This is a genomic window from Acinetobacter sp. LCT-H3 (assembly GCF_001866125.1).
Taxonomy (GTDB): Bacteria; Pseudomonadota; Gammaproteobacteria; order Pseudomonadales; family Moraxellaceae; genus Acinetobacter; species Acinetobacter schindleri.
Map to the genome: position 1 here is coordinate 1 of NZ_MODX01000019.1, position 55527 is coordinate 55527.

The following is a 55527-nucleotide window of genomic DNA, read 5'->3' on the forward strand; positions in this document are numbered from 1 at the left end:
ATTTTTTAGTTATATGCTGTATGTTTACATAGAAATAAAAAACCAGCTCAAAGCTGGTTTTTTATTAGATGGATAATTTAAGCAAACACTTTCATAACCTGATCTAGAAGTACCCATAGGATCACAATCGCCACTACAGGCTCTGCAATTTTTGCCCAAGTTAGCGCATTGACTACAACCACATCTTCAACGTCATGTTCTAGGGACTGATTGTTTTGGCTGACCATCTGATTAAACTCCTTCATCGTTGCCTCCAATGATAGCTCTTCTTGTGGCATTGGTTTAGAGCCTTTCAGTTCTAACAGATTATTTGTTGTCCAAACCCAATCATCTGCTTGACCAGAAAGATGCTCGATCTGACCATATAACAGTTCCTGAATACTGTTCAGATTATGATTGCCGGTATCATGTAGCTGTTTAAGCTCTATTAGCTGAAGTTTGAAAATCTCATAAATATTGGCTTCTTGTACTTCACGAGAAAGAGTAGACTGATTAGATTTAAGTGTACTCAGATGACGGGCAATTTCCTGGATATATAGTTCATCAGGATGATTAATTTCATTATAGATCTTATTCGGATTAAGCTTCCATTCACTAACCAGCTTACCTAAAATCAGCGCACTGATTTCGGCAATGTATGCACGACGTTCCTGCTTTGGATACTGACTTAGAAGCTCAGGCTTTTGAGTTTCTATCTGTTCAACAAAATATTGTACTAAATCAAAAGCCATTCACTTACTCCGTTCTTATTTAATCTAATAACCTGAGGCTTGGTTTTTTCTTTGGTGTTTCAGGTTCTTCTTCAATGTTTGATTTTAAAGCATCTTCTTTAGTTTGTGTATGCTCATATTCATTTGGATCAAAGAATAGTCCCTGACCATTTTCACGTGCATAGATGCCAAGTACCGCAGCCATTGGTACATAAATATCACGTGATACACCACCGAAACGTGCAGAGAATGTAATCGCGTCATTGCTCATATGTAGCGCATGTACGGCGTGTGGTACGATATTTAGAATGATCTGGCCATCTTTAATAAACTGTTCTGGAACCATGGTATTTGGACGCGTAGCATCAACCAATAGGTATGGTGTCATATTGTTATCACAGATCCATTCATAAATCGCACGAGACATATAAGGACGTGTAGGCGTAAGGTTGAATTCCTGTTCAGACATAATGAATACTCGATTAATTTGATAACTGGGCAGCGTAGCGGTTCTTTTCCTGCAACGTCATTGATTTGATAAAAGCAGGACGGCTGAAGATTCGCTGGCAATACAGATAGAATGGGCGGCATTGCTGTTTAGGTAATTCTACACCCATACTGTGCAAACGGATGAACATCGGCGCAAGCATGCAGTCCAAGATACTGAACTGCTCTGACATGAAATAGGGAAAGTGCTGAAATAGTGGCATCAGTGATACCAGAATATCGCGAAGCTGTTTTTGCGCCTGAGCTTTCGCAGCGGGATCTAAAGAATCCGGGTGTTTGAGCATGATATCGGCCAGTTTAAGCCAGTCATGTTCAAAGCGCCATAGATATTGGCGTTGCTCAGCTCGCGGCATCGGTGCATCGGCATAGAGCTTGTTCTGGCGATAGCGATCATCAATATATTCAGAAATAATCTGGCTAATAAATAATTTCAGATCATTTTCAATCAGCATCGGTAGCTGATTATAAGGATTTAGACTGGCCAAGTCCTCATCGTCACTATCGACCAAGATTAAATGATATTTAATTTGTTTTTCGGTAAGAACGTAGCGAATCCAATGGGAACGAAAGTCATCGGCATGGCTATATAAGGTGATTCCTTGAAGTGGCGCGCTTTCGACTGACATAAATCCTGAGCAAATTTTAGTGAGTAGAATAGGATACTAAAAATCAACCTAAAAAGCACGAAGCATAAAAGACCAATTGGCTTTTGACAGGGTAGATTATAAGAAAAAATGAAAGGAGCAGAACAAGATGATCATGAATTTAGGTTTAATCATAGTGTTTGTGATTATAGGTATAGCCAACTATTATCTGACCAAGTCCTTCTGGTGTCATGAAGGGGTATGGGGTAAAGATGTTCATGAACAATAATATATACAATTCTATTCAGTGGTAAATTTAAAGCCATAAAAAAACCCTGGAATAAACCAGGGTTTTTTGTCCGATTCGGTAAACGAATTAACGTTTAGAGAATTGAGGACGTTTACGAGCTTTACGTAAACCAAGTTTCTTACGTTCAACTTCACGAGCATCACGAGTAACGAAACCAGCTTGACGAAGAGCAGGTTTAAGAGTTTCGTCAGCAGCGATCAATGCACGAGTAATACCGTGACGGATAGCGCCTGCTTGACCACCGATACCACCACCAGCAACAGTGATGTAAAGGTCGTATTTGTTAGTTGCTTCAAGAAGTTCTAACGGTTGGTTAACAACCATACGAGCAGTCTCACGACCGAAGTATTGTTCTAAAGAACGGTTGTTAATTACGAGTTTACCAGTACCAGCAGATAGGAAAACACGTGCAGTTGCGGTCTTACGGCGACCTGTACCATAGTTTGTAGCCATGTGCTGTATCCCTTAGATGTCCAAAACTTGTGGCTGTTGAGCTGTGTGAGGATGCTCAGTACCAGCGTACACTTTCATTTTCTTGATCATTGCATAACCAAGAGGACCTTTTGGCAACATGCCTTTAACAGCGCGTTGGAAGATCTCTTCTGGTTTGTGTGCAACTAATTTCTCGAAGTTAGTTTCACGGATACCACCAGGGAAACCAGTATGGCGATAATATTTCTTATCAAGTGATTTTTTACCAGTCACTTGAACTTGCTCAGCATTAATAACAACGATGTAATCACCAGTGTCAACGTGAGGAGTATAAGAAGTTTTGTGCTTACCGCGTAAACGACGAGCGATTTCCGTCGCAAGACGGCCTAGAGTTTTGCCAGAAGCATCAACAACGTACCAGTCGTGTTGAACTTCAGCTGGCTTAGCGCTGAGAGTTTTCATTAAACCACTACCTATTATAGTTGGTTTGGACGGTGGAATCTGTCCAAACAAAAGGAGACGAGATTCTAAACGAATACGTGAAGAATCACAAATGAAAGTTAAAAATTTCAAGCGCTGTATTTTATATAATCTACGAGCATAAGGGAAGAAAAATTAAGCAGAATGCATAAAAATAACTGGCGAGATTTGTAACGCAGATTTCTCTGAGAATCACAACAGTCCAAAACACTGTACAGATCGCTGCACGCAAGCCTGTTTGAAACAGGCTATACTATTGAAGGCCTTAGTGAATAGAGAAGAAGATGCTGCCTTTATATGTCACCAGCGGTGAACCTGCCGGAATTGGTCCTGATATCTGCTTGAGTCTGGCAAATCGGGTTGATGAGCGTCCGATTGTGGTACTTGCGGATCTGGAAATGTTGGGTCAGCGTGCCCAGCAACTAAATCTGGCAATAGAGCTGATTGAATATAAGGGACAAGAGTCTTCTTCTGAAGAAGGTCAGCTCTATGTCGAGCATGTACCTTTAAAACAACAAGTGATATTGGGTGAGCTCAATAGCCATAACGCTGCTTATGTATTGGAACAATTACGTCGTTCAGCTGACTATGCCATGACCGGGAAAAGTGTTGGTGTGGCAACAGCACCAGTGCAAAAGTCAGTCATTAATGATGCCGGAATCCATTTCAGTGGGCATACTGAATATTATCAGGAATTTGCCGGTGTGGCTCGTGTGGTGATGATGCTAGCGACCAAAACTTTGCGTGTTGCTTTAGCAACAACGCATCTTCCGTTACGGGCAGTCGCGGATGCAATTACGCCTGAGCGTCTGCATCAAGTCATTAATATTTTAATTCATGATTTACAATCCAAATTTAAAATCGAACAGCCAAAGATTCTGGTCTGTGGTTTAAATCCGCATGCAGGCGAGGGCGGTTATTTGGGGATGGAAGAGATTGACGTGATCAATCCAGTATTGGAAACTTATCGTGCTCAAGGCATCAATATGAGCTTGAGCTTACCTGCTGATACCTTATTTACCCCGGAAAATTTAAAAGATGCCGATGCTGTTCTGGCGATGTATCACGATCAGGGCTTACCTGTGTTAAAATCGCAAGGCTTTGGTGAAGCCATCAATATTACTTTGGGCTTACCGTTTATCCGAACTTCTGTCGATCATGGCACAGCACTCTCCCTCGCAGGTACAGGACTTGCGAAAAGCTCAAGCTTACATGTCGCTGTCGATCTGGCGCTGGATTTAGCGCGCCACTGATGACTGTTCATTACTCACGTTGGAAATGTTTTTATGTATCAAATTAATGCCTTAAACCCAAAAGATGAAGGGCATCACACGCGTAAGCGTTTTGGTCAAAACTTCTTACATGACCAACGTGTCATTGCCAAAATTGTCCGTTCCGTGAATCCACGTGCGGGTGAAAATATTGTTGAAATTGGTCCCGGTCTTGCGGCTTTAACTTCACCTTTAATTGGTGAATGTGATGCTTTAACCGTTCTAGAGCTTGACCGTGACTTGGCTGCAGGTTTGCCGGGTCGTGTGCCGCATCCTGAACGTCTAACGATTATTGAAACAGATGCATTGAAGTACGACTTCACCAATTTATTTAAAGGAGGTCGTCCACTACGTGTCGTGGGTAACCTGCCATATAACATTTCGACACCCTTATTGTTCCATCTCCTGGAATTCGGTGACAAAGTTAAAGACATGCACTTCATGCTGCAAAAAGAAGTGGTGGATCGTATTACCGCTTCACCGAACACCAAAGAATATGGCCGTTTGTCGGTGATGATTCAGTATTATTGCAAACCGACATTCTTGTTTGAAGTGCCACCAGGTTCGTTTAATCCGCCGCCAAAAGTGACTTCTGCGGTATTCCGTTTAGAACCCTATGACGTAAAACCGATCGTGGCGAAGAATGAAAAAGCTTTGGCACGTCTGGTATCGCATGTGTTTACCCAGCGTCGTAAAACTTTGCGTAATAGCCTGAAAGGCATGCTGGTTGAAGATGGTTTTGAAAAGGCAGGTGTAGATCCGATGGCGCGTCCAGAGACCCTGACACTTGCTCAATTTGTGGCTTTATCTGATCAAATGGTAGCTTAAAAAGAATGACTCGCACTGTTCGATACAATTATGTGATTGGTGATGTGCAAGGCTGTTTTGAGGCCTTAAAGGCATTGCTGAAAGAAATCCGCTTTGATCCGGATCAGGATTTTATCTGGTTTGCGGGTGACCTGGTCGCTCGGGGTGAAAACTCGCTGGGCGCACTGCGCTTCATTAAAAAGTTGGTCGACAATAGTGTCGCTGCAACAGTGCTAGGCAACCATGATTTGACTTTGTTGGCTTATGCGCGTGGCATTAAGCCGATTAAAGACAAGGACAATGTCCGTGATGTGATTGATGCCATCGACAGTGATGATCTGATTGACTGGCTGCGGAAACAGCCTATGTGTCTGTTCCCGAATGAACAGACAGTGCTCACGCATGCTGGTATTCCTAAACTTTGGGATGTTGCCAAGACTGCTGAGTTAGCCAAAGAAGTAGAAGCAGTCATAGGTCATGATGATTTTGAAATCATGGATGCGTTCCTGAGCGATATGTTTGGTAAAGAGCCAGCACTCTGGTCAGATGAGTTACAGGGTCATGAACGTATACGTTGTATCGTGAATTACCTGACGCGGATGCGTTTAACCGATACAGAAGGACGTTTAGAATACAGTTTTAAAGACTCTCTGAATGATCCAATGCCGGAAGGCTTCAGACCCTGGTTTGAGTTTGACTCGAAAGCTGCCAAGACGCATCAGATTATTTTCGGGCATTGGGCAGGATTACAGGGTAAGACAATTTCCGAACATGTTCAAAATGTAGATGGCGGGTGTGTTTGGGGAAATCAGCTGATTGCGTATCGATTGGAAGATAAAGAATTATTTAAGGTTGATAATCCGGTCATGTCATCCTCAAGCTAAGCCATAATAAAAAAGCCACATGATGTGGCTTTTTTATTTACAGGGCCTTAATCCAGTCTGATCCAGGTTTGGCTGCGACCTAATGCGGATACTCCCATATAGCCACGTAAGGTCAGACGTTTACCAGTGGCATTCAGGCGAGCTTTGGCATCATAAATTTTTCCGGTCAGCGGATCGATGATCCGACCCTTATCATAGTTATTGGCTTTACCTACTTGTTTTAAGCCGGTAAGTAAGTCCATGCCTAAGATCGGTTGATTGGTATACGGAGCCGGGCAGTTGTTACAGCTTTTTTGTGGGGTATAACCAGGGCGAGGCGTTACTTTAACGATTTTACCTACGTAAGTACCGTTATTTTCTTGACGAATTTCAATAATGGCTTTAGGGGAGCCAGTTTTATCATCAATTTGTTGCCAAGTGCCGGTTAAATCCTGTGCAAAAGCTGACACAGTCATACATGCACCCATTAGCATCATTGCGATTTTAGATTTTTTCATATTAATCATCCCCATGTGGTTTGTTACAGACAGTCACTAGTTATTTTTTGATCAGTCTGCACTAAGAATTCAGTTGTGTTTAAGTCCCATGACCGAAACTTGAGTATGGTCATATAAATTTAAGGGATTACCATCGACAGCGACCTGATTAATCAGGTCATGAACATGAATATGTATATCGGATGCTGATTGCAGCGTAGCGTTTCCAGCATGATGTAATGCAGTGAATTTCAATTTATTGAAGGCTTCTGGCTCCAGTATTTCAAATGAGTACTGAGTGGAGGGCAAATGATCAGCACCTTGTTTTATTGGCTTATTACCAAAAAGTGGGTGGGATAACGAGGTGCCTAAATTTCTAGATAAGCCACCTCTATTATACTTCGCCGATTTAATCAGGACCATGGCCGGATCTGTCTTGTCATGCATCTGCTGCCAGCTGCTTATCCAATTCTCTCCACAAGAAATTGGGTTTAAAGCAACACCAGATGTCCTGAAAACACTCATTGTTTTCATTCAATTTCCTTGTATTTCAAAATCAAATATCCATTTGATTTGCTTCACTCTTGCTGTATATGAAGTTTTAATACACAAAGACTAAAAAATCTATATGTTTATTATTCATACAACCTTATATAAAAAAATGCAAGTTGAATATAGGCAGAGATTCATATTTAAGTCTTAAAGATTATAACAATATTCTTGTTAGTGGAAACGTGATTTTTAACCCATATTGAATGATGTATAGGAAAGTGAGAGAAAAATATTTAAAATAACTGACCAAAGAGACAGCGTGTAGCCAAGTTAAAAATAGGGTAGATTTAGTAATATTAAAACGCTTGAAAAGATTATAAATATATAAAATTACTGAATTAAAATCTGTCATTTAGGTCAATTTAATTACTGGTATGAAACTTAAATGAATTTATGAAGTGACTAACTTGTCATTAGAATTTAATAGTTCATATTTCTATCTAAATCGATATAAGAATAAAATGACTATATAAAATAGATATAGTCATCCAGAAATGACGATGTGGTCAGATTAAAGATTCTGAAGATATAGAATAAAAGTCGGTAGCCAGAGGGCCGTAAAGACAGCATTCACTGCCATACCAAATGCTGCGTATCGACCTGCAACACTACCACGCTGCCAGGCCTGCGCTGTACCAATCGCATGGGCGGCAAGGCCCAGTGCAAGACCAGAAGCACGTTCGTCATTGATATGACGCAGAATAAGGGGGGAAAACGCAGCCCCAATGACACCAGACAGAATTACAATCAGAATCACCAAGCTAATTGGTGCATCCAGTAAAGTTGCGATATTAATCGCAATTGGGGTAGTAACTGCACGAGTGGCAAAGGCCATGATGTCACCGGCTGCCATATGTAACAGATAAGCGAGTCCCATGGGTAGGGCAACTGCACTGATACTGGCGAAGATCAGAATTCCAATCACACCTTTTAATGGCAGGTCATCATAGCGCATTGCTGCCAGAGGAATTGCCAAGGCCACCGTAACATAGCCTAAAAGACGGTTAAACAAGGGATTGGTGTCTTCCGTATAATGTTCATAAGGAACACCCAGTACAAACAGAATAGCCAGCACGAAGAACATACCAAAGACAATGACCGGAATTTTAGGAATCACACGGTTACATGGTTTTGCCGCAAGATAGGCCGCCAGCGTGATCAGGAAACCATAGAGTACAGATAACATAATGATCTCCTAAAGCCAGCGCTTGGCCATTTTTGCATAGACCCATAATGGAATGAGCGTACTAACAAACAGAATCAGCAGAAAGGCTGGAATTTTATGTCCCATATGCACCAGCATCATCAATGAGCCGGCGCTGACAGGTAAAAATGCAAAGGCACTTTCTTTCATAATCTTGTTATTGGTATCTACCAGTCGGGCAGGAATTTTGCTCCAGCGACGCCAGCTAAACAGGACGATGAGCAGGCTGATCAAACCGACCAGATTGCCTAACTCAGGGTGCTCTAGCTGGGTCATGATCCATACTGCTGTTTCCCGAAAAACAATAATTAGAAGCAGCGTGCCGATCCATGCTGGCCAATCTATATGCTTAATCCAGTTCATTTTAGAGTCTATTTAATTTGATTTGTCGAGTTTTAGTCGATCTTACGCGGTATTTCAAATTCTTCAAGTGGCCGTTGAAACTGAACTGCTTGCTCACCCAAAATATCTTCTAGGGATAGATGTGCCTGGCGGATGATCTGTGCCAGTTTCTGTGGGGCAATACTGACCTGCAAATGCAGCTGACCTTGCTCATCATAATGCTCGGACTGAATCACATTCAGCTCATAAAGCTGATTACGCAGTTTGCCATGTGCAGGCTGTAACTTAAGTTCAAACTTTTGTAGTTCTCCCATCAACGCTTCATGTACCGCCTTACGTAGCAGGTCAATCCCTTCTCCCGTGTGAGCAGACACATAGACCCGTTCTGGCTGATTGGGTTTGTGATAGATAATCTTGGCGTCTTCACCGCTTTGGTCAATTTTATTATAGACACGAAGTACTGGAACATTAGCCCCAATTTCCTTGAGCACACTTTCTACTGCATCAATCTGTTCCAGAATTTCCGGACTGCTGGAATCAATCACGTGCAGCAACAGGGTGGCTTCTAAGGTTTCTTCCAAAGTCGCTTTAAAAGATTCTACCAGTGAGTGAGACAGGTTACGCACGAATCCTACCGTATCTGCCAGTACTACAGTGCCAATGCCTTCCCAGTCCAGACGGCGCAAGGTCGGATCCAGAGTGGCAAACAGCTGGTCAGCGGCATAGACATCGCTATCTGCAAGAATATTAAACAGGGTAGATTTACCGGCATTGGTATAACCAACCAGAGAAATGGTAGGTACAGCAGCTTTCTGACGGGCTACACGACCTTGCATCCGGGTTTGACGGACTTTATCCAGTCGGGCTTTCAGTTGCCCCATCCGTACACGCAGCAAACGTCGGTCAGTTTCTAATAAAGTTTCACCAGGGCCACGTAAACCAATACCCCCTTTCTGGCTATCCAGATTGCCACGACTACGAATCAGGCGAGAAGAAAGATGCTGTAACTGGGCCAGTTCGACCTGTAATTTACCTTCATAAGTACGGGCACGCAGCGCGAAAATATCCAGAATGAGTTCTGTACGGTCCACCACCCGACATTTAACAACGCGCTCAAGGTTACGTGCCTGCGCAGGGGTCAGGGTATGATCAAAAATCACCAGATCAGCTTCAAGAGCTTCAACTTTTTCTGCAATTTCCTCAGCCTTGCCGGAGCCGATAAAATATTTAGGATCGGGTCTTAAACGCTGAGCATACATATGCTCAAGAATTTCTGCCCCTGCTGAACTGGCCAACAGGTGAAATTCTTCTGCATCCAGATCCTTCAGCATCTGCACGGTCACACTGACCAGAATGACACGATCTTTGGCACGATGCTGTTCAAAATATTCCACTCAGTCCACACTCTACTTAAAAACTTTTTTTAATAGAATTCATTTTAGTGGAAAAAGACAGGGACAGATAGCATTGCTCTGTGAGTTTTGGGTTAGAGTGCAGCAACAAAAAGTTGAGCCAGACCGACTAAAACAGCCGCGTAGAATGCGGTTGTCACAAAAATGTATTTCAGTGCTTGTGTGGGTTGAAGAGTTTCAACCGTAACCTTTGGATCTTGCTGCATGCTAAAACTCCATAATTTGTTCATTCAATGGAAATATAATAATTCATCGTATAATTGAATAAAAATTGCTAAATTTAATCCGTCTGAACGGTTTTTATAATCAATGCATGTTCAGAATGAACAGTATAGAATGGTAAAGATACGTGAAGATGATGACCTGAATCGACCTGGAAATAGTGATCCTTGTATGCACTCGACTATAAATAATGAAACATCTGAAATTCGTGGTTTAGCAAAATTTTTGCTCTATAGCAGAAAAATGTTTGCCTCTGTCGCAGCAGTGAGTGAAGGGTTCTATCTGGTTTACCGACACGGTTTATACAAGAATCCGAATAACCCACATAACACGCGATATGTGCAGTATTTCTGTCGTCAGTTATGCAAGGTATTTAATATTGAAGTGCAGGTACATGGCACTATTCCACGAGAACCCGCCCTTTGGGTAAGTAATCATGTGTCCTGGCTGGATATTGCAGTACTCGGTTCTAGTGCACGGGTATTTTTCCTAGCTAAAGCCGAGATTGAACAGTGGCCGCTGCTTGGCAAACTGGCGAAGGGCGGGGGAACTTTATTTATCAAGCGTGGGTCGGGAGATTCAGTCCGAATCCGTGAGCAGATTACCGGATTTTTAAAACAGGATATTCCAGTGCTGTTTTTCCCTGAAGCCACCACTTCAGATGGACGTGCAATTAAGAAGGTCCATGGCAGGATTCTGGGGGCGGCGATTGAAGCAAAGCGCCCGGTACAGATTTGCCTGATTTGTTATGTCAATCAGCAGGGGGAGCTAGATACGGTCGCGCCTTTTATTGGTCAGGTCGGTTTCGCTGAGCATGTACGTAAAGTGTTAGAGATGCCAAATGTCACGGCACACTTAATGGCATTACCGGGCATTTCTACAGAAGGTCATACGGTGGATACGCTGACGCCGTTGGTGCAGGAAAAGATGAATGAAGGTCTGAAGTATTTACAGAATAAAGTCCTGAAAACACCCTTGGAAGTTGCTGTATCAGTTTCATAGGTAAAACAAACAGAATTATTTTCCAAAAACTAAAATGAGCGTTTATTGGCGCTCATTTTTTTATGTGCAGCATTCAGTAGTTTGTTGTTTTAACCGGTGTGATCCAGACGTGAACCCAAGGTTTCAAGATGCATCGGGAAAACATTATTTTTACGGTCTTCAAAATAATGACGTAAGGTCCTTTCTACACTCGGGAATGCCAGTTCTGCCCAAGGAATATCCACTTCGTCAAACAGGCGTGATTCAATGGTTTCTTCACCAGCACCAAATTTGCCTTCCACCAGTTGAGTTTTAAACAGCACATAAATCTGACCGATCCGTGGAATATTGTACATACAGTACAGTTGTTCGATTTCCACTTCAGCTTCGGCTTCTTCACGGGTTTCACGTGCTGCGCCTTGTTCCATGGTTTCAAACAGTTCCATATAGCCGGCAGGTAAGGTCCACAGGCCATAACGGGGTTCAATCGCGCGTCGGCATAGCAGTACTTTGTCTTCCCAGACCACTAGGGATCCGCAAATAATCTTTGGATTAATATAATGAATAAAACCACAGGAGCTGCAGACATGACGAAGTTTTTGATCACCTAAAGGTATTTTTTCAGTTGTCTTATGTCCACAGGCCGTACAGAAGTTCATATTCATCATCAATGACAAAAAGTAGACTCAGGATAACTGAAAAATTGAAATTTGGCATCAATTCTATCCTCAGGAATCAAAAATCAGCTATGATGAAATCATAATGAGAATGAGGAAAGCGTGGATGGATGAACGCGATTTAACACACAGATTACAGCAACGTTTGCGCTTTTCCAGGCGGATTCAGCCAGCGCATGCTGCGGTGTTAATTGCGATTACGGATGAGTCGAATCCCAAGGTCTTACTCACCCGCCGTTCGGCTTATTTGTCCAATCATGCCGGTGAGGTTTCTTTTCCGGGCGGTAAGCGTGATCCGCAGGACACCAGCAATATCGTCGTAGCGCTACGCGAAGCCTATGAGGAAACCGCACTGAACCCTTTTGATGTGCAGCTCATTGGTGATCTGCCCATGCAAAAGGCACGAAATGGCATGCTGGTAAAACCGATTGTCGGACTGATTCCACCGAAAGTTCAGCTGGTTCCACAACCTACTGAAATTGACCGGATTTTCTTTGCCTCACTGCGGCATTTACTTGAAGCCAAACCCACACCTTATGAAGTACGCTTTGCCCAGCAGTCCTTATATTTCCCGAGTATGCGCGTGGAAAATGAAGTGGTCTGGGGGCTGACTGCGCGTATGCTGATTTCTTTATTTCAGTATGGCCTCGACTATAAAAAAGACTGGCCATTCTTACTTAATTCACCAGCTTTTAAACGATCAAAATTCTTTCAGGACTGAAGAGGATATTCAGGCATGTTGTACAAATTTCAGGGACATTCTCCAAAAGCGCTGCAACAACCATGGGATGGTTGGGTCGCACCCACAGCGACCGTGATTGGTCAGGTTGAATTGGGCAAACAGGTCAGTATCTGGTTTGGTGCCGTGGTGCGTGGTGATAACAGCAAAATCCATCTTGGAGACTATACCAATGTGCAGGAAAATGCTGTGCTGCATACTGATGCGGGGATTGAAATGTATATTGGTGATTATGTGACGATTGGTCACCAAGCCATGCTGCATGGCTGTACCATCGGTGATAATAGCCTGATCGGGATTCAGGCTATAATTCTCAATAATGCCGTGATTGGTAAAAACTGTATCATTGGCGCGAATGCGCTGATTCCGGAAGGAAAAGTGATTCCGGACAATTCTGTGGTAATGGGATCGCCGGGCAAGGTGATAAAAACCCTAGATGAAGATACTGTACAAAAGCTGAAAATGAGCGCACTGCATTATGCCAACCATTTTCAGAAGTTCCAGCCACTGGAACAAGTTGAGCTTTAAGCAACTCATCTACCTGTATTTATTAACCTGGCGATGGCCAGGTTTTTTTGTATCTGTTTCGGGAAAATCTCGCGTAGCGGATATGAGTGGAGTATCATATCCGCGTTTTTTATATTCTCTGAATTAAGGTTGTGCATGAAAGTGCTGGCATTGGAAACTGCCAATGAGCAGTGTTCCGTTTCTGTGATTGATGACACTCAAGAATTATTTTTCCAACTTGATGCGCGCGCAAAGGCACAAACGCAAACAATTCTCCCAATGATCGAGCAGGCTTTAAAAGATTTAAGCCTAGCGGTTTCTGATTTGACGGCGATTGCATTTAGTCGTGGACCGGGTTCATTTAGCGGTGTGCGTATTAATGCCGCGGTAACACAAGCCTTGGCTTGGTCGAATGACCTGCCTGTGGTACCCGTTTCGACCTTACAGGCCTTGGCACAGGCGGCATACCGTTTGCATGGTCTGACGGAAGTGACTGCGGTACTCGATGCACGTATGAATGAAGTTTATATCGCCAGCTATCAGCTGGATGCTCAAGGCATTATGCAGCCAGTAGATGAAGAACAGTTGCTTGGTTATGAACAGGGTAGCGCCACAGTAAAATTTGCTGTAGTCGGCTCAGGCGCTCATCTGCTTCAAACAGAAGCCACTGAATACAAGAATGTTACTGCGACTGCACAGGATATTGCCACGATAGCGCGTGTGGCAGCAGCATTAGAAAACTGGGTTAGTGCTGAATTGGCACTGCCGGTCTATTTACGCGATAACGCATGGAAAAAAATTCCAGAACAAGGCAAAGCATAATTAATCAGGATTAAGCATGGATCTATTACTGCTGCTGAAAGCGGCAATCATGGGTATTGTTGAGGGTATTACTGAGTTCTTACCGATTTCCAGTACAGGGCATTTGATTCTGGCTTCAGAATTAATGAATTTCTGGACCAAGGAAAAGAGTGATGTTTTCGTGATTGCCATTCAGATGGGGGCAATCGCAGCAGTAATTTATGAATACTGGACACGTCTGTGGGGAGCCGCCACCGGGATTGTCAGTGGTGAACCACAAGGACGCCGTCTCGGTATTGGTCTGATTCTGGCTTCGATTCCAATCGTACTTATCGGGCTGACTTTTGGTCAGACTGTAAAAGAATTGTTATTCAACAATATTGCAATTGCGATTGGCTTGATTGTGGGTGGTCTGATCATTATCTGGATCGAAAAAAATCCACCTCAAGTCCGTGCCCAAGAAGTTGAAGACCTGACCATTAAAGATGCTATCTGGATTGGTCTGATTCAGGTCTTATCGCTGATTCCAGGTACTTCACGTTCTGGTGCCACCATTATCGGTGCGATGTTCCTCGGTGTATCACGTAAGGCAGCGACTGAGTTTTCCTTCTTTATGGGTATCCCGGTAATTGTCGGTGCAGGCCTGTTAGACTTATACCAGAGCTATGACGTGTTTAGTGGGACTCAGGACTGGGTGGTACTTACTGTTGGTCTTTTAGTCTCCTTTATTTCAGCATTGTTATTGATCCGTGCGTTAGTCGCTTATGTCGCGAAGCGTGATTTCATGATTTTTGCCTGGTACCGTATTGTATCGGGACTGCTCATTTTATTGTTTGCATACACAGGCTGGACATTATGGTAAGCGAGATTCGCTTATACACTGAAACTGCATATATCGAGAAAGCACAGCACTTTGAGGCTGTGCTTTCTTCTCGTGGTGTACAGGTTCAGATTGAGACCGTAGAAAAACTCAATGCGCGTTTCTTTCGCCTGAATCCCGAACTGGCACTGTGTGTTGATGCGGACGGTTTATGGCTATCTGCCAATGGCATGAAAATGCAACCGGACTGGAAAGCGGAAGTGGGGCGTTTAAAACGTGCTTCACTGAAGTCGGAAATGATTGCACGTGCTTGCAACCTGGGTGAAAAGCCGACCCTAATTGATGCGACTGCCGGTCTTGGTCATGACAGCCTGTTGATGGCACATCTTGGTGCGCATGTCACTCTGGTCGAACGTCATCCGATTCTGTTTACCTTGCTGGAAGATACCCATACGCGTGCGCAGAATGATGCTTTCCTGAATCCGGTTGTATCGCGTATTCATCTGGTCTTCTCTGATTCTGCTGACTATTTAATCCAGCAGGCAGCAGAAAGCGCCATGGTGGATGTCGTTTATCTGGATCCGATGTTCCCGCAGCGTGACCAGAATCAGCAGGCACCCAAGAAACAGGCACAGGTGAAAAAACAGATGCAGCTATTGCATATGCTTTTGCCTGAAGATGGTGAAATGGACCTTGGCGATAACCTGCTGGAACTGGCACAGAAAATTGCTAAACGGGTGGTGGTGAAGCGTCCGCGTCTTGCCGTTTTTCTGGCTGATAAAGCACCCGATCATCAATGGCAAGGGGATGCTTGTCGCTTTGATGCGTATTTTCAGCATGATCTTGTAGCTGAATAAGATAATTGCTTCAAAATTCGCCAAGGATTTGTTATATAGTTAAAAATAGCATTGATAAAAGTCCTATCAAGCATAAACTTATTCTGCGAATTAGCGAGCCACTTGATCTCCCCGAAATCCTATGATCGACTTCAAACCATCCATTAATTTTTGGCACGATTTTAAGAGCAATCAAATTGCCGGAATATGGTTGTTTCTGGGGTCGAGGCGTTCCCTGCAAATGGTACGTCCCTCCATTCTTCAACTGGTGTTCTGGGGCATTCTGGGCGGTTGTGCCAACAGCCTGTTCAGTTGGCTCAGTTCAGGCCGGATTGGGGAATTTAACTCCCAAGGTCTGGTTAGCTACGCACTCTGGCCTTTTATTGCCCTGATTGTTGGAATTTTTCTGTCACAGCGGATCAATAATCCGCGTTTGATGCTGGTGCCGGCCCTGCTTTGGCTGGTACTGGATACGCACATTATGCTGTTCCAGTGTCTGATTCAGTATCTGGGCGATCTCGACTATCTGCCGTACATCCTGTATGACTATATCCCGACCTTATTTGTGATGCTGTTTGTCTGGCAAAGTCTGGCTGTGGTCTGGGTATTCTCACGTGAGCTGAAATGGCCGTGGTGGGAACGGGCACTAATTATGCTGGCAACCCTGTTTACCTTGGTCGTTTGGCAGATTTCTGTCAAAGATCAGCCGATCTGGAAAGTGGAAGAAGTCCCGCCAAGCTTTGCTGAAGATGCCTTCTATGCACAACCTAATTTACTAAACAAAGCGTTGGATTCTATTGAATATGGCGAGTTTGCGCAATCACACTGGTATTTTGTGGGTGTGGCAGGTGCCAGCTATCAAGATGTATTCTATTCAGAGATCGAACGGATTAAGGAACAGTTTGATACCCGCTTTGGAACCTTTGGTCGTTCGATTGCCTTGGTAAATCACCCAGCAGCTCGTACCGAGATGCCAATTGCTTCCAAAACCAGTATGGAACTGGCTTTACGCCGTATTGGCCAGCAGATGAATCGCGAAAGTGATGTGCTCTTCCTGTACATGACCTCGCATGGTTTGCCAAACGTATTTGAAATGGAAAATGCACCGCTAGATCTGGCACAGGTCGATCCAAAGTGGCTGCGTGACACGCTGGATGCATCCGGCATCCGCTGGCGAGTTATTGTGATTTCTGCCTGTTACTCCGGCAGTTTTGTTTCTGCACTGCAAAATGAAAATACCTTGATCATCACCGCTTCAGCAGCAGATCGCCAGTCCTTTGGCTGCTCGAATGAAGCCGACTATACCTACTTTGGCCGTGCCTTCTTTGATGAAGCGATGCGTGAGCAGGACAGCTTCAAGGAAGCTTTTACACAAGCCAGCCAGACGGTAGCGAAGTGGGAAAGTGCACAAGGCTTTGAACCTTCTGAGCCACAGTGGGTCATCGGTAAGAATATGGAGTTGATGTTACCTCAGCTTGAACAACGTCTTTTCCCGCCAGCGACAACAGCTTCAGCTTCCCAGTCAGTCGCTTTGGCGCCCTAAACTGATCAATGACTTTAGAAAATAGAAAAAGGAATCATGATGGAACTGCTACAGAATAATAGATGTTTTGAAGGTGAACAGCGAATCTATCGCTTTGATTCTGAAGTGCTAAAAAATTCAGCGCGCTTTGGTATATTTCTACCGCCGCAAGCCTTGGCAGGACAAAGCTGCCCAGCATTATTCTATTTGGCAGGTCTGACCTGTACTGAAGAAACCTTTGCGATTAAAGCGCATGCGCAGCGTCTGGCAGCACAGCTGGGCCTGATTCTGGTTACGCCAGATACCTCGCCACGTGGTGAAGGGGTAGCTGAAGGGGATAACTGGGACATTGGACAGGGTGCCGGTTTCTATATCAATACAACGCAGTCTCCTTGGGCTGAACACTTCCAGATGGAAAGCTTCATCATGAATGAGCTTTATCCATTAGTGAATGAAGAATTTGAGATCCAGTCGGGCAGAATCGGTATCTTTGGACATTCGATGGGGGGGCATGGTGCATTAACCTTGGCATTTAAATATCCAGAAAAATTTGTCTCTGTTTCTGCCTTTGCTCCGATCTGTGCACCAAGCCAATGCCCTTGGGGTGAAAAGGCCTTTAGCAATTATTTAGGTGAAGATCGTGCAGAATGGGCCAAACATGATGCGACTGAACTGGTCAAAGCCAAAGGTGCACTTTATCCGGATATCCTGATTGACCAAGGCTTTAATGATCAGTTCTATAGCCAGCTGAATCCCGCCTTATTCCAGCAAGCTTGTGATGCCGTGGGACAAAAGCTCACCTTGCGTGAACATCAGGGCTATGATCACGGTTATTACTTTATCCAAAGCTTTGTTGATGACCATCTACAGTTCCATGCGGTACAGCTCGAAAACTGATTTTTAGCTATAACCCAAAGCAAATGACTCATGGCATGAATGCAAATATACATGGCATCCATGTCTGATCATGCGCTATGCTTGCAAAGATTTATATAATAAAAACAAGGCAGTTTATGCAAAATACCAGTGATATAGACGCATCTACAATTCCTCCAGTTATTCCACCATTTCCACCTGATATTCCAGTCACGCCGGAAGTAAGACCTGTACGGGTAGGCGGATTACAGCATTTTCGTTTTCATGGGACTGCCAGTGAATATTTCGGTATCTGGATTGTGAATATCCTGCTGACAATCGTCACTTTAGGATTGTATTCACCTTGGGCCAAGGTACGCCGTCTGCGTTATTTTTATGGTAATACTGAATTTGTACAACGCCGTTTCGACTTTACTGGGGTACCAGTCAAAATTTTGATGGGGCGTCTGATTGCGCTGGGACTATATTTTGCGATTTCGATTGCTTCAAACCTGTCTACTACAGCGACACTGGTCGGGTTGCTGATTCTTTATCTGGCAGTGCCCTGGCTGATTCGGGCGACACTACGATTTAATGCCCGCAACAGTAAATTTGGCAATGCCCGGTTTTATTTTGGCGGCACCAATAAGGAAGCTTACTGGACCTTTATCAAAGCCATCCTGATTTATATCCTGACCCTAGGGATCTTTTTCCCGGTATTGGTCTGGCTATATAAACGTTATTGCTTTGATCATCTCTATGCAGGTCAGTTGAAATTCAAGCTGAATGCCACATGGGGCGATTACATGAAGGCCATGTATGTCCCGCTGTTTATTTTCATGGGTTTTCTGGTTGCGGTGATGATCTTTGGCATAGGTTCCAGTTTTACCAATCTTGGCAATCCTGGAGTTTTAAGCTCGCTAATCGGCTGGATTGTGGCGATTTATCTCTTTGGTTTTTTTATTATTTTCCCCCTGATGCAGGCCCGGATTTTTATTACCACCTGGAACAATACCTCTATCAGTCGTAGCCAGTTCAAGACCGAGTGTACCCAATGGCACTATACCTGGATTCTGGTGACTAACTGGATTGCACGTATTCTGAGTTTAGGTTTGCTTACACCATGGGCAGTGATTCGTCTATATCGCTATCAGGTGGAATCATTAACCCTGAATTTACATAATGATCCGGACATGATGATGAACAGAGCACAGCAGGATCACAGTGCGCTGGCAGAAGAGATCAGTGACATCTTCGATATTGATGTGTCGTTATAACAGGAGAAAAGTATGTCTGCTCAGGTCACTGACGTCATTTTCTATGATGGCATTATCTCAAAACCGCAACCGGCGCAGGTGTCCCGGATTGATGATCAGTCGGTACTGATTCGTTACGGCGAAGCTTATGCACAGCAGCGGCGTTATCTGTATGCAGACATGCAGCTGATTGGAGCACTTGGAAAAATTCAGCCAGTGGTTGAACTCAAAGATGATGCCCGCCTGGAGTTTTCTTCTGAGCTGCCAGAATGGTTTAATTTGCAGCGTAAGGGATTACAGCACTCGATCTGGAAGCTGGAACGCACTCCGGCTTTGATTCTGTTTAGTGTGGTATTTGTACTGGCACTGGGTTTTGCGACAATTAAATGGGGCATTCCAGCAGCTTCCTATCATGTGGCTCATCATCTGCCTGCCAACACTTTGACGCGTATGGGCGATGAAGCAGAAAGCTATGTCTTGAAGATGACTGAAGATACTAAATTGCCTAAGGCACGTCAGCAGAAGATTGTTACGCAATATCAGCAACTGGTTGCAGGAGATCAGCCGGCGAAAGTGGTGTTCCGTCAAGGCGGAGCAATCGGTGCCAATGCACTGGCGATTCCAAACAATACCATTATCCTGACTGATGAACTGGTCGCACTGGCTCAGGATGATCGGGAAATTATGGGGGTGTTGGCGCATGAACAGGGCCATCTGGTACAGCGGCATAGCCTGCAACAGGCACTTTCCAGTTTAGGGTTTAGCGTAATTTTAATCATGATTACCGGTGATGGTTCAGACTTGCTGACCAATTTACCGGTGGCCATGGTCGGCGCCAGCTATTCGCGTAATTTTGAGGCTGAAGCAGATGACTATGCTTTAAATGCGATGCAGGCCCAGCATATTCCCACCATTCATTTTGCCAACTTTCTGGAACGCTTGGCTAAAGACAGTGGGGAAGATAAGGAGGCCGAAAGCTCAGTATGGGATTTCTTTAGTAGCCATCCTGCAACACAAGAGCGGATTAAGGCGGTAAAAGCATTTGAGGCAGAACATACACTACGACAGCCCTGAGGCTTAGAGTTGCTGAATTTGCCATTCTGCCTGTAAAGGCTCCTGACCCATCCGTTCGAGATGCTCAATGACCACCTGCTGTAGTCGCGGCAGGTCGACATCTTCCTGCTGTACCCGAATCCGTACCCGTAAATGCTGATCCATAGGTATCATTTCCACCGTCGCATTTGGCATGTGAATTTGAATATTCTGTTCAGTCGAGGCCACTTCAAATTTGTGTTGCCAATGTTTCATTAACCGTAAGGCAATACGTTGAGCTTGTAAGGTCGGAATATCAGTATAACTTTCTTGCATAGTTTGAATGATCTTGTTGAGAGGTATTCATCATAGGCGGGAGCATCCATAACCGGCAAGTCTTGTCCTATAACAATTTGTTAAGCGTATGCGATTATTGCGGCGAACAGACGCAGGCGCAAATACAATTTGTTATAATGCGGTATTCATCTCATATTCAGCCAGGTTCTTCCATGTCCAAGCCGTATTTAATTGCACCTTCTATTTTGTCTGCTGACTTTGCCCGCTTAGGTGAAGAAGTTGAAAATGTACTGGCAGCAGGTGCTGATGTTGTTCATTTTGATGTCATGGACAACCACTATGTGCCAAACCTGACTTTTGGGGCAGGTGTGTGTAAGGCATTGAAAAAATATGGCATTAAGGCGCCGATTGATGTGCATCTGATGGTCAAACCGGTCGATCGCATGATTGGTGATTTCCTTGAAGCCGGTGCGGACATTATTACTTTTCATCCGGAAGCTTCTGATCACGTTGACCGTTCTTTGCAGCTGATTAAATCTGGCGGTGCTCAGGCAGGTCTGGTATTTAATCCGGCAACACCTTTGCATTACCTTGATTATGTACTGGATAAAGTGGATCAGATCCTATTGATGAGTGTAAACCCGGGCTTTGGTGGTCAGAAATTCATTCCGATGACTTTGGATAAATTACGTCAGGCACGCAAGATCATTGATGCTTCTGGTCGTGATATCCGTCTAGAAGTAGATGGTGGTGTAGGACCAGCCAATATCCGCGAAATTGCAGAAGCAGGTGCGGATATGTTTGTGGCAGGTTCAGCGATCTTCGGTAAACCGGATTATAAAGCTGTGATTGATGAAATGCGTGCAGAACTGGCGAAAGTAGGACAAGTCACTGTCTGATCGGAATTTTATGTTATTCACAGCAATCTGTGGATAACTTTATGGATAAGTATATGGATATCTATGTGGGTAACCCTATGGATATCCAGCATAAATTGTAATCAATTGTAGCTTGGTTGTTTAAGCATTATACAAAATATGTATAAAAAGAACTCAATTTGGGTTCTTTTTCTATTTTGAAAGACTTACAAATTCTGGTGTTTTATTCACCTATGCTTACAAATCAAGCTTTATAAAAAGTGATCAACTTATTTTAAATTCGTGTTTCATTGTGTAACTTCTCCGAACAATTTTAAATTTAATTCATGTGCATAACTTAATTATTTGATGTGGTTAAACTTCTTGTTTTGGAGCAGTGCTGAGCACTTTGTTGTCATTTTTAAAGTGACTAAGAACTCTGTTTTATTCTCAACTATGTGTCTAAAGTAGCGATTTTTTCAAGAGCTGTCTTGGGTGCTTAAGTTAAGCTGAGTTAAGTTACATCTCATACGGTCAATTTTTGTAATCTACACTATATTTTTGCAAGTAATTTTATACAATCTCACAGTTTTAGGAGGAACGACCTCCCTTGATGTAAAATATTGCTTTTACTCAGGAAAAATCGTCAGGACGGCCTGATTTCTTAATTCATGAAGGAGGGCATATGGCCTGGTTTTTACTCATACTGGCAGGTCTTTTTGAGGTAGTGTGGGCCTACTCAATGAAGCTATCGGAAGGCTTCAGCAAACTGACCCCCAGCATTATTACTATCTTTTTCATGTTTCTAAGTTTTGCACTGCTGGCTTACGCTATGCGTACGCTACCTTTAGGCACCGCCTATACCATCTGGACCGGAATTGGTGCGGTTGGTTCTTTCCTGATTGGGATTTTTATTTTGGGAGAACCTGCGACTGCCATGCGCATGCTGGCAGCTGTCTTGATTATTTCCGGTCTAGTTTTGATGAAACTCTCATCTTCTTAAAGTTTATAGGGTGTACCATAACGTCAATGTTTCAGTATTTATTTATATCAGCCTTATATTGATCATTGCGCTAAAATAATCTTTCTATGGCAATGTAACAGGGTGAAGACATGAACTTAAGCTATATCTATATGGATTCACCTGTGGGGCAATTGCGATTGGTCGCCAGTACTGAAGCACTGGTTGCGGTGCTCTGGGATTGTGAAACGCCGAACCGGGTAAAGCTGGCAACTTTAGTGGAAGATCCTGAGCATCCTGTTCTGGTTGCGACTAAAGTGCAGTTGGAACAATATTTTGCTGGTCAGCGTAGCTGTTTTGATGTGCCACTCGATTTTGCCGGTACACCATTTCAGAAAAGTGTCTGGCAGGCCTTGCTGAATATTCCTTATGGAGAAACTCGAACCTATCGTGATATTGCCCTGGAAATTGGTAATCCGAAAGCGGTTCGTGCCGTGGGGGCTGCCAACGGTCGTAATCCGATTTCGATTATTGCTCCATGCCATCGTGTGATTGGTGCCAATGGCGCTTTGGTGGGTTTTGCAGGTGGACTGGACCGCAAGGAAATCCTGTTAAATATTGAACAAAATAAGTAAGATATATTCTATCCTAATAAAAATCTGACCCAACAAAATGAATCCATTTTTCGCCCCAGTGATTGAAAGTTTCTGGTGGCTGTTTCTTTTATTTTCCTTAGCAGCTTTATTCAAGCTATTTAAACCATATCTCAAAGGGAAATTCGGTGAGTTTGCCGTTATTGTGCATGCTAAACGCTATCTTAAACAGCCGCATTATATTTTGATGAATGACCTGACCTTTGAGGATGGGCAAGGGACTACTACCCAGATTGATCATTTACTGTTAAGCCCATTTGGGCTATTTGTGATTGAAACCAAGAACTATAAAGGCTGGATTTTTGGTGGTAAACGTCAAAAAATGTGGACTCAAAAACTTTATAAACAGAGTTATAAATTCCAGAATCCGCTGCATCAGAACTATAAACACGTCAAAGTGCTGGAACAGGTTCTGACAGACGTTTTAAGTCCACAACATATCCATTCACTGGTGGTGTTTATGCCAGAAGCTGAGTTTAAGACCGCGATGCCAGCAAATGTTTTTCGTAATGCCAGCTGGACGGATTACGTGAAAAGCTTTCAAGAGCCGGTAATTTCTGAAACCAAACTCAATCGGATTCAGCTGCATCTGGAGAAGGCTATGCTGGAGAAATCCAGGCAGACCAATCGTCAACATATAGAGGGCTTAAAGCAGCGTAAGCAAGTTAAATAAAAAATCCCTGAAAAGTTCAGGGATTTTTAGCTGAATGCTGAGCAGATCTGAGCTTTTCAGTAATTTCTTCCAGCGGTTTTACCCGTTTTACTTCATCCCATAGCGACTTCGCTTCAGGATAATGCTTGGACATCATGCCGAGCCACTGCTTATAACGACCGACCATATTCATTTCTTTTTTATAGGAACCATTCAGAAAACGAATTTGCAGACCAAGCAGTTCGTTCCAGCTAATGAGTGGATCATCACTATTTTTACGGATACATTGAGTCAGATCAGGCGTCGTTACTGCACCGCGTCCAATCATCAGATCTTCACAACCAGATTCTAGCTGACATTGCTTGGCATCGGCATTTGTCCAGATTTCACCATTGGCAATGACATTAATTTTTAAGGCTTCACGGATCGGTTGTAGCTGGTCCCAGAATGCAGGTGGGGTATAGCCATCCGCTTTAGTTCGCGCATGCACTGTTACCCAGGCAGCACCAGCATCTTCAATGGCATGGGCATTTTCCAGCATAAAGTTACGGTCCATATAGCCAAGCCGCATTTTTGCGGATACCGGAATATGTGCAGGAACCGCATCACGCACAGCTTTCACCAGCTCATACACGACTTCAGGTTCATCCAGCAGTACTGAACCACCACGATGACGGTTGACGGTTTTAGCCGGACAGCCAAAATTCATATCAATTGCGGGTGCCCCCATAGCAGCAACTTTGACTGCATTGGCTGCCAGCATTTCCGGATTATTCCCCAAGAACTGTACATGTACCGGTGTACCGGCTGCAGTTTTACCTTCATTTAGGAGTTCAGGGCAATAATTATGGTAAACATGGTCCGGCAACAGCGAATCTGTGACACGAATAAACTCGGTCACACACCAGTCAAAGCTTCCGACGGATGTCAGTACATCGCGCATAATCGGGTCCGTTAAGCCTTCCATGGGTGCAAGAACAAGTTTCAACAGTCAACACCTGTGAATTTGAAAAACGGTGTTATACGGCTTTTTCGCCTGAATGTCCAGGTAGTTTAAATTTCATGCTTATAAAGGGAGAGAGCGTGAGAATGGATTTAGTACATATCAACAGATCAGCTGTCTTCAGCACAATAAAATAATAGAGTTTTAAATATTGATGGCTATATTGAAAAGAACAATAAATTTTCAGGATGGCAGTATGGAACAGCCTCATTTCAAGGATTATTTCTCCCAGCAGTCACAGGACTACGCCTTGTTTCGTCCACATTATCCAGACATGTTGGGCAAGATATTGTCAGAGCTGTCACCTGATATACAACTGGCTCTAGACGTTGGTTGTGGCTCAGGGCAGTTTTCAGAGGTCTTGGCAAATTACTTCGATCAGGTGATTGCGATTGATGGCAGTGCTGAACAGCTTGCCCAAGCCAGGCCTCATTCAAAAATACAATATCTTCAAGCTAGAGCAGAAGATATTCCTCTGGCTGACCAGAGTGTTGATCTGATTTCGGTAGCGCAAACTGCACATTGGCTGGACCTGGATAAGTTTTATGCAGAAGTACAACGTATTGCGAAACCAAATGCCATTCTGGCTTTGATTACTTATGGTGTTTTTAATGTTGATGAGGAGCATTTGAATCATTATTTCAGGCATTTTTATGAAGTGACACTTGCTTCATACTGGCCGCCAGAACGTCATCATGTAGATGAAGGTTATCAAAATCTGGCATTTCCATTCCAAGAAATTTCAATTTCGTCCCCTGTGCTGCAAGTTGAATGGAACTTTTACCAGCTGATTGGTTATATGAGTACCTGGTCAGCTGTTAAAGCAGCTACTAAAGCTTTGGGACATAACCCACTCAATATACTGGCAGATACCACGTTATCCGAATGGGAAGATCCGGAATTGCCCAGAGTCATCCGCTGGCCCCTGTCGGTACGGGTAGGCAGAGTAAATCCAGATTAAGTTTTGGCAAATAAAAAGCCCAGTAGTTGGGCTTATGAAAATATTAATTTTAAAAAAATCTTAAACTTACTTATTCAACAACATTTCCAGCACAAACTTGGAACCGATAAAACCTACAGCCAGCAAACCAAAACCGATTAAAGTAAAACGAACAGCCTTTTGTCCACGCCAGCCAAATTTCCAGTGACCAATCAGTAAAGCGCCATAGACCAGCCAGGAAATAATACTAAATGCTGTTTTATGTGCGAGGTGTTGGGCGAAGAAATCATCAATGGTAAAGAAGCCGAAACCTAAGGCAATAGTCAGTAAGACAAAACCGGTCATCAGCATATCAAACAGCAATGATTCCATATCCTGATAAGATGGTAACAGATTGACCCAGACCCGGCGTTTCTGTTTTTTCTTGAGTTCACGGTCCTGAAAACGCAGAATCACCGCCTGAATGGTGGCCATCAGCAGCACTGCATAGGCAGATAATGACAGGATAATATGAATATCAAGACCAAGCGAGTTCTGCACAATGATTTTGGCTTGTGGGGTAAAAGCAAAGCCTAAAATCAGGCCAGTCGCTGCAACCGGAATACCAATCAGATTCAATGGCAGAATAGGGCGATAGGTACTATAAGCCAGACTCAGTAAAAGCATCAGTCCGGAAGTAAACGAAACCAGAACAAAGACATCATAATTTATCCCCATCGGGGTGTGCATGTCACCATAAAGAACCATGCCATGTAACACCAGACCAAGAGCGGCCGTGATACCGACAAACCACTGATTTGGAATACGTTTCGACATTAAATGAACAAACAAATACCAGAAAGATGCGGTATAGGCGACTAATGCCAAAATTGTATAAACCAGAGGGAGGCTAACCATGTCTAACCTTTTTAAGGGTGATGAATATTCATTTATATAAATTCGATGCGAACTACAGTATCCTATAGCATTCTATGCATAAATTTTCTATTTTAAGAAACAATTTTTTGCTCACGGCTATTTTAAGCGGATTTTGCAATGTTTGATACCTTAACAGAACGACTCACGCAGAGTTTAAGAAATGTTACTGGCTCAGGGCAGCTAACCGAAGACAATATTAAAGATACGTTACGTGAAGTACGTATGGCACTTCTTGAAGCCGACGTTGCGTTACCTGTAACTCGTGAATTTATCGCGAAAGTTAAGGAAGAAGCATTGGGCCAGGAAGTGATGACTCAGTTATCTCCAGGCCAGGCCTTCGTCAAGATTGTCTATGACGAATTAACCAAGATGATGGGTGCGGCGAACGAGAGCCTCGACCTGGCAGCAAAACCACCTGTGGTTGTGCTACTTGCTGGTTTGCAGGGTGCGGGTAAAACCACGACTGCTGCAAAACTTGCACGTTTCTTACAAGAACGTCAAAAGAAAAAAGTCGCGATGGTGTCTGCCGACGTATACCGTCCAGCAGCAATCAAGCAGCTACAAACGGTTGCGGGTGAAGTAGGTGCGATTTTCTTTGAATCGAATGCCAATGAACGTCCAATTGATATTGCTAACCGTGCCATCGAACAGGCAAAAATCCAGTTTGCTGATGTCCTGATTGTCGATACCGCAGGCCGTCTGCATGTCGATGATGACATGATGGACGAGATCAAAGAGTTGCACGCTGCGATTAGCCCAACTGAAACCCTGTTCGTGGTCGATGCCATGACTGGTCAGGATGCGGCAAATACTGCAAAAGCCTTCAACGATGCTCTACCTTTGACCGGTGTAATCCTGACCAAGACTGATGGTGATGCACGCGGTGGTGCAGCGCTTTCTGTTCGTGCTATTACTGGCAAGCCAATCAAGTTCCTGGGGATGGGTGAAAAGCTGGATGCGCTTGAGCCATTCCATCCGGAACGTGTGGCACAGCGTATTCTTGGCATGGGTGACGTGCTTTCTCTGGTCGAAGAAGTTGAACGCAAAATCGACAAAGAAAAAGCCGAGAAAATGGCGAAAAAACTGCAGAAAGGCGGCAGCTTCAACTTTGAAGATATGCTGATGCAGTTTGAGCAAATGAACAAGATGGGTGGCATGATGGGCTTCCTGGATAAACTTCCAGGGATGAGCAGTGCTGGCCTTCAGGATGCAATTGCTCAAGCCAACCCTGAAAAACAAATCAAGAAAATGGAAGCGATCATCCAGTCTATGACTGTTAAAGAGCGTCGTAACCCTGACTTGATGAACCCAAGCCGTAAGAAGCGTATTGCAGCAGGCTGTGGTATGGATGTTGCTGAAGTGAATAAACTGATCAAGCAGCATGCCCAGATGGCGAAAATGATGAAGAAATTTGCCAATCCATCAGGTATGGCAAAAATGATGAAGTCACTCGGCGGCTTGCAGAAACAGTTTGGCGGCGGTGGTGGCATGGGTCCACTGTTCGGCGGCAACGACAAGAAATAAGTTCTTTGTTTAAAAAAAGGCGCTTCATGCGCCTTTTTTGCTTTTTAAGATATACAGTTTAATCAAAGCATACATTTACTTACCCAATCCTGTCGTTAGCTGAGGCAGACTCTTTAAAAAATGCAAACACAGGAGTAATAAAATGACGCAAGTGATTGTGGTACACGGCTATACGGCTGGTCCAGATGAAAACTGGTATCCCTGGATTCAGCAAAAAGCTAAGGAAGAAGATGTAAGCCTAAAAGTTTTACGACTTGATCCCTCTACCACACCTCGGCTGGAAACCTGGCAAAAGCAGATGCAGGAGCAGATAGAAAGCGTCGATGAGAACAGTATCTTTATCGCTCACAGCTTAGGCACTATTGCGGCTTTGCATTATTTATCTCATAAATTGAAACAGCAGAAAATCAAGCAACTCGTACTCATTGCTGGTTTTAATGGGCGACTCGGACGTCTGGAAGAAGTGAATCCATTTATTGATGCTGCCCAAATTGACTTTGATTTATTGAAGCAGCAGATTCAGGAACGAGTGGTCATCTATTCTGAAGGTGATGATCGGGTAGCACCAAAATTTAGTCTGGAACAGGCAGAAAGTCTGGATGCACAAGTGATTAAGGCTCAGCATTTTGGTCATTTTATTGACTCGCAAGGCTGCACTGAACTGCTTGAAGTCTGGCAAAGTATTGAACCAAATCTTATACGCCAATAAGTGTTTCGAGGCTGAAAAATTAAACTTTACAAAATGGGTGCTAGTGGTCTGGAAATTTGCTTGAAAGCTTTGTAAAACATGTTAAAACAATGAGCCAGTAGCATCATTATTTTAACAATTAGTATAAGTATACAGCGATGACAAATAAATCAGGAAACGTTTATATCATTCATGACTATCAGTCGACCTCTAATGACCATTGGTATCCGTGGTTAAGTCGACAGGTCAAGAAACTTGGTATTGATGCTAAGCGCATCATGTTAGCCAATCCATTAGAACCGAAAATGCAAGATTGGCAACAAAGTCTGGCAGTGCAGATCCCGCAAATGGATGCCGATACCATTCTGGTAGCACACGGGTTGAGCTGCCTGAGTGTGCTGAAATTCGTAGAACAGCACTATCTGACTCACCGTAAAGCTATTCGTGGAGTAGTGATGGTGGCAGGTTTTGATCAGCCGCTGGTGATGTGGTCAGAACTGAATGATCTAGTGCGCAGTGTAAAACTGGATTTCAAAACACTTTCTAAAAGCTATAAATACGGGGTTATGTACATTTCTAACAATGATCCACATGTACCCACTGCCATGTCTTTAAGTCTGGCCCATCGACTTCTCAATACCCAGATTTTTGAAGTCTTGCAGGCAGGACATTTTGAAAAAACTGATGGTTATGCGGATTTCCCACAGCTACTGGAAGTCATCCAGCGGCTATATGGTCTAAATGAGCTGCAAAATGCTGCAGGCCTTTAAGTAACAGGTCGGATTCAATCACGGGGTGAAAGGATTGTAAATGCTGTGCAAACAGAGGGGCATCTCCACCCGTGAGAATCAGCTGGGCAGGAAAGTCACTCAACACCTTTTCAATGGTGCTGAGTAGCCCGAGCAGAATACCGTGATGTACTGCATCAATGGTATTGCGTCCCGGGCTCAGCTCTTCAAACGCAGCATCTGGAATTTTAATGCCTTTAGTATTCTGAATCAGGGCATCCCGCTGTAGATGTAAGTTTGGCAGGATAAAACCCCCCAGATGTTTTTGCCCTTGAGCCAAGTCAATGGTGAGAGCGGTACCACAGCTAATGACGCAATAGTTTTGTGTATTCGATGTTGCAACTGCCAACACCTGTAACCAACGGTCAATTCCGAGTTGAGCCGGATCATCATAACCACAGATCAGGCCTGCATATTCAGCATGAACTTTGGCAAAGATCACTGGAATATTCAGGCGTTTTAGAATTTTCAGGATACGGTCATTATTTTGCTTATCTAGTACAGAAGAGATTCCCACCTGATGCAAGCCTGATCCCATAAAATGCTGAATCAGACCCAGCAGTAAATCCGCTGGAGACTGTAGATGCATTTCAGCCGCATGTTCAATGATACGGTCTTGTTCCGTGATCCAGTATTTAAGACGTGTATTGCCAATATCCAGCCATAATTTTTTCATTGATCTTGCCTTAGCTACCAGTCTTTAAACGTAATTGCCCTTGATAAAAGGTTTGAATACCAGATTCAGTCTTAATCTGCACCGCGCCATCTTCCTGAATGCCGACAAAGATGCCTGCATATTGTACTTGTAGGTCAGTAAATTCCACCTGTTGTTGAATGAAAGCTGCATGATGGTTAAAGCGTGCTGCCAGATTATGGCTGCCATGATTAAACCATTGACCTGCCTGTTGAATGGCCTGATAGAGTTCAGCAATCAGCTGGTTGCGTATCACTGTAGCCAGGCCCAGTTCAGAAAGGGAAGTGATCGGCTGATCCAATTGTTCTGCTTCAATCGGGGCCAGGTTAATTCCCACACCGACCACTGCCTGATGGGTAGAGATCGGCTCTACCAGAATGCCGCCCCATTTGGCATTCTGACTATATAAATCATTTGGCCATTTCACTTGCAGATCAAGCTTTTGCAAGCCAGGCATTTGCAGAATGTTGAGTGCAACTTCAAGCGCGAGACGACCATCAATCGGTATCTCTGTATTCAGCAATGTGCTTAAATAGATATTACCTTCCGGAGAAATCCATTGGCGTTGACGTTGGCCCCGGCCCTGAGTTTGGGCACGACTGCTGACCAATACCTGTCGAATGCCTTTTTGAGCGAGATCCCGGACATCGTCATTGGTCGAAGTGGTGACGGGTTTCAGCAACAGGACTTCAGGCAGTTGTCCTGCATCTTTAAGCAGTTGCTGCAGTTCGCGAGTTTCTACATCCATCTGAATTTAAACGTGGTAAATGTCGTTATGGAGTTAATCATATATTTGTTGATTGGTGCAATTGCTGGTTTCACCGCAGGCCTGTTTGGAGTCGGTGGTGGCCTGATTATTGTGCCAATTCTGTACATTGTATTTACCCAGCTCCAGTACGATCCAAGTGTCATCATGCACATGGCAGTAGGAACCTCTTTGGCGACGATTATTGTGACCTCAATCAGTTCGGTCATGGCACATCATCTCAAAGGTGCAGTACTTTGGCCTGTTTTCCGTAATCTGGCACCTGGTTTGGTGATTGGATCGTTTCTCGGTGCAGGCATTGCAGACTATTTACCGGGTCAAGGCCTGCAGCTTTTGATTGGTTTCTTTGCAGTATGGGTGGCTTTTCGAATGTTTAGCCGTGCCAATATCAAGATTGATCCAGCAAGCACACTACCTTCTACGCCAAAACAAATGGCGACTGGGGCTGGAATTGGTATTGCCTCTGCAATCTTTGGAATTGGGGGTGGCAGTCTGACAGTGCCATTTTTAAACCGGTGTGGCGTAGTGATGCAAAAAGCCGTGGCGACTTCAGCTGCATGTGGACTCCCCATAGCGATTGCTGGCGCACTCGGATTTATGTGGTTTGGTAAGCAGTCGGATGTTACGGTACCCAATACCATTGGCTATATTCATATATATGCTTTTATCGGTATCAGTATCATGAGTTTCTTTACTGCCAAAGTGGGGGCAAAAGTGGCACATCTATTGTCACCGGTCATGTTGAAGAAATGTTTTGCGACCTTATTAAGCGTTGTCGGTAGCTATTTTATTTATCAGGGTGTCAGAGCCTTTCTGTAAGGTAATTTATTTAATACAGATTGCAGAAAAGAGAGTTTAAGTACTCTCTTTTTTTATTTGATAAATATATTTACGCTGATAAAGAGAATAAAAAACAGCATAAACAACCGCTAAGCTGGTTTATATAGAGGCTGGTTGGCTGCGTAGACAGAATATTGTCTGACAATGTCAAAGCATTCCTTCAATAAAATAGGTTAAATAAATGAAAAGTCATTCAGCATGACAAGAACTGCATCAATAAAAATAAAGACAGGATGGCCATGCACGAGGAAAAAGCAAACAGCTTGTCTGAGCAGATCGCCAGGCATATCAGTGAACAGATTATTCGTGGTGAGCTCGTCGAAGGTGAGCGGATCCAGGAACTGAGAATTGCATCAGAACTTGATGTCAGTCGTGGTTCTGTACGCGAGGCATTATTATTGCTGGAACGCACCCAGCTCATCGAAATCTATCCGCGCCGCGGTGCCATTGTCTCAGAAATGTCTGCACTGCAAGTTCGTGCCCTGTTTGAAATGTGCTGTCTTCTGCTAGGTCAGATCGTGCAGCGTATGGCTGAAACCTGGCGCCCGCATGAGGCAGAGCGTGTTCAGCTATTATTAGAACAATTAGAAGCGGAAACCCGTCAAGGTCACACCGAAAAGTTTTATGATTTGATCTTTCAGGGCTTGGAGCAGCAGGACATGGTTGGTAATCCCTATCTGATGCGTTACTACCATGAGCTACTGCCTTCACTGCGACGCAGTTACTTTTTAACCCTGAATATTTCCAAGCGCGAGCTACAAGAATCTTTTGATCTGTTTAAGCTGGTAACTGATGCAATTCTGAGCCGAAAATCACATCAGGCCACTTTATTTATGGAAGATTTTTGTCGACACTTGCGCAACCTTGTGTTGGAATCACTAACACGGATGAAACAAATTGAACTTGCGTGGGCGAGACGCTCGCGCCGTTAAATCAGGACATTATGCGTTTAAGCAGTTTAAAACTTTCAGGCTTCAAATCTTTTGCCGATAGTACAACTTTACACTTTAAAGATAACCGGACTGCCGTTGTGGGGCCCAATGGTTGTGGCAAGTCTAACGTCATCGATGCAATTCGCTGGGTAATGGGGGAGTCGAGTGCCCGTCAGTTACGGGGCGGCAGCATGCAGGATGTGATTTTTACCGGAACGGCCAAACGTAAACCGGTGGGAATTGCCAGTGTAGAACTGCGCTTTGAAAATACCTATGGCAAGCTCGGCGGTGCCTATAATGCCTATAACGAGCTGGCCGTACGCCGTCAGGTCAACCGGGATGGCAAGTCTGAATATTTCCTGAATGGCACCAAATGTCGTCGTCGTGACATCACTGATATTTTCCTGGGTACTGGTCTGGGACCACGTTCCTACGCCATTATCGAGCAGGGCATGATTAACCGTCTGGTCGATGCCAAGCCTGAAGAAATGCGGGTTTATATCGAAGAGGCAGCGGGCGTATCGCGCTATCAGGCCCGCCGTCGCGAAACCATGCAGCATCTGGAACATACCACCCAGAATCTGTCTCGCTTAGAAGATATTGCTTCCGAACTCAAGTCCCAACTCAAAACCTTAAAACGCCAGTCCGAAACTGCAATTCAATATAAAGAACTCGAAGGGCAGATCCGTACCCTGAAAATTGAAATACTGTCATTCCAGTGCGAGCAAAGCCAGCGCTTGCAGGAAGAATATACCGTTGAGATGAACACGCTAGGCGACAGCTTCAAGTTAGTACGTTCTGAACTGACCACGGTTGAGCACGATCTGGGAGCAACCAGTGAGCTGTTTCAGCGTCTGATTCAGCAGTCCACCCCATTGCAAAATGAATGGCAACAGGCCGAGAAAAAGCTAGCTGAACTAGAAATAAACCTGAAGCAGAAACAGTCTCTGCTGGAGCAAAACTCAACCAGCCTGGTGCAACTAGAACAACAGAAAGCTCAAACCAAAGAACGTTTACAGTTGATTGAATTGCAACTGGATACCCTACAAGAGCAACTAGAAGATCAAACCACACAGTTACAACAACAGGAAGGTTTAAGTCAGGATCAGCAACAAGGTTTGCAGGAACTGAAATCTCAACAGGCTTCAGTCGCGACCCAGTTTGCTCAGATTAAAACTCAAGTCGAACAGCAACAGCAGCGCAAGATGCAGATGCTGGCACAAAGCGAGCAATTAGCTAAAAATATCGTTCGTATCGAGCAGCAAAAAGAAACCTTGCAGCAACAATCAGCTCAGATTCAGAATCAAGCACAGCAAGATGAGCTGGAACAGTATCATCGGGAGAAAGCTGATACTGAACAACAGCTTATTCGCCTAGAAAGCCATTATGTTGAGCTGAGCCAGCAGCTGGAACAGGTCAAACAGGCACATAGCGAACAACAGCAACAACAGATACAGTTGAAAGCTGAGTTGCAAGTATTGAATGCAGAAAAGAAAAACCTTTCCCAACTTCTGGCGAAAGCTAATCCGGCAGCTAAAGCGGATACCGTGCAACTGATGCATGTGCTAAAACTGAATGAGCAGGGCAAAGCCCATGCCAGCCTGATCGAAAAATTCCTGGAAAAATGGCTGTCTGCTCAGGTACTTTCGGATTCAGATCATTTTCTGGAAAATACAGCACGTCAACTGAAAGCACAGCAATCGCCTGCTAAAATCCAGCTAGCAAATGTCCAATCTCTGGCGGACTGGATTGAAAAACCACAGTATTCTTTATGGCAGCAGGTCGCCGTAGTGGAAACCCTTCAGCAAGCGCTACAACTACAAAACCAATTGCAGTCGGGTCAATCCATCCTTAGTTTAGATGCTTATCATGTCGGTCCAGACTGGGTGATTGGACTAGAGTTTGATGAAGCTAGCCAGGCAGGTCAAGGCGCACTGAGCCACCGGATTCGTCTGGATGAAATTGAACTACAACTAGCTAAGCTGGAAGAGCAATCCCGCCAAGCTGAACAGCATTTGGCTGAATCAAAAGAACAGCTGACAGCGCTGCAAATTCAGCTACAGCAAATCACCAGTCAACAGCAACAGGCACAGAAGCAGCTGCAACAGCTGGACTTAAATATTGCCAAAGTGCAAAGCGCCGCTCAGGCTTTTGCTGTGCAGAAACAGCAGTTGCAGAACCAGCTCCAGCAGCTAGATGAACAGCTTGAAGAAGATGCAATGCAAAAAGATGATCTGGAAATTGATCTGCATGCATTAAACCTAAAACTGGAACAGGCTTTACCGAATTATAAGACCTTGCAATTCCAGCTGGATGAACTGACTACGCAACTGGAAGATTGCCAGCAGCAAACCCACAATGCTCAGCAGGAACTGGAAATTACTCGTCGTCAATCGGTTCAGTCCAAACAGCAAGTCGAATTGCTAGAAAAAGACCGGGTATTCCTGAAAGAGCAATACCAGCAAATTATTAGCCAGATTGAACAGGCCAAGAAATTTATTGATCCGGTACAGTTAGAACTGCCGCATCTGGAAAGCCAGTTTAACGAGCAGGTGGAATTGACAGGGAAACTGCAAAAAACCTGGTCGGAATGGCAGGTCGAGCTGAATCAGGTACAAAATAAACAACAGCGGCTCACTGAACAGCGTCATCAGTTCCAGCAGCAGGATGAAATGTTGCGGAATACACTGGAACAGAAACGCCTGGCCTGGCAGGCAGCTAAATCTGATCTGCAACACTATTCTGAGCAGCTAAAAGAATTGAATAGTGAAGTCATTACTGGTCTGAATATCGAAGTCAAAGTACATCAGGTCAAGCTGGAAAAAGCCCAATCGCAGTTCGACAAGCTCGGAGCGGTGAATCTTGCAGCATCTGAAGAATATGAAGAGGTTTCAAAACGCTATAATGAGTTGAGCCATCAGATTCAGGATCTGGAAAATACCGTCGAGCAGCTGCAGGCGGCCATGAAGAGCATCGATCAGGAAACGCGCAAGTTGTTTATGCATACTTTTGATCAGGTCAATGCTGAATTGCAAAACCTGTTCCCGAAAGTATTTAATGGCGGCGAAGCGAGCTTAAGTCTTGAAGACGGATGGCAATCAGGTGTAAAACTGATGGCACGACCACCGGGTAAGCGTAACAGTTCATTGGCTTTATTGTCTGGTGGCGAAAAAGCATTAACAGCATTGGCTTTGGTGTTTGCGATTTTCCGTCTCAATCCAGCGCCATTCTGTGTGCTCGATGAAGTCGATGCACCATTGGATGATGCGAACGTGGGGCGTTTTTGTAATTTAGTCAAAGAGCTTTCAGAACAAGTGCAATTTATTTACATCACACATAATAAGCTTGCAATGATGATGGCAACAGACCTCTTGGGTGTGACCATGCCTGAACCGGGCACCTCAAAACTGGTTACAGTGAATTTGGAACAGGCAAAAGAATACGGCTTAGCTGCGGAGGCATAAAATGGAAATCACTACTATTCTCGGGATTGTTGTAGCAGTCGTGATTATGCTCTTGGGCATTCGAATGATCATGAAAAAACCTGCTGATGCAGCACCATCATTGGATTCGGAATTACATATTGATCCAGACAGTCAGACACCGGTTATTCCGCGTCATGTGCGTGCCCAGCTGTCAGCACAGGAGGCAGAGGCGCAACGTGTTGAACCGAGCCTGAATGCGGAAACTGTTGAAAGCACAGCACCTGCAACAGAACCAAAAGAAACGGCAAAAGTAGAGCCGACATTGACGGAAACAGCCAAGCCTGTAGCAGAATCTGCAAGCCCGCTGGATACGCCAATCGTTCAAGAGGCTGAAGCAGAAGTCGCAAAAGCTGAAGTAAAAGAATCATTTGCTGAGGAAGCTAAGGCTGAAAATGCTGTTACAGAGGAAGTCAAACCTGCTGAATTTAGCCTGAACAGTAATATTGAAAAAGCTGAAATTTCAGACTTTGAAGATGAAAGCAGTATTCTTGATGCGCATCTGCATGAACAGAAAGTCGTGGATGATGAGTGTGCATTGGCGAATGCAGAAATGATTATTTCGCTGAGCGTCATTCCACAAGGTCGTGTATTGTCTGGTGAAAAAACGCTAAAAGTTCTGCTGAAATACGGCCTACGCTATGGTGAGCTGGCTTGTTTCCATCGCTACAGCGAAGATGGTTCTAAACTGCTATTCTCGGTATTACAGATCACCGATACCGGTATGGAAGGTTTTGATCTGGAAACTTTGTCAACTGAAGAAGTAAAAGGTCTGGCATTCTTCCTGGCACTGCCGCACAGTGATGTACAAAATGCTTTTGATACCATGGACAGTATTTCACGTCTGATTGCCCGTGAAGTAGACGGTATTGTCTATGATCAGAACCAGCAGGAGTTTACACCGCAGCTGCGTGAGTTCTGGCGTCATCAGGCGATTGATTACCGTGCGGGACAGCCAGCAGAAGTCTAAGTTTCTGTATTGAAACTGGACATTTCGATTTTTATAATAGCCAAAACTGAAGAATATACAGGGCGGGTTTTCCGCCCTTTTTTATGGTGAAACTATGACCCAGGAAACCACTGTCGTTGCGCAAATGCGCCAGCTGATTCAACTGATTGTCAAGCATAATCATGCCTATTATGTGATGGATCAGCCGACGATTGAGGACAGTGAATATGATCAGCTTTTTCATCAGCTCAAAGCCCTTGAAGAACAATATCCAGCATTGGTGCAGCCGGATACACCGACTAACCGTGTAGGTGGTCAGCCTTTAGCAAAATTCATGACTGTAACGCATGCCGTACCGATGCTGTCTTTAGGCAACGTATTTAATAAAGAAGATTTATTTGCCTTTGCCCGCCGTATTGAAGAACGCTTGCCGAACCAGAAAATTGAATATGATGTCGAGCTGAAATTTGACGGTCTGGCGATTTCCCTGTGGTATGAACATGGCGTATTGGTACGTGGTGTAACGCGTGGCGATGGTGAAACTGGGGAAGACATTACCCAGAATGTAAAAACTATCCGCAACCTGCCAAAATTATTATGTGAAGGTCACTGTAAGGTGCCTGACCTGCTGGAAGTACGCGGTGAAGTCTTGATGCCGAAATCCGGTTTTGAGAAGCTGAATGCGGCGAACTTGGCCAAAGGCGAAAAGACTTTTGCTAATCCACGCAATGCTGCCGCAGGTAGCTTGCGTCAGCTGGACCCAAATATTGCTGCTTCACGGCCACTCGCATTCTATGCCTATGGTATTGCGCAGTGTGTGCCGCATCATGGACAGACTACGATGTCTGCAAGTCTGGAATGGCTACAGCACTTTGGTTTCGCCGTGGGTGAGCGTCATTTTATCTGCGATAGCATTGAAGAAGTACAGAAAGTCTATGAGCAGATCAATGAGGAACGTCCAAACCTCAGTGTTGAAATTGATGGCATGGTGATCAAGGTCAATGACCTGAAACAGCAACAGCAATTGGGCTTTTTAAGTCGTGAACCACGCTGGGCAACGGCTTATAAATTTCCTGCAGTTGCAGCACTGACGGCAGTTGAAAATATTGACTGGCAGGTGGGTCGTACCGGGACTTTGACCCCTGTCGCACGCTTGAATCCCGTCGCAGTTGGTGGCGTGACAGTTTCCAATGTGACCTTGCATAACATTGGGGAAATTCACCGTCTGGATGTCCGGATCGGGGATACGGTCAGCGTTTACCGTAGTGGGGACGTCATTCCTAAAGTTGAAAAAGTCTGGCCAGAATTCCGTCCTATTGACGCAGTTGAAGTACATCTGCCAGAAAACTGTCCGGTGTGTGGTTCCCCTGTAGTGATGCCAGAAGGTGAAGCACTGGCGCGCTGTTCAGGTGAGTTGTATTGTGCTGCACAGCGTATTGAAACCATCCGTCACTTTGTGTCACGTAAGGCAATGGATATCGAAGGCTTGGGTGATCGTTGGGTAGAATCTTTATTGCACTTAAATCTGTTGAAAGATGTGGCCGATATCTATCACCTGCATGAACATCGTGATCAGCTGCTACAGATTGAAAAAATGGGCGAGAAATCTGTTCAGAACTTGATTGATTCTATCGAGAACAGTAAGAAAACGACATTGGCTGCTTTCATTTATGCATTAGGTATTCGTGGTGTCGGTGAGACCACAGCACGTATGCTGGCCAATACTTTCCAGACGCTGGATGCTTTACGTCGTGCTGATCTTGATGCGTTAAAGAAAACCCCAGATGTCGGTGATATTACGGCTGAATGGATTCTGGATTTCTTCCAGGCACCGCATAATCTGGAAGTACTGGATCGTCTATTGGCAGCGGGTATTCACTGGGATGCACCAATTGCGCCAACACGTCAGCCTTTGAATGGCGAAAGCTGGGTGGTAACTGGAACTTTAAGTTCCATGGGGCGTGATGAAGCAACTCAATTGCTGCAAGCTTTAGGCGCACGTGTGAGTGGCAGTGTGTCGAGTAAAACCAAATGTGTGGTTGCAGGTGAGAAAGCTGGTTCGAAGCTGGATAAGGCAGAAAAGCTCGGCGTGCCAGTATTAAATGAAGAACAGTTTATTGCCTTAATGAAAGAGCATGGTCAACTTCCTGCTTAATCGATCTTAAGCATGAATTAAAAAAGACATCCTCGGATGTCTTTTTTAATGGCTTGATTGGGTTGGGCTCGTCATGATGAACTGAATTCACGTACAATATTGATCTATTGACAGGTATTGAGCCTGTCTCATCAGATGATTCTGTTCTCCCGTTGATGATTGGCATACACATGGCGCAAGCAAAGAAAACTTTTCCGCAACAAAAATCGGAATTACATGTACGAAATCTGCATCGCAGTCGTTACGATTTCCCTCAGTTAATGAAGACTTGTCCGGAACTTGCGCCTTTTGTCAGCCCGAATCAATACAACGATCTTTCAGTCAATTTTTCTGATCCACTGGCTGTGAAAATGCTCAATAAGGCATTGCTGAAGCATTTTTATGGCATTCAATATTGGGATATTCCTCAAGATTATCTTTGCCCACCGATTCCGGGTAGAGCCGATTATATTCACTATTTGGCGGACTTGTTGAGTGCCAATCATCAAGGTCAGATTCCAACAGGACCTGCAGTTCAAGTCTTAGATATTGGGGTTGGTGCGAACTGTATTTATCCAATCATTGGTCATCGTAGCTATGGTTGGAAATTTGTCGGCTCAGACATTCATTCTGCATCCGTTAAAAGTGCTCAATTTATTGTCGAGGCGAATCCAAATCTACGTAAAGGGATTCAGATTCGATTGCAGAAGAACTCAAACAATATTTTCAAAGGTCTGATTAAACCTACAGATCGTTTTGATTTGACGATGTGTAACCCGCCATTTCATGCCTCGCAAGATAAAGCAGATGCCACAGCAACGCAAAAATTAAGAAAACTCGGCAAGCCGGTTGATCGGACAAAGGTGGTGTTAAACTTTGGTGGTCAAAAAAATGAACTCTGGTGTGACGGTGGTGAAGAACGCTTTGTCTGCCAAATGGTACAAGAGAGCATACAGTTTGCTGAGCAATGTCTTTGGTTTAGCACACTCGTTTCTAAGAAAACCACATTGCCTGTGCTTTTAAATGCGTTGCGTAAGAGCGGAGCAGGGGATGTGAAAATCATTAAAATGACGCAGGGGCAAAAAGAAAGTCGTTTTGTCGCTTGGACTTTTTTAGATTCAAAGCAACAACAAGCATGGAGAAATGCACGTTGGACTTCAGCTTAAGCTTATTTTCATCTGAGGATGAGTGAGCTTGTCGGTGCATGACGAAGATTTGGCTTGTTTATACCAATGAACAAGCTTAATTTTGCTTATAGGATAACTTGATGCCGATACACTCAGCGTTTCTGATTTGATACGCATGCAGTTCAATGAATATAGGCCACAATGATTTTGAATCTAGTTACAAAAAACAATACATTATAAAAGTACTTTGATCTTGTTCATCTAAGCTGAGTACTGAGTGCAAGGTATTGTTTTATAAATAGGAATTTATTCAACTAAAACTGTAAATGAAAGTACTTCTCATTTTAATTATTTAAAAATCATATATTTACGTAAATTTTATTTTGCAAATCCAGATGATTTTCTCCATAATAAGTCCATAAAGGTAGGGAGGGAGTTATAAAAATGCGTGGTAATCCAGAAGTCGTAGATTATTTGAATATGTTGATCGGTGGCGAACTGGCTGCTCGCGACCAATACCTGATCCACTCTCGTATGTACGAAGATTGGGGCCTGACCAAAATCTTTGAACGTATTGATCATGAAATGCAGGAAGAAGCACAGCATGCGGACGCAATTATTCGCCGTGTTCTGTTTCTGGAAGGTACACCGATCATGACCCGTGATGATGTAGAAATCGGTGAAGATGTGGTGAGCTGTCTGAAAGCTGACCTGAAACTGGAATATGAAGTTCGTCAAAAACTGGCAACAGGCGTGAAACTGTGTGAAGAGAAGGGTGACTACGTGACGCGTGACATGTTACGTCAGCAAATGTCAGATACAGAAGAAGATCATACTTACTGGCTTGAAAAGCAACTACGTTTAATTGAGCTGATTGGTCTGCAAAATTATATTCAGTCCCAGATGTAAGATTTGAAAAATCCCGCCAGTTGAGCGGGATTTTTTTTAACAACGAATTTTCAAGGATTTTAATAACATGTGTATGGTTTTTTGATCCTCAGCTGAAAACTCACTCATGTTAATATTAAATTCTTGCTGATCAGTTTTAAGTTTAAATAGATGAATGTCGGGGTTGTGTGGTGGAATTAAAATATACTGAATTTTAGTACGGGCATTCAGTGGAAAGATTTGACCGATTTTCATATGACCCAAAGACCAATAAATTTGATCTGCGTCTATCTCCAGTTTTTTGAACTTGCTGATTCCATAAAGTGCCAAATAGGCCATCATTATGGTCAAGATGATAATACTGATGTAGTGATCAGTATATTGAGCAGGTTGATAAAAAACAGCCGAGAACCACTGACTTAGTATTGCAAGCTTAAAGTTCCAGTCCTGATCAGTGATTCGCAGATAATAGCTGAATTGAAAAAGTAGATAACTTATCAAGATATAAGTTAAGAATAGAAATGGATGCAATGAGCTTCGACAGTAGAAGGATCTTTTCATATTGTTATTTTTAGAGCTAAAAAAACCAGGCAACTGCCTGGTTTTTATCTTAGCAAAGGCTTAGAACTTGTTAAAGCCTTTGTTCACGCCATAAGGACGACGTGATGTGTTTTCATCACGTTCTTCACGTCGGCCAAAACCTGATTCGGGACGATTGTCACGGCGTACAAACTGAGTACCATTCTGGTTTTCACGACGACCAAACTGTGAGCCGGCTTGATTATTGTCACGACGGCCAAAACCACCTTCACGACGTTCACGGCCAGTATTCGCTGCCGGTTCATCACTGTCACGGCGCTGTTGACGCAGGAAACCACCACGGCGTGCTGCCATAGGCTTTTCCTGCATACGCTCAGAACGGCGTTTTGCCATGCCGTACAAGCCAGTACCTTGACGTGGTTTAAGCTCAACAGCTTTTGCCAGGTTATCGATGTCCTGTTTGTCCAGTTCAATCCAGCGACCAGTACGCAGTTCGCGTGGCAGAATTACTGTGCCATAACGGGTACGTAACAGACGGCTGACTTTCAGACCTTGGGATTCAAAGATACGACGTACTTCACGGTTACGTCCTTCTTTCACCACCACCTGATACCAGCGGTTGATACCGTCGCCGCCCAGTTCAGAGAATGATTCGAATTTTGCCGGACCATCATCCAGTACGACGCCTTTGAGCATGTTATTTTTCAGCTCAGGCGTTACCTCACCCATGACACGAACTGCATATTCACGTTCGATTTCATTGGAAGGGTGCATCAGACGGTTCGCCAGTTCACCGTCATTTGTGAAAAGTAACAGGCCAGTTGAGTTAATATCCAGACGGCCCACCATCACCCAACGATCGCCTTGGATCGCAGGCAGGTTATCAAATACAGTCGGACGTTGTTCAGGATCGTTACGTGAACAGATTTCGCCTTCAGGCTTATAGTAAATCAGTACGCGACGACGGATTTCGTCCTCAATCTGGAATTGTACCTTACGACCATCGATGCGAAGCTCATCACCTGGTTCGATACGCTCACCCACTTGGGCAACTTGCCCATTCACACTTACACGACCAGCGGCAATGACTTCTTCCATATAACGGCGAGAACCCAAACCAACACGTGCAAGCACCTTTTGCAATTTTTCACTCATGACAGCATAACCTTAGAAATAATTATCAACAGTTCACCTATTTATGACTTCGGTGCATTTGCATCGAGGGCCATAAAAGCTTCCTTGGCATCCTGCAGGGGAGGCAATTGGCCTAAACTGGTTAAGCCAAACGCATTTAAAAATTGTGGCGTTGTCACTAACAACGCAGGTCTTCCAGGGAGTTCACGAAAACCAGATTCTTTAATCCAGTTCCAGTCGAATAGCGAGCGCAAAATCTGACTGTTATTTGTGACACCACGAATTTGTTCTATATCTGCCCGGGTCACCGGCTGGTGATAGGCAATTACGGCCAAAGTTTCAAGTAATGAAGGAGACAGGCGCGCTGGTCGCTCGGGCCATGTCTGAGCAATAATATTACGATACTTCGCACGTACTTGAAAACGGAAACCTTGAGCAGTTTCAATCAGTTCAATTGAGCGGCCATGCATCAGCATCGACAGTTGCTGTAGGTACTGACGTAATTCCTGCTTGGTATATCGATCCTGAAAAGCTTCTTTTAGACGTGCCAGAGACACCGCTGAATCACTCGCAAAGATAATCGCTTCCAGCTGCATTAGAACATCATGCAGATTATCTTCCGCTGTAAGGATTGAGCTATGGTCAATGGTCATAAAGGTGCTCCCTGAATCGTGAGCGGGGCTTCAACGCCTGTAGCAATAATCTGAATTTTTTGTTGACGTGTCAGTTCCAGAACCGCCATGAAGGTGACGACCATGCCCATCCGGCCCTGGCTTGGTTTGAGTAAATCTGCAAAAGAAAGCACTTCACCAGTTTCCAGGCAGCTTTCAATATAGGCAATGCGTTCTTCAAGTAGCACCGGTTCCTGTTGCACCTGATGAATCACCGGCTCAGGACGGTTAAAGATACACAGCAGGGCATCACGCAGCAGATTGACGTTGTGACCTTCATTCGGTTGAATGAACTCGCCCAGACTGACATTGGTCTCAAACGTATCACGTTCAAGCACACTCATTTTGTTCAGACGTTCTGCGGCCTGTTTAATGCGTAAATAATTTTCCAGACGATCGATCAATTCCTGTTTCGGATCTTGTTCCGTCGCAGAAATACTTTTGGGTTTTGGAAGAAGTAAGCGGGATTTGAGGTCCGCTAATAATGCCGCCATTACCATATAGTCTGCGGTCAGCTCAATATTGAGTGACTTCATCGCATCCATATAGGACAAGTATTGGGCAGCAATCGGCGCAATGTCGACTTGCAGCAAGTCAAAGCCATTTTTTTGGATCAGGTAAATTAAAAAGTCGAGCGGGCCTTCGAAATGCTCTAACAGGATTTCAAACGCTGAAGGAGGAATGTAAAGATCCTCAGGAATCGTCTCCTGCCATTCATCCAGTACACGGATGTGTGGAGTAGGTTCCATCATATTATGGATGCTTTGATTCATATACAGTTGTTGGCCACGCGAATTTTCAAAGGCATGAAGGCTGATTCTTCGATCTCACATCGAAAGAAAAAGCATGTAAAAAGTTGATCTTAGTGTACTCGAAAAATACCTCTAAATAAATTGGATATGGAGTTAGATACAAAAAAACAGTAGCTTTTACGGCTATTTTTCGGTTTTTGATCATCTCAAATACAGGGATGCCTTTCTGAATTAAGGGTTCATAGAAATGAAGTTAAGCTCCAGTTGGGTTTGCAACCCCTAAGATCGATCATGAGCAATGACAAATATTGAGAATTAGATCAGGAAAAAATCATTCTTTAGCAGCAATTAAAAAGTAAAATTTAAAAAAATAAACCTTAAAAACAGATATCTATCGTTCAAAAAGTATTGTAATATCTCAGAAAAATATACTGATGAATAAAACAACTAAAAACAGGACGGGTGATCAATATGCCTATTATGCTGGTACTTATTGCCATGATTGGCTTGGGGGTATTCTGGGGTTATCCAATACACGCTGGCTTGAAAATAAAAAACTTTCTGTAAAGAGTGAGCAGAATGTCAAAAACATAGCCTGTGATTCTGTAGAGGCGTTTCAAAACTTTGATTACAAGTCTCGAACTGCCGTCTTAAATGTGATTGAAGAAGATCAAATTGTTTTTCATATGAATGTCAAAAATAAATTTGGTACGGACATGATGCAACATCAGCAAAAGCTGTTGGATTGTCCAAGTTTTTTTACAAGTGAGAGCATTAAAAGGTGGGGAAGAATATATCCCACCACCTCAAAAAAATACCCCAGTAGACATGGTTGCACTTGCTGCATCGGTTTCGGAAGAGGCTGCGCAACCTTTAAGTTAAAATCCTACGGATAAAAATATGAATATAAAATTTGTTGTTGTTGGCCTTTTAGTGATTGCCGGACTATTTTTCGGAACTGAAAAGTATTGGGAGCATAAGTTTCAACAGCAGGCACGAGATAATCTAAAACAGGTACACATGGATGCACAGACTCAACAGCGACTGGAAAATAGTGGTCTGCCCATCTCTGGAGATATACTGAATCAGTATCCGAATATTATTACCTACATGAAACTCACCACTTTCGCGGATAATCAATTACCGGCAGAAATCCAAAGCCATGTACGACAACTTGGTTGTATGCAGGTTGATCAGTTACAAGGTCAAGAGCCAGATTTGGTAAAAGCCTATATAACGGTTCTTGAAGAAGATCAGGTTTCATCCAGCTATACCATTCAAAATAAATTTGGCAAGGCTGTGTTTGAGCATAAACAGATACTAGCAGATTGCCCGAATTTTATGACTTTGCGTCAGTTATAAATATGTTGTGGTCCTGCTGCTTTAACGCATATTCAATTATTCGCTGGCAGGTGTCTGCTAGACAGAGATTACTTGTTGAATAAATGTTCAGCAGTTTTCTTGTCATCGCAACTTCAAGAAAATACTGGTACTCAATATTATCGATATTCAGATTTAAGACCGGCTTAGAATTCTTTTCGATAGAAATTGCCTTAGATTCTAATGTCCAAGGCCGTTCGACGTAGATCAGATGAGTGGCAGGAAACTCATTCAAGTTTAGAAGGAGATAAAACAGATTCACTTTATTTCCTCCTAAAACTGAATTAAAACGTTTTAATTATTCAAAAGCACTTACATCACCGACACCACGGCGAATCACTTCAGGCTGATCACCCGATAAATCCACGATAGAAGTTGTGCTTAATGTACCTAGGCCACTATCAATAAATACATCGATGCGTTTGCCGAGCTGCATTTCAATCTCGTATGGATCATCCATTGGATCAGTCTGATCTGGCAGGATCAGGGTTGAGGTCAACAGGGGTTCACCCAGTTCTTGAAGCAGCATCTGACACACGGGATTACTTGGGATACGTAAACCGATGGTTTTTTTCTTCGGATGCATTAAACGTTTAGGTACTTCACTGGTGGCTGGCAGAATAAAAGTAGTGACAGCAGGCGTATTATTTTTCAGCAAACGATATACGGCATTGTCCACTTTGGCATAGGTCGCAATGTCCGACAAGTCACAGCAGAGAATGGCATATTGGTGCTTAGGGCCTAGACCACGAATTTGGGCAATGCGCTCCATGGCATTTTTATTTCCGATCTGGCAACCAATTGCATAAGCGGCATCAGTCGGATAAACAATTACATCGCCGGCACGGATACGTTCCACGGCCTGACTGATCAAACGTGGTTGGGGATTATCTGGGTGTACGCGTAAATGCAACATAAACTCTGTCTCCGATCCTGTGCTGACTTTATTATGAGATTGCCTACGACGGACATGCAATCTCAATAACGATAAATTTGTATAATTTAATCAAGCATTTCACGAATAAATTCGTCGGATTGTAAACTTTTGCCATTCCGTGTGCAGGCACAGATACAATCAATAAAACGTTTTGCATCACGCGGTAGTTTGGCTTCACCACTAAAATAACGCTGTACCTGTGCATAGACATTATCTTTAAAGCTGCTGCCATTGCCGCCTTCACCGGTCAGGTTGTCTAAAGACACGCAAAATTTACGCCCAAAGGCTTTGGCAAACATCCATTCAATCGCCTGGGGCTTGACTTCTACCTGTTCAAATAAAGCTTGCTGTTCCTGGGTGCGGCCATCTGGCGCATACCAGTAGCCCAGATCTGGCAATAGACGACGCTTATCACCGGCAATAGTCCAGTGGCTGATCTCATGCAGGGCACTATTGAAGAAACCATGCGCAAATTGAATGCGGGCAGGAGTATCTTCAGTAGCCGGGAAATATTCTGGTTCAAAATCACCACGGACTAATGTGACATTTAGGTGGGAAAACCAGTGATTAAAGTGTAAGATGAGCCAATCAACCTGTTCTACTTCTGACGATACATTCGCCCACGGTAAGCGTTGCACTTGCTGTAGTGAGCTGTCAGAATCCAGAGTTGAAAGTGTGCTAACGAGTGATGAAACATTCACTTCTGTTTGCGGCTGCAACAGATGCATGACTAAAATTACCCAATTGGTCTGTCTAAAAATAAGTACAAAATTGTATCTTAATCTTTGACAGAGTTCTGATGAATTTGTAGAATTGCCGCCTTAATTATGTCAGCAAATACCTTTCCGGCACAGATTGAGCCGTTTAAATGGGCTGAACAGGGCTTTAAATGGTCAGGTCAACTGCCTTTATCCCGCTTTGTTCGTATTGCTCGTGAAGCTGTTGGATCAATTGATGATCAATTGATTAACATAGACTGTAAGCTATCAATGGATGCTTATCATCGCATTGTGTGGCTAGATGGCCATGTTGAAACGAAAGTTCCAATGGAATGCCAGCGTTGTCTGGAAACCGTTGAGATTGAACTCGTTTCAGATTTTCATCTTGCCCTTGTGGATGACGAATCACTGATAGAGCGCTTGGATGAGGATGCTGATTTCATCGTCTTAGGTGAAAGTGAAGCAACGACGAAAGGTTCATATGATGCACCTGCCACCGCTGATTTACTGGCACTCATAGAAGATGAATTGTTATTGTTGATGCCGTTGTCTCCTAAGCATGATGTTTGTGAGCATAAGCACCAACCCGCTCAAGAAGAAGTTGTTGAAGAAAAACGGGACAATCCGTTTGAAGTTTTGGCAGCTTTGAAGGGTAAACTTAACTAATTTTTGTGTTATACTTATACGTATAAGACAATCGAATTTGTTCTGATCCATTTTTTCGATATTTGTAAGGAGCCATCATGGCCGTTCAGCAAAACCGTAAAAGTCGCTCTCGCCGTGACATGCGCCGTTCACATGACGCTTTAACTGAGAATGCATTAACTGTAGACCAAGCTACTGGTGAAACTCATCGTCGTCACCACGTATCTAAAGATGGTATCTACCGTGGTCGTCAATTATTCGCTAAAGCATCTGCTGAATAATTAATGATGTATTAAGCGTCAAGCTTGATAGAAAAATGGGAGCGTTAAGCTCCCTTTTTTTTGTCTGTCACTTTTAGGCGCTTTAATAAAGTCGGGCTTTTTGTTGTATTTGGCAATTACCCCAGCCAAAATTACGTGCTAAATTGCGCTCCACAATGAGTTAGGTGGTATTTAGCTGTTAATTTTCATCAATTCTGTGAAGATTAGCGCCTCTTAATTGAAAGGATTTTATTATGTCTGCTAAACAACTCGAGCAAGCAGCTCAGGCAACCAAAACTGCATTTGTATTCCCAGGTCAGGGATCGCAGAAGGCGGGCATGCTCGCTGAACTGGCTGAGCAGTTTAGTAGTGTAGGTGACACATTTGCCGAGGCATCTGAAGCAGTAGGCTTCGATCTGTGGCAGATTGCACAAAGTGGTGAAGGTCTGAATCAGACTGAATTTACTCAACCGGTCCTTCTGACTGCATCGATTGCATTATGGCGTGTATGGCTGGAACTGGGTGGTGTTGCACCAAAGTATCTGGCTGGCCATTCTTTAGGTGAATACAGTGCGCTGGTTGCATCTGGTGCGTTAAGCTTGGGTGATGCAGTGAAACTGGTCAACCTGCGCGGTAAGCTGATGCAAGATGCAGTCCCACAAGGTGTCGGTGCAATGGCGGCAATTCTAGGGCTGGAAGATGCTCAGGTGGTTGAACTTTGTGCACAGGCAACAGCAGCCGGTGAAGGTTCGGTTGAAGCAGCCAACTACAATGCCAAAGGTCAAGTTGTTGTTGCAGGGAACAAAGATCGTGTTGATGCGGTGATTGAGCTGGCAAAAGAAAATGGCGCTAAAGCGATCGCATTGCCCGTATCTGTTCCATCCCACTGTTCACTGATGAAACCTGCCGCTGAACAGTTTGCTACGGCTTTGGAACAAACTGCCATTGAGCTACCACGTATTCCTGTAATACAAAATGTGGGCGCAGAAATTGCAACAGATGTGAATGCATTACGTCAGGCACTGACTGCGCAATTGTATGAATCTGTACAGTGGACCAAAACCCTGCAGTTCCTTCAAGACGAAGGTATTGCATATATCGTGGAATGCGGTCCGGGGAATGTACTTGCCAATATGGCAAAACGTTTACCAAATATCGAAAAAGCACTTCCACTGGATACTCAATCCCGTCTGGAAGATGCATTAAACACCGTATTGGTGGCAGAAGGGAAAATTGCATGACACAGGAACGTAAAGTTGCCTTGGTGACAGGTGCAAGCCGCGGCATTGGTGCTGCAATTGCACAACAACTCATTCAGGATGGCTACTTTGTAGTAGGAACTGCCACTTCTGAAGCTGGTGCTGAGAAATTATCTGCACAGTTTGCTGAAAATGGCGCAGGTAAAGTCCTTGATGTGCGTGATGGTGCAGCCATTGATGCACTGGTGACTGAAATCGAACAGAACTATGGTCCAGTTCTTGCGTTAGTGAACAATGCTGGTATTACCAAAGATAACCTGTTGCTGCGTATGTCAGAAGATGACTGGGACGATATCCTGAACATTCATCTGAAAGCCGTTTATCGACTTTCCAAGCGTGTCCTGAAAGGCATGACCAAGGCACGTTTCGGTCGTATCATTAACATCAGCTCTGTAGTGGCGCATTTTGCTAACCCGGGTCAGGCGAACTATTCTGCTGCCAAAGCAGGTATCGAAGCGTTTAGCCGCAGTCTTGCAAAAGAAATGGGTAGCCGTCAAATTACGGTAAACTCTGTGGCACCAGGCTTTATTGCCACTGAGATGACTGAACAGTTAAGTGAAGAAATTCGCAAGAAAATGAGTGATCAAGTGGCATTGAACCGTCTCGGTGATCCACAAGATATCGCAAATGCCGTAAGTTTCTTGGCTTCTGACAAGGCAAGTTACATTACAGGTAGTGTAATTCACGTAAATGGTGGTTTATACATGAGCTAAGGGGCTTAAGTATAAACTTTCCAAATTTTTTAGATTCAATTAAACTAACGGCATTAAAAACGCCACAAGCAATGAGGAGAATTCCTGTGAGCGATATCGAACAACGCGTTAAGCAAGCGGTTGCAGAACAACTTGGTATCAAAATCGAAGAGATTAAAAACGAAGCATCTTTCATGGATGACTTGGGTGCTGACTCTCTAGACCTAGTTGAACTGGTAATGTCTTTCGAAAATGACTTCGACATCACAATTCCTGATGAAGATTCTAACGAAATCACAACTGTTCAATCTGCGATCGACTACGTTTCTAAAAAACTTGGTTAATCGTTGATTCTTAGCTCTGCTAAGCCTAAAGACCACCGCAAGGTGGTTTTTTTGTGCCTGTGTTTTTCTTAATGGTAACTTACATTCATTAACAGGAAGCTTACCAATGATTAACTTCTGTTTAGGTAAATTCCGCTATAAACAATAGGGAGATAAAAATCAGACAACAATAAGGGAGTCTTCCATGGGTATTTTTGATTTTGTAAAAGGTATTGGTAAGAAAAATACCGCAGCGGCAGAACCGCAACAGACACCTGCTGCACAACAAGCACCTGCGGCTGCGCCTAAAGCAGCTCCGGCAGAGCCATCGGCACAAGAAATTGCCAACAAGTTATTGGGTCATGTTAAAAGTTTAGGGTTGCCAATTAAAGGTTTGTCGATTAGCTATAACTCTACTTCTGATCTGGCAACTGTGCGTGGGCAGGTACAAAATCAGGCCGATCGTGAAAAAATTATTCTCGCGGTAGGAAATATTGATCATGTGGCCAAAGTGGATGACCAGCTTACGGTGAGCAGCCCTGAACCGGAAAGTAAATTCTACACGGTAAAATCAGGAGACAGTTTGTCAAAAATTTCTAAAGAATTTTATGGCGATGCCAATCAATACAATAAGATTTTTGAAGCCAACCGTCCATTATTAAAAGATGCTGATGATATTTTCCCAGGTCAGGTGCTACGTATTCCTGATTAATATTTTTGAACTTTCAGATTTTTCAGATTAATGACAAAGCTCCTTTTGGGAGCTTTGTCATTATTGTCGATAACTAGAGTATTAAATACCGACATCCAGATATAGCGTCTCTTTTACTTCCTCCATCACCACATAACTGTGTGAAGAGGCGGAAGAAGGTAGTTTCTTTAATAGATCGCCCAGCAGGCGACGATAAGCACTCATCTCTTTCAGGCGCGCTTTGACCAGATAATCAAAATCTCCAGAAATCAAATGGCATTCCAGTACTTCAGGAATTTCACTCAGGTCTCGTGCGACCTGCTCAAATACATCACCGGATTTGGCTGAAAGTTTGATTTCAAGAAAGACCAGTAAATTGCGTTCCAGCTTTTCTGGATTGAGTCGGGCGTAATAGCCCATGATAATGCCATCGCGTTCCAGTCGCTTCACACGCTCAGAGCACGGGGTGGTGGATAGGTTCACCCGAGCTGCCAGTTCACTAATGGCAATCCGTCCATCACGTTGCAGAATATCCAGAATCATACGATCAATACGGTCTAATTTGCGCATTCATTATTCCCTTAATTTTTTAAAATCACGCGAGAAATCTAGTGGATTCACTGAATATATTACTTTAAAACAGTGAAATTCACTATTGATCCAAAAATATACTAGTTAAATCAACTAGAAGGATTTTGAGGGTAAGGCAATGCGTGTTTTGGTCTTAGGTAGTGGTGTAATCGGTGTGGCAAGTGCCTATTACCTGGCACAGCAGGGTGCAGAAGTTACTGTACTTGACCGTCAGACTGGCCCTGCTGAAGAAACCAGTTTTGGTAATGCAGGCCAAATCTCTCCAGGTTACTCGACACCGTGGGCAGCACCTGGCATTCCATTCAAAGCAGTGAAATGGATGTTTCAGCATCACGCACCCTTGGCGATTAATTTAGATGGCAGCATGTGGCAGTTGAACTGGATGGCGCAAATGCTGAAAAACTGTAATCCAGCCAGCTATGCCATTAATAAAGAACGTATGACCCGTGTGGCTGAATATAGCCGTGACTGTTTACGTGAATTGCGTAAAGAAACCGGGATCAGCTATGAGCATCGTTCCAAAGGTACTTTACAGGTATTTCGTAATGAAGCCCAGTTGAATATGGTGCAACGTGATATCGCTGTATTGCAAGAATGTGGTGTGCCACATGAATTATTACTGGGAGCTGATTTGGCAAAAGTTGAACCTGCCTTGGCACATGCTCAAGATAAACTGGTCGGTGGCTTACATTTACCCAATGATGAAACCGGTGATTGCTATCTATTTACCAACGCCTTAGCCAATGTTGCTAAAGAATTGGGAGTACAGTTCAAGTTTAACCAGAATGTGGAACATCTGCTAACTGAGGGCAATGAAATTAAAGGTGTTGTCGTCAATGGTCAGGTATTCACTGCGGACAAATACGTGCTGGCATTTGGTAGTTATTCACGTGATTTCTTGAAACCGTTGCATCTGGATTTACCAGTTTATCCAGTAAAAGGCTATTCACTCACGATTCCAATCGTTGATGCCGATTTTGCGCCGCAATCTACGGTGCTGGATGAGACCTATAAGATTGCCATCACTCGCTTTGACCAGCGCATTCGTGTCGGCGGTATGGCTGAGCTAAGTGGCTTTAACCATAATTTAAAAGACAATCGCCGTGCCACGTTGGAAATGGTCACTCAGGAATTGTTCCCGGGTGGGAATCTGGCAGAAGCGAGTTTCTGGACCGGTTTACGCCCAATGACCCCAGACAGTACCCCAATTATTGGCGCAACGCGTTTTAAAAACCTGTTTCTGAATACCGGACATGGCACCCTGGGTTGGACCATGGCCTGTGGTTCGGGCAAGTTGATCAGTGACATGGTGCTGAATCATAAAACCGACATCAGTACCGAAGGGCTTTCACTCGGACGTTATTCACACGCGGCCTGAAGTGCTGTTTCAAGGAAGAATCTATGCCACGTCCAATTCAAGCTGTAGTGCATTTGCAAGCACTACAGCATAATCTTGATATTGCCAAAGCCGCAGCGCCAAATGCCGAGGTCTATGCTGTAGTAAAGGCCAATGCCTATGGTCATGGCATTGAACGGGTTTATGCGGCATTTCAGTCTGCAGACGGTTTTGCTTTTCTGGATATTGAAGAAGGCAAGCGGCTACGTGCACTGGGATGCACAAAACCGCTGCTGTTGCTCGAAGGTATTTTTGCGCTAGCGGATTTATTTGCATGTGCGAAGCATGACATGAGCTTTGCCATTCATTCTCGGTATCAAGTGCAATGGCTGAAACAGTTTGCCGAAATAGCCCCAGATGCACAGTTTGATGTGTTCTTGAAAATGAACAGCGGCATGAACCGTCTAGGTTTTCAGTCGCATGAATATGCAGATGTTTGGCAACAGTTAAGCCAATTTGAAAATGTGCGCTCAATGACGCATATGACCCATTTTTCCGATGCGGATGGCGAGCGTTTTGGGTTGGATGGTATTGAATATCAAAACCTGATTTTTAGCCAGACTATTCAGGGGCTTGAGGCTGAAACCTCACTCAGTAATAGTGCGGCCATTTTACGCCATCATCAAAGCTTGCATTCCGATATTGTACGTAGCGGCATCATGCTCTATGGCAGTTCACCAGATTATCCAAGCCATAGTATTCAAGACTGGAATCTCCAACCAAGTATGAGCTTACGCAGTGAAATCATTGCCATTCAAGATATTCAGGCTGGGCAAAGTGTCGGTTATGGGTCCAACTTTGTTGCGGAGCAGGCGATGCGAATTGGTGTTGTGGCTTGTGGTTACGCGGATGGTTATCAGCGTATTAGCCAGACCGGTACACCAGTGCTGGTGGATGGTGTTAGAACCCAAACCATTGGGCGGGTCAGTATGGATATGCTGACAGTTGATCTGACTGAACTTTCTCAAATGAACATTGGTAGTGAAGTGGTGCTCTGGGGGCGGTCGACCCACGGCACAGTGCTGCCCATTGATGAAGTTGCAGCAGGATCAGGAACAGTGGGCTATGAGTTGATGTGTGGCATTACCGCTCGTGTGCCAGTACAGGTTGAAACCTGAAATTTAATATTGACCCATTAACGGAAAAAATGGAGAGGAAAATTTATGATGGAACATAGTGATATTCAACGTATCGGCAGCAATCAGGTAATGAGTGCTGTCACTATTCACAACAAGACCGTGTATTTATCAGGGCAGGTGCCAACACGTACCGATCTGGATATACACGGACAGACCTTGGAGGTCTTTGCCAAGATTGATGAACTGCTTGCGCTGGCAAATACTGATAAAAGCCGGTTGCTTTCGGCGCAATTATTTATCAAGCATTTAGCTGACTTTAGCAGCGTAAACCAACTCTGGGTGGAATGGCTGCAAGGTCATAACACTCCGACACGTGCCACCATTCAGGCGGATCTGGTCAATCCAGACTGGCTGATTGAAATTGCAGTGATTGCAGCACAGCCCTAAGTTGTTTTGATGTTTGAAATCTCCCAACTTAATTTTGTAACAACATCAGACCCGATCATTTAACTTTTTAAATGAAACTGCATCTGAATCAGGATTTCAGGAGGAAATCTGATCAGGTGGGCAAGGGCCTGATGCGAAAAAGGAACTGAAGATGAATACTACACCCTCTAGAGATGACGCAGCGCCGTCGCAACATGAGCTACAACGCAAGTTATCTAATCGGCATTTACAGCTGATTGCCATTGGTGGCTGTATCGGTACCGGCCTGTTTATGGGTTCGGGTAAGACTATCGCCTTGGCTGGTCCTTCGATCCTGCTGATCTATATGATCATTGGCGGGATGTTTTTCTTTTTAATGCGTGCTCTTGGTGAAATGCTGCTGTCGAATCTGCAGTACAAGTCTTTTATTGATATGGCGCATGATCTGATCGGTCCGGGTGCAGGCTATTACATTGGCTGGTCGTACTGGTTGGGCTGGGTGCTGGTCGGTATTGCCGATCTGGCTGCGATTATTAACTACCTGAATTTCTGGTTACCCGAAGGTACAGCCTTTACCCCGACGGGACAGGCGCTGATCAGCGCTGCCTGTGTGCTCTTGATTCTGGGTATTAACCTGGTGACAGTAAAACTCTTTGGTGAGATTGAGTTCTGGTTTGCCCTGATCAAGATTCTGGCAATTATTGGCCTGATTTTTGTCGG

Annotated in this window: 64 protein-coding genes (1 of these 64 only partly in view); 40 read left to right on the forward strand and 24 right to left on the reverse strand. The window is 44.0% G+C overall.

What is annotated here, in order from left to right:
• Window positions 1-77 precede the first annotated feature (77 nt).
• The 5 genes from BK820_RS10510 to rplM form a co-directional block, all read right to left on the reverse strand.
• Complete coding sequence (locus tag BK820_RS10510) at window positions 78-731, reverse strand: hypothetical protein (protein WP_071320875.1); 654 nt, start codon at window positions 729-731, stop codon at window positions 78-80.
• A 19-nt stretch (window positions 732-750) separates the two neighbouring features.
• Complete coding sequence (locus tag BK820_RS10515; RefSeq protein WP_071320876.1) at window positions 751-1179, reverse strand: ClpXP protease specificity-enhancing factor; 429 nt, start codon at window positions 1177-1179, stop codon at window positions 751-753.
• Window positions 1180-1192: 13 nt separating this feature from the next.
• The gene (locus BK820_RS10520) at window positions 1193-1843 is read right to left on the reverse strand and encodes a glutathione S-transferase N-terminal domain-containing protein (RefSeq protein ID WP_004811304.1); all 651 of its coding nucleotides are present in this window, start codon (window positions 1841-1843) and stop codon (window positions 1193-1195) included.
• A 334-nt stretch (window positions 1844-2177) separates the two neighbouring features.
• The gene (rpsI, locus tag BK820_RS10525; protein ID WP_004811301.1) at window positions 2178-2564 is read right to left on the reverse strand and encodes a 30S ribosomal protein S9; all 387 of its coding nucleotides are present in this window, start codon (window positions 2562-2564) and stop codon (window positions 2178-2180) included.
• 12 nt (window positions 2565-2576) lie between these two features.
• Window positions 2577-3005: a 50S ribosomal protein L13 gene (gene rplM, locus BK820_RS10530; protein ID WP_004811299.1), complete on the reverse strand. Its 429-nt coding sequence runs from the start codon at window positions 3003-3005 to the stop codon at window positions 2577-2579.
• 302 nt (window positions 3006-3307) lie between these two features.
• Here rplM and pdxA point away from each other — a divergent pair, with 302 nt between their 5' ends.
• The 3 genes from pdxA to BK820_RS10545 are packed head-to-tail and all read left to right on the forward strand — an operon-like array spanning window position 3308 to window position 5985.
• Window positions 3308-4276 (forward strand): 4-hydroxythreonine-4-phosphate dehydrogenase PdxA, encoded by a 969-nt coding sequence (pdxA, locus tag BK820_RS10535; RefSeq protein ID WP_071320877.1) that lies wholly within the window; start codon window positions 3308-3310, stop codon window positions 4274-4276.
• 33 nt (window positions 4277-4309) lie between these two features.
• Window positions 4310-5122 carry a 16S rRNA (adenine(1518)-N(6)/adenine(1519)-N(6))-dimethyltransferase RsmA gene (gene rsmA, locus BK820_RS10540; RefSeq protein ID WP_071320878.1) on the forward strand — a complete coding sequence of 271 codons (813 nt, stop codon included), beginning with the start codon at window positions 4310-4312 and terminating at the stop codon, window positions 5120-5122.
• Between the two features lie 5 nt (window positions 5123-5127).
• Window positions 5128-5985, forward strand: coding sequence for a symmetrical bis(5'-nucleosyl)-tetraphosphatase (locus tag BK820_RS10545; protein ID WP_071320879.1), 858 nt, complete (start codon window positions 5128-5130; stop codon window positions 5983-5985).
• 47 nt (window positions 5986-6032) lie between these two features.
• On the opposite strand, the gene BK820_RS10550 is transcribed toward BK820_RS10545, so the two are convergent.
• The 6 genes from BK820_RS10550 to BK820_RS15770 all read right to left on the reverse strand — a co-directional run bounded on the left by BK820_RS10550 (window position 6033) and on the right by BK820_RS15770 (window position 10177).
• Window positions 6033-6482 carry a DUF2147 domain-containing protein gene (locus tag BK820_RS10550; protein ID WP_048881122.1) on the reverse strand — a complete coding sequence of 150 codons (450 nt, stop codon included), beginning with the start codon at window positions 6480-6482 and terminating at the stop codon, window positions 6033-6035.
• Window positions 6483-6551: 69 nt separating this feature from the next.
• Window positions 6552-6995 (reverse strand): hypothetical protein, encoded by a 444-nt coding sequence (locus BK820_RS10555; RefSeq protein ID WP_071320880.1) that lies wholly within the window; start codon window positions 6993-6995, stop codon window positions 6552-6554.
• A gap of 529 nt (window positions 6996-7524) precedes the next feature.
• The gene (locus BK820_RS10560; RefSeq protein ID WP_071320881.1) at window positions 7525-8199 is read right to left on the reverse strand and encodes an LrgB family protein; all 675 of its coding nucleotides are present in this window, start codon (window positions 8197-8199) and stop codon (window positions 7525-7527) included.
• A gap of 9 nt (window positions 8200-8208) precedes the next feature.
• The gene (locus BK820_RS10565; protein ID WP_048881124.1) at window positions 8209-8580 is read right to left on the reverse strand and encodes a hypothetical protein; all 372 of its coding nucleotides are present in this window, start codon (window positions 8578-8580) and stop codon (window positions 8209-8211) included.
• A 32-nt stretch (window positions 8581-8612) separates the two neighbouring features.
• Window positions 8613-9953, reverse strand: coding sequence for a ribosome rescue GTPase HflX (gene hflX / locus BK820_RS10570; protein ID WP_071320882.1), 1341 nt, complete (start codon window positions 9951-9953; stop codon window positions 8613-8615).
• 92 nt (window positions 9954-10045) lie between these two features.
• Entirely contained in the window at window positions 10046-10177 is a 132-nt protein-coding gene (locus BK820_RS15770) for a hypothetical protein (RefSeq protein ID WP_265735834.1), read from the reverse strand.
• Between the two features lie 187 nt (window positions 10178-10364).
• Here BK820_RS15770 and BK820_RS10575 point away from each other — a divergent pair, with 187 nt between their 5' ends.
• A complete protein-coding gene (locus BK820_RS10575) occupies window positions 10365-11195 on the forward strand; it encodes a lysophospholipid acyltransferase family protein (RefSeq protein ID WP_071320915.1) in 831 nt (276 codons plus the stop codon).
• Window positions 11196-11284: 89 nt separating this feature from the next.
• Here BK820_RS10575 and BK820_RS10580 read toward each other — a convergent pair whose 3' ends face one another.
• Window positions 11285-11833: an NUDIX hydrolase gene (locus BK820_RS10580; RefSeq protein ID WP_008304383.1), complete on the reverse strand. Its 549-nt coding sequence runs from the start codon at window positions 11831-11833 to the stop codon at window positions 11285-11287.
• 124 nt (window positions 11834-11957) lie between these two features.
• Between BK820_RS10580 and BK820_RS10585 the strand changes: the two genes are divergently transcribed.
• The 9 genes from BK820_RS10585 to BK820_RS10625 all read left to right on the forward strand — a co-directional run bounded on the left by BK820_RS10585 (window position 11958) and on the right by BK820_RS10625 (window position 20261).
• Window positions 11958-12572, forward strand: a complete 615-nt coding sequence (locus tag BK820_RS10585; RefSeq protein ID WP_004893234.1) for an NUDIX hydrolase — start codon at window positions 11958-11960, stop codon at window positions 12570-12572.
• A 15-nt stretch (window positions 12573-12587) separates the two neighbouring features.
• Window positions 12588-13118 carry a gamma carbonic anhydrase family protein gene (locus tag BK820_RS10590; protein ID WP_071320883.1) on the forward strand — a complete coding sequence of 177 codons (531 nt, stop codon included), beginning with the start codon at window positions 12588-12590 and terminating at the stop codon, window positions 13116-13118.
• Between the two features lie 135 nt (window positions 13119-13253).
• Window positions 13254-13919 carry a tRNA (adenosine(37)-N6)-threonylcarbamoyltransferase complex dimerization subunit type 1 TsaB gene (gene tsaB, locus BK820_RS10595; protein WP_071320884.1) on the forward strand — a complete coding sequence of 222 codons (666 nt, stop codon included), beginning with the start codon at window positions 13254-13256 and terminating at the stop codon, window positions 13917-13919.
• 16 nt (window positions 13920-13935) lie between these two features.
• Window positions 13936-14760: an undecaprenyl-diphosphate phosphatase gene (locus BK820_RS10600; RefSeq protein WP_071320885.1), complete on the forward strand. Its 825-nt coding sequence runs from the start codon at window positions 13936-13938 to the stop codon at window positions 14758-14760.
• Window positions 14754-15575 carry a class I SAM-dependent methyltransferase gene (locus BK820_RS10605; protein WP_071320886.1) on the forward strand — a complete coding sequence of 274 codons (822 nt, stop codon included), beginning with the start codon at window positions 14754-14756 and terminating at the stop codon, window positions 15573-15575. The genes BK820_RS10600 and BK820_RS10605 overlap by 7 nt, the downstream gene beginning before the upstream one ends.
• Window positions 15576-15696: 121 nt before the next feature.
• Window positions 15697-17097 (forward strand): C13 family peptidase, encoded by a 1401-nt coding sequence (locus BK820_RS10610; RefSeq protein WP_071320887.1) that lies wholly within the window; start codon window positions 15697-15699, stop codon window positions 17095-17097.
• 39 nt (window positions 17098-17136) lie between these two features.
• On the forward strand, window positions 17137-17973 hold the full coding sequence (fghA, locus tag BK820_RS10615) for an S-formylglutathione hydrolase (protein WP_071320888.1): 837 nt from the start codon (window positions 17137-17139) through the stop codon (window positions 17971-17973).
• Between the two features lie 116 nt (window positions 17974-18089).
• Window positions 18090-19208, forward strand: a complete 1119-nt coding sequence (locus BK820_RS10620; RefSeq protein WP_071320889.1) for a YjgN family protein — start codon at window positions 18090-18092, stop codon at window positions 19206-19208.
• A gap of 12 nt (window positions 19209-19220) precedes the next feature.
• Window positions 19221-20261, forward strand: a complete 1041-nt coding sequence (locus tag BK820_RS10625; RefSeq protein WP_005221047.1) for a M48 family metallopeptidase — start codon at window positions 19221-19223, stop codon at window positions 20259-20261.
• Between the two features lie 3 nt (window positions 20262-20264).
• On the opposite strand, the gene BK820_RS10630 is transcribed toward BK820_RS10625, so the two are convergent.
• Window positions 20265-20555, reverse strand: a complete 291-nt coding sequence (locus BK820_RS10630; protein ID WP_071320890.1) for a DUF2218 domain-containing protein — start codon at window positions 20553-20555, stop codon at window positions 20265-20267.
• A 173-nt stretch (window positions 20556-20728) separates the two neighbouring features.
• Between BK820_RS10630 and rpe the strand changes: the two genes are divergently transcribed.
• The 4 genes from rpe to BK820_RS10650 all read left to right on the forward strand — a co-directional run bounded on the left by rpe (window position 20729) and on the right by BK820_RS10650 (window position 23660).
• Window positions 20729-21415, forward strand: a complete 687-nt coding sequence (gene rpe, locus BK820_RS10635) for a ribulose-phosphate 3-epimerase (RefSeq protein ID WP_071320891.1) — start codon at window positions 20729-20731, stop codon at window positions 21413-21415.
• A gap of 643 nt (window positions 21416-22058) precedes the next feature.
• Window positions 22059-22376 carry a quaternary ammonium compound efflux SMR transporter SugE gene (gene sugE, locus BK820_RS10640; protein WP_004811247.1) on the forward strand — a complete coding sequence of 106 codons (318 nt, stop codon included), beginning with the start codon at window positions 22059-22061 and terminating at the stop codon, window positions 22374-22376.
• A 110-nt stretch (window positions 22377-22486) separates the two neighbouring features.
• On the forward strand, window positions 22487-22969 hold the full coding sequence (locus BK820_RS10645; RefSeq protein WP_048881157.1) for a methylated-DNA--[protein]-cysteine S-methyltransferase: 483 nt from the start codon (window positions 22487-22489) through the stop codon (window positions 22967-22969).
• Window positions 22970-23006: 37 nt separating this feature from the next.
• Window positions 23007-23660 (forward strand): nuclease-related domain-containing protein, encoded by a 654-nt coding sequence (locus tag BK820_RS10650; protein WP_071320892.1) that lies wholly within the window; start codon window positions 23007-23009, stop codon window positions 23658-23660.
• A gap of 16 nt (window positions 23661-23676) precedes the next feature.
• On the opposite strand, the gene BK820_RS10655 is transcribed toward BK820_RS10650, so the two are convergent.
• Complete coding sequence (locus BK820_RS10655) at window positions 23677-24627, reverse strand: tRNA dihydrouridine synthase (protein WP_081409058.1); 951 nt, start codon at window positions 24625-24627, stop codon at window positions 23677-23679.
• Between the two features lie 211 nt (window positions 24628-24838).
• Between BK820_RS10655 and BK820_RS10660 the strand changes: the two genes are divergently transcribed.
• Window positions 24839-25603: a class I SAM-dependent methyltransferase gene (locus tag BK820_RS10660; protein WP_071320894.1), complete on the forward strand. Its 765-nt coding sequence runs from the start codon at window positions 24839-24841 to the stop codon at window positions 25601-25603.
• Window positions 25604-25669: 66 nt separating this feature from the next.
• Here BK820_RS10660 and BK820_RS10665 read toward each other — a convergent pair whose 3' ends face one another.
• Entirely contained in the window at window positions 25670-26479 is an 810-nt protein-coding gene (locus BK820_RS10665) for a cytochrome C assembly family protein (RefSeq protein WP_004893275.1), read from the reverse strand.
• A 138-nt stretch (window positions 26480-26617) separates the two neighbouring features.
• Between BK820_RS10665 and ffh the strand changes: the two genes are divergently transcribed.
• The 3 genes from ffh to BK820_RS10680 all read left to right on the forward strand — a co-directional run bounded on the left by ffh (window position 26618) and on the right by BK820_RS10680 (window position 29482).
• Window positions 26618-28024, forward strand: coding sequence for a signal recognition particle protein (gene ffh, locus BK820_RS10670; protein ID WP_004811236.1), 1407 nt, complete (start codon window positions 26618-26620; stop codon window positions 28022-28024).
• 142 nt (window positions 28025-28166) lie between these two features.
• Window positions 28167-28733, forward strand: a complete 567-nt coding sequence (locus BK820_RS10675; RefSeq protein WP_071320895.1) for an RBBP9/YdeN family alpha/beta hydrolase — start codon at window positions 28167-28169, stop codon at window positions 28731-28733.
• Between the two features lie 137 nt (window positions 28734-28870).
• Entirely contained in the window at window positions 28871-29482 is a 612-nt protein-coding gene (locus tag BK820_RS10680) for an RBBP9/YdeN family alpha/beta hydrolase (RefSeq protein WP_005221048.1), read from the forward strand.
• Here the strand turns inward: BK820_RS10680 and BK820_RS10685 are convergent.
• The gene (locus BK820_RS10685) at window positions 29430-30176 is read right to left on the reverse strand and encodes a type III pantothenate kinase (RefSeq protein WP_071320896.1); all 747 of its coding nucleotides are present in this window, start codon (window positions 30174-30176) and stop codon (window positions 29430-29432) included. The two genes, BK820_RS10680 and BK820_RS10685, sit on opposite strands and share 53 nt — an antisense overlap.
• 10 nt (window positions 30177-30186) lie before the next feature.
• The gene (locus BK820_RS10690; RefSeq protein ID WP_071320897.1) at window positions 30187-30942 is read right to left on the reverse strand and encodes a biotin--[acetyl-CoA-carboxylase] ligase; all 756 of its coding nucleotides are present in this window, start codon (window positions 30940-30942) and stop codon (window positions 30187-30189) included.
• 27 nt (window positions 30943-30969) lie between these two features.
• On the opposite strand from BK820_RS10690, the gene BK820_RS10695 reads away from it, so the two are divergent.
• The 7 genes from BK820_RS10695 (at window position 30970) to ftn (ending at window position 41333) form a co-directional block, all read left to right on the forward strand.
• Window positions 30970-31779 (forward strand): sulfite exporter TauE/SafE family protein, encoded by an 810-nt coding sequence (locus BK820_RS10695; protein WP_071320898.1) that lies wholly within the window; start codon window positions 30970-30972, stop codon window positions 31777-31779.
• Window positions 31780-32039: 260 nt separating this feature from the next.
• Window positions 32040-32732, forward strand: coding sequence for a GntR family transcriptional regulator (locus BK820_RS10700; RefSeq protein ID WP_071320916.1), 693 nt, complete (start codon window positions 32040-32042; stop codon window positions 32730-32732).
• Between the two features lie 11 nt (window positions 32733-32743).
• Window positions 32744-36196, forward strand: coding sequence for a chromosome segregation protein SMC (gene smc / locus BK820_RS10705; protein WP_071320899.1), 3453 nt, complete (start codon window positions 32744-32746; stop codon window positions 36194-36196).
• Between the two features lies 1 nt (window position 36197).
• A complete protein-coding gene (locus BK820_RS10710) occupies window positions 36198-37184 on the forward strand; it encodes a cell division protein ZipA C-terminal FtsZ-binding domain-containing protein (protein WP_071320900.1) in 987 nt (328 codons plus the stop codon).
• 94 nt (window positions 37185-37278) lie between these two features.
• Window positions 37279-39318 carry an NAD-dependent DNA ligase LigA gene (ligA, locus tag BK820_RS10715; RefSeq protein WP_071320901.1) on the forward strand — a complete coding sequence of 680 codons (2040 nt, stop codon included), beginning with the start codon at window positions 37279-37281 and terminating at the stop codon, window positions 39316-39318.
• A 170-nt stretch (window positions 39319-39488) separates the two neighbouring features.
• Complete coding sequence (gene rlmF, locus BK820_RS10720; RefSeq protein WP_071320902.1) at window positions 39489-40463, forward strand: 23S rRNA (adenine(1618)-N(6))-methyltransferase RlmF; 975 nt, start codon at window positions 39489-39491, stop codon at window positions 40461-40463.
• Window positions 40464-40868: 405 nt separating this feature from the next.
• Window positions 40869-41333, forward strand: coding sequence for a heteropolymeric bacterioferritin subunit Ftn (ftn, locus tag BK820_RS10725; RefSeq protein WP_071320903.1), 465 nt, complete (start codon window positions 40869-40871; stop codon window positions 41331-41333).
• A gap of 600 nt (window positions 41334-41933) precedes the next feature.
• Here ftn and rluB read toward each other — a convergent pair.
• Genes rluB through BK820_RS10745 form a run of 3 tightly spaced genes read right to left on the reverse strand, consistent with a single transcriptional unit; the run spans window position 41934 to window position 44430 of the window.
• On the reverse strand, window positions 41934-43007 hold the full coding sequence (rluB, locus tag BK820_RS10735) for a 23S rRNA pseudouridine(2605) synthase RluB (protein ID WP_076753140.1): 1074 nt from the start codon (window positions 43005-43007) through the stop codon (window positions 41934-41936).
• A 41-nt stretch (window positions 43008-43048) separates the two neighbouring features.
• Window positions 43049-43639: an SMC-Scp complex subunit ScpB gene (gene scpB / locus BK820_RS10740; RefSeq protein ID WP_071320904.1), complete on the reverse strand. Its 591-nt coding sequence runs from the start codon at window positions 43637-43639 to the stop codon at window positions 43049-43051.
• Window positions 43636-44430 (reverse strand): segregation and condensation protein A, encoded by a 795-nt coding sequence (locus tag BK820_RS10745; protein ID WP_071320905.1) that lies wholly within the window; start codon window positions 44428-44430, stop codon window positions 43636-43638. The genes scpB and BK820_RS10745 overlap by 4 nt, the downstream gene beginning before the upstream one ends.
• Before the next feature lie 413 nt (window positions 44431-44843).
• Between BK820_RS10745 and BK820_RS10750 the strand changes: the two genes are divergently transcribed.
• Together BK820_RS10750 and BK820_RS10755 are read left to right on the forward strand one after the other, a co-directional pair.
• Window positions 44844-45305, forward strand: a complete 462-nt coding sequence (locus tag BK820_RS10750) for a hypothetical protein (protein ID WP_228715831.1) — start codon at window positions 44844-44846, stop codon at window positions 45303-45305.
• A gap of 4 nt (window positions 45306-45309) precedes the next feature.
• Window positions 45310-45771: a hypothetical protein gene (locus tag BK820_RS10755; RefSeq protein ID WP_071320906.1), complete on the forward strand. Its 462-nt coding sequence runs from the start codon at window positions 45310-45312 to the stop codon at window positions 45769-45771.
• On the opposite strand, the gene BK820_RS15700 is transcribed toward BK820_RS10755, so the two are convergent.
• The 3 genes from BK820_RS15700 to BK820_RS10770 all read right to left on the reverse strand — a co-directional run bounded on the left by BK820_RS15700 (window position 45749) and on the right by BK820_RS10770 (window position 47454).
• Entirely contained in the window at window positions 45749-46051 is a 303-nt protein-coding gene (locus BK820_RS15700; protein ID WP_071320907.1) for a hypothetical protein, read from the reverse strand. The two genes, BK820_RS10755 and BK820_RS15700, sit on opposite strands and share 23 nt — an antisense overlap.
• A gap of 36 nt (window positions 46052-46087) precedes the next feature.
• Complete coding sequence (locus tag BK820_RS10765) at window positions 46088-46705, reverse strand: L-threonylcarbamoyladenylate synthase (protein ID WP_004893292.1); 618 nt, start codon at window positions 46703-46705, stop codon at window positions 46088-46090.
• Between the two features lie 86 nt (window positions 46706-46791).
• The gene (locus BK820_RS10770; RefSeq protein WP_071320908.1) at window positions 46792-47454 is read right to left on the reverse strand and encodes an elongation factor P hydroxylase; all 663 of its coding nucleotides are present in this window, start codon (window positions 47452-47454) and stop codon (window positions 46792-46794) included.
• A 99-nt stretch (window positions 47455-47553) separates the two neighbouring features.
• Between BK820_RS10770 and BK820_RS10775 the strand changes: the two genes are divergently transcribed.
• The 6 genes from BK820_RS10775 to lysM all read left to right on the forward strand — a co-directional run bounded on the left by BK820_RS10775 (window position 47554) and on the right by lysM (window position 51336).
• Window positions 47554-48111, forward strand: a complete 558-nt coding sequence (locus BK820_RS10775) for a YceD family protein (protein ID WP_004811191.1) — start codon at window positions 47554-47556, stop codon at window positions 48109-48111.
• A 77-nt stretch (window positions 48112-48188) separates the two neighbouring features.
• Window positions 48189-48371 (forward strand): 50S ribosomal protein L32, encoded by a 183-nt coding sequence (rpmF, locus tag BK820_RS10780; protein WP_004279227.1) that lies wholly within the window; start codon window positions 48189-48191, stop codon window positions 48369-48371.
• Between the two features lie 233 nt (window positions 48372-48604).
• The gene (gene fabD, locus BK820_RS10785) at window positions 48605-49591 is read left to right on the forward strand and encodes an ACP S-malonyltransferase (protein ID WP_048881149.1); all 987 of its coding nucleotides are present in this window, start codon (window positions 48605-48607) and stop codon (window positions 49589-49591) included.
• Complete coding sequence (fabG, locus tag BK820_RS10790; protein ID WP_071320909.1) at window positions 49588-50322, forward strand: 3-oxoacyl-ACP reductase FabG; 735 nt, start codon at window positions 49588-49590, stop codon at window positions 50320-50322. The genes fabD and fabG overlap by 4 nt, the downstream gene beginning before the upstream one ends.
• A gap of 86 nt (window positions 50323-50408) precedes the next feature.
• A complete protein-coding gene (gene acpP, locus BK820_RS10795; RefSeq protein WP_004646101.1) occupies window positions 50409-50645 on the forward strand; it encodes an acyl carrier protein in 237 nt (78 codons plus the stop codon).
• A gap of 184 nt (window positions 50646-50829) precedes the next feature.
• The gene (gene lysM / locus BK820_RS10800; RefSeq protein ID WP_004811186.1) at window positions 50830-51336 is read left to right on the forward strand and encodes a peptidoglycan-binding protein LysM; all 507 of its coding nucleotides are present in this window, start codon (window positions 50830-50832) and stop codon (window positions 51334-51336) included.
• 81 nt (window positions 51337-51417) lie between these two features.
• Here the strand turns inward: lysM and BK820_RS10805 are convergent, their stop codons facing one another.
• Window positions 51418-51885 (reverse strand): Lrp/AsnC ligand binding domain-containing protein, encoded by a 468-nt coding sequence (locus tag BK820_RS10805; protein ID WP_004811183.1) that lies wholly within the window; start codon window positions 51883-51885, stop codon window positions 51418-51420.
• Window positions 51886-52024: 139 nt separating this feature from the next.
• Between BK820_RS10805 and BK820_RS10810 the strand changes: the two genes are divergently transcribed.
• The 4 genes from BK820_RS10810 to BK820_RS10825 form a co-directional block, all read left to right on the forward strand.
• Window positions 52025-53284 carry a D-amino acid dehydrogenase gene (locus tag BK820_RS10810; RefSeq protein ID WP_071320910.1) on the forward strand — a complete coding sequence of 420 codons (1260 nt, stop codon included), beginning with the start codon at window positions 52025-52027 and terminating at the stop codon, window positions 53282-53284.
• A gap of 23 nt (window positions 53285-53307) precedes the next feature.
• Entirely contained in the window at window positions 53308-54420 is a 1113-nt protein-coding gene (alr, locus tag BK820_RS10815; RefSeq protein WP_071320911.1) for an alanine racemase, read from the forward strand.
• Between the two features lie 48 nt (window positions 54421-54468).
• Window positions 54469-54828, forward strand: a complete 360-nt coding sequence (locus tag BK820_RS10820; RefSeq protein ID WP_071320918.1) for a RidA family protein — start codon at window positions 54469-54471, stop codon at window positions 54826-54828.
• A gap of 151 nt (window positions 54829-54979) precedes the next feature.
• On the forward strand, window positions 54980-55527 hold the 5' end (the start) of the coding sequence (locus BK820_RS10825; protein WP_071320912.1) for an amino acid permease. Its footprint extends 880 nt past the window's final position; the window shows 548 of its 1428 coding nt (coding positions 1-548); it begins with the start codon at window positions 54980-54982; its stop codon lies beyond the right edge, outside the window.

Excerpts from the sequence above, each read along its gene's own strand:
- BK820_RS10510 (WP_071320875.1), bottom strand. The coding sequence starts at position 731 with ATGGCTTTTGATTTAGTACAATATTTTGTTGAACAGATAGAAACTCAA.
- BK820_RS10515 (WP_071320876.1), bottom strand. The coding sequence starts at position 1,179 with ATGTCTGAACAGGAATTCAACCTTACGCCTACACGTCCTTATATGTCT.
- BK820_RS10520 (WP_004811304.1), bottom strand. The coding sequence starts at position 1,843 with ATGTCAGTCGAAAGCGCGCCACTTCAAGGAATCACCTTATATAGCCAT.
- rpsI (WP_004811301.1), bottom strand. The coding sequence starts at position 2,564 with ATGGCTACAAACTATGGTACAGGTCGCCGTAAGACCGCAACTGCACGT.
- rplM (WP_004811299.1), bottom strand. The coding sequence starts at position 3,005 with ATGAAAACTCTCAGCGCTAAGCCAGCTGAAGTTCAACACGACTGGTAC.
- pdxA (WP_071320877.1), top strand. The coding sequence starts at position 3,308 with ATGCTGCCTTTATATGTCACCAGCGGTGAACCTGCCGGAATTGGTCCT.
- rsmA (WP_071320878.1), top strand. The coding sequence starts at position 4,310 with ATGTATCAAATTAATGCCTTAAACCCAAAAGATGAAGGGCATCACACG.
- BK820_RS10545 (WP_071320879.1), top strand. The coding sequence starts at position 5,128 with ATGACTCGCACTGTTCGATACAATTATGTGATTGGTGATGTGCAAGGC.
- BK820_RS10550 (WP_048881122.1), bottom strand. The coding sequence starts at position 6,482 with ATGAAAAAATCTAAAATCGCAATGATGCTAATGGGTGCATGTATGACT.
- BK820_RS10555 (WP_071320880.1), bottom strand. The coding sequence starts at position 6,995 with ATGAAAACAATGAGTGTTTTCAGGACATCTGGTGTTGCTTTAAACCCA.
- BK820_RS10560 (WP_071320881.1), bottom strand. The coding sequence starts at position 8,199 with ATGTTATCTGTACTCTATGGTTTCCTGATCACGCTGGCGGCCTATCTT.
- BK820_RS10565 (WP_048881124.1), bottom strand. The coding sequence starts at position 8,580 with ATGAACTGGATTAAGCATATAGATTGGCCAGCATGGATCGGCACGCTG.
- BK820_RS15770 (WP_265735834.1), bottom strand. The coding sequence starts at position 10,177 with ATGCAGCAAGATCCAAAGGTTACGGTTGAAACTCTTCAACCCACACAA.
- BK820_RS10575 (WP_071320915.1), top strand. The coding sequence starts at position 10,365 with ATGCACTCGACTATAAATAATGAAACATCTGAAATTCGTGGTTTAGCA.
- BK820_RS10580 (WP_008304383.1), bottom strand. The coding sequence starts at position 11,833 with ATGAACTTCTGTACGGCCTGTGGACATAAGACAACTGAAAAAATACCT.
- BK820_RS10585 (WP_004893234.1), top strand. The coding sequence starts at position 11,958 with ATGGATGAACGCGATTTAACACACAGATTACAGCAACGTTTGCGCTTT.
- BK820_RS10590 (WP_071320883.1), top strand. The coding sequence starts at position 12,588 with ATGTTGTACAAATTTCAGGGACATTCTCCAAAAGCGCTGCAACAACCA.
- tsaB (WP_071320884.1), top strand. The coding sequence starts at position 13,254 with ATGAAAGTGCTGGCATTGGAAACTGCCAATGAGCAGTGTTCCGTTTCT.
- BK820_RS10600 (WP_071320885.1), top strand. The coding sequence starts at position 13,936 with ATGGATCTATTACTGCTGCTGAAAGCGGCAATCATGGGTATTGTTGAG.
- BK820_RS10605 (WP_071320886.1), top strand. The coding sequence starts at position 14,754 with ATGGTAAGCGAGATTCGCTTATACACTGAAACTGCATATATCGAGAAA.
- BK820_RS10610 (WP_071320887.1), top strand. The coding sequence starts at position 15,697 with ATGATCGACTTCAAACCATCCATTAATTTTTGGCACGATTTTAAGAGC.
- fghA (WP_071320888.1), top strand. The coding sequence starts at position 17,137 with ATGGAACTGCTACAGAATAATAGATGTTTTGAAGGTGAACAGCGAATC.
- BK820_RS10620 (WP_071320889.1), top strand. The coding sequence starts at position 18,090 with ATGCAAAATACCAGTGATATAGACGCATCTACAATTCCTCCAGTTATT.
- BK820_RS10625 (WP_005221047.1), top strand. The coding sequence starts at position 19,221 with ATGTCTGCTCAGGTCACTGACGTCATTTTCTATGATGGCATTATCTCA.
- BK820_RS10630 (WP_071320890.1), bottom strand. The coding sequence starts at position 20,555 with ATGCAAGAAAGTTATACTGATATTCCGACCTTACAAGCTCAACGTATT.
- rpe (WP_071320891.1), top strand. The coding sequence starts at position 20,729 with ATGTCCAAGCCGTATTTAATTGCACCTTCTATTTTGTCTGCTGACTTT.
- sugE (WP_004811247.1), top strand. The coding sequence starts at position 22,059 with ATGGCCTGGTTTTTACTCATACTGGCAGGTCTTTTTGAGGTAGTGTGG.
- BK820_RS10645 (WP_048881157.1), top strand. The coding sequence starts at position 22,487 with ATGAACTTAAGCTATATCTATATGGATTCACCTGTGGGGCAATTGCGA.
- BK820_RS10650 (WP_071320892.1), top strand. The coding sequence starts at position 23,007 with ATGAATCCATTTTTCGCCCCAGTGATTGAAAGTTTCTGGTGGCTGTTT.
- BK820_RS10660 (WP_071320894.1), top strand. The coding sequence starts at position 24,839 with ATGGAACAGCCTCATTTCAAGGATTATTTCTCCCAGCAGTCACAGGAC.
- BK820_RS10665 (WP_004893275.1), bottom strand. The coding sequence starts at position 26,479 with ATGGTTAGCCTCCCTCTGGTTTATACAATTTTGGCATTAGTCGCCTAT.
- ffh (WP_004811236.1), top strand. The coding sequence starts at position 26,618 with ATGTTTGATACCTTAACAGAACGACTCACGCAGAGTTTAAGAAATGTT.
- BK820_RS10675 (WP_071320895.1), top strand. The coding sequence starts at position 28,167 with ATGACGCAAGTGATTGTGGTACACGGCTATACGGCTGGTCCAGATGAA.
- BK820_RS10680 (WP_005221048.1), top strand. The coding sequence starts at position 28,871 with ATGACAAATAAATCAGGAAACGTTTATATCATTCATGACTATCAGTCG.
- BK820_RS10685 (WP_071320896.1), bottom strand. The coding sequence starts at position 30,176 with ATGAAAAAATTATGGCTGGATATTGGCAATACACGTCTTAAATACTGG.
- BK820_RS10690 (WP_071320897.1), bottom strand. The coding sequence starts at position 30,942 with ATGGATGTAGAAACTCGCGAACTGCAGCAACTGCTTAAAGATGCAGGA.
- BK820_RS10695 (WP_071320898.1), top strand. The coding sequence starts at position 30,970 with ATGGAGTTAATCATATATTTGTTGATTGGTGCAATTGCTGGTTTCACC.
- BK820_RS10700 (WP_071320916.1), top strand. The coding sequence starts at position 32,040 with ATGCACGAGGAAAAAGCAAACAGCTTGTCTGAGCAGATCGCCAGGCAT.
- smc (WP_071320899.1), top strand. The coding sequence starts at position 32,744 with ATGCGTTTAAGCAGTTTAAAACTTTCAGGCTTCAAATCTTTTGCCGAT.
- BK820_RS10710 (WP_071320900.1), top strand. The coding sequence starts at position 36,198 with ATGGAAATCACTACTATTCTCGGGATTGTTGTAGCAGTCGTGATTATG.
- ligA (WP_071320901.1), top strand. The coding sequence starts at position 37,279 with ATGACCCAGGAAACCACTGTCGTTGCGCAAATGCGCCAGCTGATTCAA.
- rlmF (WP_071320902.1), top strand. The coding sequence starts at position 39,489 with ATGGCGCAAGCAAAGAAAACTTTTCCGCAACAAAAATCGGAATTACAT.
- ftn (WP_071320903.1), top strand. The coding sequence starts at position 40,869 with ATGCGTGGTAATCCAGAAGTCGTAGATTATTTGAATATGTTGATCGGT.
- rluB (WP_076753140.1), bottom strand. The coding sequence starts at position 43,007 with ATGAGTGAAAAATTGCAAAAGGTGCTTGCACGTGTTGGTTTGGGTTCT.
- scpB (WP_071320904.1), bottom strand. The coding sequence starts at position 43,639 with ATGACCATTGACCATAGCTCAATCCTTACAGCGGAAGATAATCTGCAT.
- BK820_RS10745 (WP_071320905.1), bottom strand. The coding sequence starts at position 44,430 with ATGAATCAAAGCATCCATAATATGATGGAACCTACTCCACACATCCGT.
- BK820_RS10750 (WP_228715831.1), top strand. The coding sequence starts at position 44,844 with ATGAATAAAACAACTAAAAACAGGACGGGTGATCAATATGCCTATTAT.
- BK820_RS10755 (WP_071320906.1), top strand. The coding sequence starts at position 45,310 with ATGAATATAAAATTTGTTGTTGTTGGCCTTTTAGTGATTGCCGGACTA.
- BK820_RS10765 (WP_004893292.1), bottom strand. The coding sequence starts at position 46,705 with ATGTTGCATTTACGCGTACACCCAGATAATCCCCAACCACGTTTGATC.
- BK820_RS10770 (WP_071320908.1), bottom strand. The coding sequence starts at position 47,454 with ATGCATCTGTTGCAGCCGCAAACAGAAGTGAATGTTTCATCACTCGTT.
- BK820_RS10775 (WP_004811191.1), top strand. The coding sequence starts at position 47,554 with ATGTCAGCAAATACCTTTCCGGCACAGATTGAGCCGTTTAAATGGGCT.
- rpmF (WP_004279227.1), top strand. The coding sequence starts at position 48,189 with ATGGCCGTTCAGCAAAACCGTAAAAGTCGCTCTCGCCGTGACATGCGC.
- fabD (WP_048881149.1), top strand. The coding sequence starts at position 48,605 with ATGTCTGCTAAACAACTCGAGCAAGCAGCTCAGGCAACCAAAACTGCA.
- fabG (WP_071320909.1), top strand. The coding sequence starts at position 49,588 with ATGACACAGGAACGTAAAGTTGCCTTGGTGACAGGTGCAAGCCGCGGC.
- lysM (WP_004811186.1), top strand. The coding sequence starts at position 50,830 with ATGGGTATTTTTGATTTTGTAAAAGGTATTGGTAAGAAAAATACCGCA.
- BK820_RS10805 (WP_004811183.1), bottom strand. The coding sequence starts at position 51,885 with ATGCGCAAATTAGACCGTATTGATCGTATGATTCTGGATATTCTGCAA.
- BK820_RS10810 (WP_071320910.1), top strand. The coding sequence starts at position 52,025 with ATGCGTGTTTTGGTCTTAGGTAGTGGTGTAATCGGTGTGGCAAGTGCC.
- alr (WP_071320911.1), top strand. The coding sequence starts at position 53,308 with ATGCCACGTCCAATTCAAGCTGTAGTGCATTTGCAAGCACTACAGCAT.
- BK820_RS10820 (WP_071320918.1), top strand. The coding sequence starts at position 54,469 with ATGGAACATAGTGATATTCAACGTATCGGCAGCAATCAGGTAATGAGT.